Origin of the sequence: Microlunatus sp. GCM10028923, from assembly GCF_042666975.1 — a bacterium.
Lineage (GTDB): Bacteria > Actinomycetota > Actinomycetes > Propionibacteriales > Propionibacteriaceae > Microlunatus.
This window is the reverse complement of record NZ_JBHTFF010000021.1, coordinates 57,107-113,702: the sequence shown is the minus strand read 5'-3', so window position 1 is coordinate 113,702 and position 56,596 is coordinate 57,107. Positions and strand designations below refer to the sequence as shown.

General features: G+C 68.6%; 50 protein-coding genes and 1 tRNA gene (2 of these 51 cut by a window edge). 17 read left to right on the top strand and 34 right to left on the bottom strand.

The window, feature by feature from the left end:
- Together ACFQU4_RS34930 and ACFQU4_RS34925 are read right to left on the bottom strand one after the other, a co-directional pair.
- A protein-coding gene (locus ACFQU4_RS34930) for an ABC transporter substrate-binding protein (RefSeq protein WP_377501216.1) crosses the window boundary here: on the bottom strand, positions 1-855 show its 5' portion. The gene continues 768 nt to the left of window position 1, outside the view; the window shows 855 of its 1,623 coding nt (coding positions 1-855); the start codon lies at positions 853-855; its stop codon lies beyond the left edge, outside the window.
- 1 nt (position 856) lies between these two features.
- Positions 857-2,059, bottom strand: coding sequence for a dipeptidase (locus ACFQU4_RS34925; protein WP_377501214.1), 1,203 nt, complete (start codon positions 2,057-2,059; stop codon positions 857-859).
- 151 nt (positions 2,060-2,210) lie between these two features.
- Here ACFQU4_RS34925 and ACFQU4_RS34920 point away from each other — a divergent pair, with 151 nt between their 5' ends.
- Positions 2,211-2,639, top strand: coding sequence for a MarR family winged helix-turn-helix transcriptional regulator (locus ACFQU4_RS34920; RefSeq protein ID WP_377501212.1), 429 nt, complete (start codon positions 2,211-2,213; stop codon positions 2,637-2,639).
- Here the strand turns inward: ACFQU4_RS34920 and ACFQU4_RS34915 are convergent.
- Positions 2,572-3,642 (bottom strand): hypothetical protein, encoded by a 1,071-nt coding sequence (locus ACFQU4_RS34915; RefSeq protein ID WP_377501210.1) that lies wholly within the window; start codon positions 3,640-3,642, stop codon positions 2,572-2,574. The genes ACFQU4_RS34920 and ACFQU4_RS34915 overlap by 68 nt on opposite strands.
- 117 nt (positions 3,643-3,759) lie before the next feature.
- Between ACFQU4_RS34915 and ACFQU4_RS34910 the strand changes: the two genes are divergently transcribed.
- Positions 3,760-4,638 (top strand): alpha/beta fold hydrolase, encoded by an 879-nt coding sequence (locus tag ACFQU4_RS34910; RefSeq protein ID WP_377501208.1) that lies wholly within the window; start codon positions 3,760-3,762, stop codon positions 4,636-4,638.
- Between the two features lie 161 nt (positions 4,639-4,799).
- Here ACFQU4_RS34910 and ACFQU4_RS34905 read toward each other — a convergent pair whose 3' ends face one another.
- From ACFQU4_RS34905 to ACFQU4_RS34890, 4 genes are all read right to left on the bottom strand, one after another.
- Positions 4,800-6,923 carry an ABC transporter substrate-binding protein gene (locus tag ACFQU4_RS34905; RefSeq protein ID WP_377501206.1) on the bottom strand — a complete coding sequence of 708 codons (2,124 nt, stop codon included), beginning with the start codon at positions 6,921-6,923 and terminating at the stop codon, positions 4,800-4,802.
- Positions 6,924-7,110: 187 nt separating this feature from the next.
- Positions 7,111-9,279, bottom strand: a complete 2,169-nt coding sequence (locus tag ACFQU4_RS34900) for a transglycosylase domain-containing protein (RefSeq protein ID WP_377501204.1) — start codon at positions 9,277-9,279, stop codon at positions 7,111-7,113.
- A 171-nt stretch (positions 9,280-9,450) separates the two neighbouring features.
- A complete protein-coding gene (locus ACFQU4_RS34895; protein ID WP_377501202.1) occupies positions 9,451-10,881 on the bottom strand; it encodes an amidase in 1,431 nt (476 codons plus the stop codon).
- A 12-nt stretch (positions 10,882-10,893) separates the two neighbouring features.
- Positions 10,894-12,282, bottom strand: coding sequence for a M14 family zinc carboxypeptidase (locus ACFQU4_RS34890; protein WP_377501200.1), 1,389 nt, complete (start codon positions 12,280-12,282; stop codon positions 10,894-10,896).
- 118 nt (positions 12,283-12,400) lie between these two features.
- Between ACFQU4_RS34890 and ACFQU4_RS34885 the strand changes: the two genes are divergently transcribed.
- A complete protein-coding gene (locus tag ACFQU4_RS34885) occupies positions 12,401-14,026 on the top strand; it encodes a PucR family transcriptional regulator (RefSeq protein WP_377501198.1) in 1,626 nt (541 codons plus the stop codon).
- A 31-nt stretch (positions 14,027-14,057) separates the two neighbouring features.
- Here the strand turns inward: ACFQU4_RS34885 and ACFQU4_RS34880 are convergent, their stop codons facing one another.
- Genes ACFQU4_RS34880 through ACFQU4_RS34860 form a run of 5 tightly spaced genes read right to left on the bottom strand, consistent with a single transcriptional unit; the run spans position 14,058 to position 19,425 of the window.
- Entirely contained in the window at positions 14,058-15,041 is a 984-nt protein-coding gene (locus tag ACFQU4_RS34880; protein ID WP_377501196.1) for an ABC transporter ATP-binding protein, read from the bottom strand.
- Positions 15,038-16,015: an ABC transporter ATP-binding protein gene (locus tag ACFQU4_RS34875; protein WP_377501194.1), complete on the bottom strand. Its 978-nt coding sequence runs from the start codon at positions 16,013-16,015 to the stop codon at positions 15,038-15,040. The genes ACFQU4_RS34880 and ACFQU4_RS34875 overlap by 4 nt, the downstream gene beginning before the upstream one ends.
- Positions 16,012-16,911 (bottom strand): ABC transporter permease, encoded by a 900-nt coding sequence (locus ACFQU4_RS34870; RefSeq protein ID WP_377501192.1) that lies wholly within the window; start codon positions 16,909-16,911, stop codon positions 16,012-16,014. Before ACFQU4_RS34870 ends, ACFQU4_RS34875 begins: the two co-directional genes overlap by 4 nt.
- Positions 16,895-17,833 carry an ABC transporter permease gene (locus ACFQU4_RS34865; RefSeq protein WP_377501190.1) on the bottom strand — a complete coding sequence of 313 codons (939 nt, stop codon included), beginning with the start codon at positions 17,831-17,833 and terminating at the stop codon, positions 16,895-16,897. The genes ACFQU4_RS34870 and ACFQU4_RS34865 overlap by 17 nt, the downstream gene beginning before the upstream one ends.
- The gene (locus tag ACFQU4_RS34860; RefSeq protein ID WP_377501188.1) at positions 17,830-19,425 is read right to left on the bottom strand and encodes an ABC transporter substrate-binding protein; all 1,596 of its coding nucleotides are present in this window, start codon (positions 19,423-19,425) and stop codon (positions 17,830-17,832) included. Before ACFQU4_RS34860 ends, ACFQU4_RS34865 begins: the two co-directional genes overlap by 4 nt.
- Before the next feature lie 207 nt (positions 19,426-19,632).
- On the opposite strand from ACFQU4_RS34860, the gene ACFQU4_RS34855 reads away from it, so the two are divergent.
- Entirely contained in the window at positions 19,633-20,808 is a 1,176-nt protein-coding gene (locus ACFQU4_RS34855; RefSeq protein WP_377501186.1) for a GTP-binding protein, read from the top strand.
- Here ACFQU4_RS34855 and ACFQU4_RS34850 read toward each other — a convergent pair.
- The 7 genes from ACFQU4_RS34850 to ACFQU4_RS34820 all read right to left on the bottom strand — a co-directional run bounded on the left by ACFQU4_RS34850 (position 20,805) and on the right by ACFQU4_RS34820 (position 31,205).
- Positions 20,805-22,112 carry a DUF6884 domain-containing protein gene (locus ACFQU4_RS34850; protein WP_377501184.1) on the bottom strand — a complete coding sequence of 436 codons (1,308 nt, stop codon included), beginning with the start codon at positions 22,110-22,112 and terminating at the stop codon, positions 20,805-20,807. The two genes, ACFQU4_RS34855 and ACFQU4_RS34850, sit on opposite strands and share 4 nt — an antisense overlap.
- Positions 22,113-22,192: 80 nt before the next feature.
- Positions 22,193-25,327: a type I restriction endonuclease subunit R gene (locus ACFQU4_RS34845; protein ID WP_377501182.1), complete on the bottom strand. Its 3,135-nt coding sequence runs from the start codon at positions 25,325-25,327 to the stop codon at positions 22,193-22,195.
- A gap of 25 nt (positions 25,328-25,352) precedes the next feature.
- Positions 25,353-25,718 carry a hypothetical protein gene (locus ACFQU4_RS34840; protein WP_377501180.1) on the bottom strand — a complete coding sequence of 122 codons (366 nt, stop codon included), beginning with the start codon at positions 25,716-25,718 and terminating at the stop codon, positions 25,353-25,355.
- Positions 25,718-26,929 carry a restriction endonuclease subunit S gene (locus tag ACFQU4_RS34835; RefSeq protein ID WP_377501178.1) on the bottom strand — a complete coding sequence of 404 codons (1,212 nt, stop codon included), beginning with the start codon at positions 26,927-26,929 and terminating at the stop codon, positions 25,718-25,720. Before ACFQU4_RS34835 ends, ACFQU4_RS34840 begins: the two co-directional genes overlap by 1 nt.
- 62 nt (positions 26,930-26,991) lie before the next feature.
- On the bottom strand, positions 26,992-28,737 hold the full coding sequence (locus ACFQU4_RS34830; protein WP_377501176.1) for an N-6 DNA methylase: 1,746 nt from the start codon (positions 28,735-28,737) through the stop codon (positions 26,992-26,994).
- A 192-nt stretch (positions 28,738-28,929) separates the two neighbouring features.
- Positions 28,930-29,589: a Crp/Fnr family transcriptional regulator gene (locus ACFQU4_RS34825; RefSeq protein WP_377501174.1), complete on the bottom strand. Its 660-nt coding sequence runs from the start codon at positions 29,587-29,589 to the stop codon at positions 28,930-28,932.
- On the bottom strand, positions 29,586-31,205 hold the full coding sequence (locus ACFQU4_RS34820; RefSeq protein ID WP_377501172.1) for an alpha-amylase family glycosyl hydrolase: 1,620 nt from the start codon (positions 31,203-31,205) through the stop codon (positions 29,586-29,588). Before ACFQU4_RS34820 ends, ACFQU4_RS34825 begins: the two co-directional genes overlap by 4 nt.
- Before the next feature lie 85 nt (positions 31,206-31,290).
- Between ACFQU4_RS34820 and ACFQU4_RS34815 the strand changes: the two genes are divergently transcribed.
- Positions 31,291-32,040, top strand: coding sequence for a sulfite exporter TauE/SafE family protein (locus ACFQU4_RS34815; RefSeq protein ID WP_377501170.1), 750 nt, complete (start codon positions 31,291-31,293; stop codon positions 32,038-32,040).
- A gap of 165 nt (positions 32,041-32,205) precedes the next feature.
- Here ACFQU4_RS34815 and ACFQU4_RS34810 read toward each other — a convergent pair.
- Positions 32,206-32,278: transfer RNA gene (locus ACFQU4_RS34810), tRNA-Ala, on the bottom strand.
- A gap of 168 nt (positions 32,279-32,446) precedes the next feature.
- Between ACFQU4_RS34810 and ACFQU4_RS34805 the strand changes: the two genes are divergently transcribed.
- Entirely contained in the window at positions 32,447-33,112 is a 666-nt protein-coding gene (locus ACFQU4_RS34805) for an HNH endonuclease family protein (protein WP_377501168.1), read from the top strand.
- A gap of 4 nt (positions 33,113-33,116) precedes the next feature.
- Here the strand turns inward: ACFQU4_RS34805 and ACFQU4_RS34800 are convergent, their stop codons facing one another.
- The 5 genes from ACFQU4_RS34800 to glp form a co-directional block, all read right to left on the bottom strand.
- Positions 33,117-33,896, bottom strand: coding sequence for a hypothetical protein (locus tag ACFQU4_RS34800; protein ID WP_377501166.1), 780 nt, complete (start codon positions 33,894-33,896; stop codon positions 33,117-33,119).
- An 89-nt stretch (positions 33,897-33,985) separates the two neighbouring features.
- Positions 33,986-34,780, bottom strand: a complete 795-nt coding sequence (locus ACFQU4_RS34795) for a GNAT family N-acetyltransferase (RefSeq protein WP_377501164.1) — start codon at positions 34,778-34,780, stop codon at positions 33,986-33,988.
- The gene (locus ACFQU4_RS34790) at positions 34,734-35,234 is read right to left on the bottom strand and encodes a molybdenum cofactor biosynthesis protein B (RefSeq protein WP_377501162.1); all 501 of its coding nucleotides are present in this window, start codon (positions 35,232-35,234) and stop codon (positions 34,734-34,736) included. The genes ACFQU4_RS34795 and ACFQU4_RS34790 overlap by 47 nt, the downstream gene beginning before the upstream one ends.
- Positions 35,231-35,734 carry a cyclic pyranopterin monophosphate synthase MoaC gene (moaC, locus tag ACFQU4_RS34785; protein WP_377501160.1) on the bottom strand — a complete coding sequence of 168 codons (504 nt, stop codon included), beginning with the start codon at positions 35,732-35,734 and terminating at the stop codon, positions 35,231-35,233. The genes ACFQU4_RS34790 and moaC overlap by 4 nt, the downstream gene beginning before the upstream one ends.
- The gene (gene glp / locus ACFQU4_RS34780) at positions 35,724-37,046 is read right to left on the bottom strand and encodes a gephyrin-like molybdotransferase Glp (protein WP_377501158.1); all 1,323 of its coding nucleotides are present in this window, start codon (positions 37,044-37,046) and stop codon (positions 35,724-35,726) included. Before glp ends, moaC begins: the two co-directional genes overlap by 11 nt.
- Before the next feature lie 99 nt (positions 37,047-37,145).
- Here glp and ACFQU4_RS34775 point away from each other — a divergent pair, with 99 nt between their 5' ends.
- Complete coding sequence (locus ACFQU4_RS34775) at positions 37,146-37,760, top strand: 5-formyltetrahydrofolate cyclo-ligase (protein ID WP_377501156.1); 615 nt, start codon at positions 37,146-37,148, stop codon at positions 37,758-37,760.
- A gap of 71 nt (positions 37,761-37,831) precedes the next feature.
- On the top strand, positions 37,832-38,266 hold the full coding sequence (locus ACFQU4_RS34770) for a hypothetical protein (RefSeq protein ID WP_377501154.1): 435 nt from the start codon (positions 37,832-37,834) through the stop codon (positions 38,264-38,266).
- Between the two features lie 69 nt (positions 38,267-38,335).
- Here ACFQU4_RS34770 and ACFQU4_RS34765 read toward each other — a convergent pair whose 3' ends face one another.
- The 4 genes from ACFQU4_RS34765 to ACFQU4_RS34750 form a co-directional block, all read right to left on the bottom strand.
- Positions 38,336-39,256 (bottom strand): SDR family oxidoreductase, encoded by a 921-nt coding sequence (locus tag ACFQU4_RS34765; RefSeq protein ID WP_377501152.1) that lies wholly within the window; start codon positions 39,254-39,256, stop codon positions 38,336-38,338.
- A gap of 132 nt (positions 39,257-39,388) precedes the next feature.
- The gene (locus ACFQU4_RS34760; protein ID WP_377501150.1) at positions 39,389-39,910 is read right to left on the bottom strand and encodes a DUF664 domain-containing protein; all 522 of its coding nucleotides are present in this window, start codon (positions 39,908-39,910) and stop codon (positions 39,389-39,391) included.
- A gap of 229 nt (positions 39,911-40,139) precedes the next feature.
- Complete coding sequence (locus ACFQU4_RS34755; RefSeq protein ID WP_377501280.1) at positions 40,140-41,873, bottom strand: DEAD/DEAH box helicase; 1,734 nt, start codon at positions 41,871-41,873, stop codon at positions 40,140-40,142.
- 163 nt (positions 41,874-42,036) lie between these two features.
- Positions 42,037-43,470 (bottom strand): MFS transporter, encoded by a 1,434-nt coding sequence (locus tag ACFQU4_RS34750; protein WP_377501148.1) that lies wholly within the window; start codon positions 43,468-43,470, stop codon positions 42,037-42,039.
- A gap of 81 nt (positions 43,471-43,551) precedes the next feature.
- On the opposite strand from ACFQU4_RS34750, the gene ACFQU4_RS34745 reads away from it, so the two are divergent.
- Positions 43,552-43,815 carry a DUF3039 domain-containing protein gene (locus ACFQU4_RS34745; protein ID WP_377501146.1) on the top strand — a complete coding sequence of 88 codons (264 nt, stop codon included), beginning with the start codon at positions 43,552-43,554 and terminating at the stop codon, positions 43,813-43,815.
- A 9-nt stretch (positions 43,816-43,824) separates the two neighbouring features.
- On the opposite strand, the gene ACFQU4_RS34740 is transcribed toward ACFQU4_RS34745, so the two are convergent.
- A complete protein-coding gene (locus tag ACFQU4_RS34740; protein ID WP_377501144.1) occupies positions 43,825-44,826 on the bottom strand; it encodes a stage II sporulation protein M in 1,002 nt (333 codons plus the stop codon).
- Positions 44,827-44,884: 58 nt separating this feature from the next.
- Here ACFQU4_RS34740 and ACFQU4_RS34735 point away from each other — a divergent pair, with 58 nt between their 5' ends.
- The 3 genes from ACFQU4_RS34735 (at position 44,885) to ACFQU4_RS34725 (ending at position 47,208) form a co-directional block, all read left to right on the top strand.
- A complete protein-coding gene (locus ACFQU4_RS34735; protein ID WP_377501142.1) occupies positions 44,885-45,676 on the top strand; it encodes an RDD family protein in 792 nt (263 codons plus the stop codon).
- Positions 45,677-45,760: 84 nt separating this feature from the next.
- Positions 45,761-46,297: a SixA phosphatase family protein gene (locus tag ACFQU4_RS34730; RefSeq protein WP_377501140.1), complete on the top strand. Its 537-nt coding sequence runs from the start codon at positions 45,761-45,763 to the stop codon at positions 46,295-46,297.
- Between the two features lie 44 nt (positions 46,298-46,341).
- Positions 46,342-47,208, top strand: a complete 867-nt coding sequence (locus tag ACFQU4_RS34725; RefSeq protein WP_377501138.1) for a 50S ribosomal protein L11 methyltransferase — start codon at positions 46,342-46,344, stop codon at positions 47,206-47,208.
- Here the strand turns inward: ACFQU4_RS34725 and ACFQU4_RS34720 are convergent, their stop codons facing one another.
- Together ACFQU4_RS34720 and ACFQU4_RS34715 are read right to left on the bottom strand one after the other, a co-directional pair.
- Positions 47,209-47,535, bottom strand: coding sequence for an Hpt domain-containing protein (locus ACFQU4_RS34720; protein WP_377501136.1), 327 nt, complete (start codon positions 47,533-47,535; stop codon positions 47,209-47,211). It lies immediately after the preceding gene.
- A complete protein-coding gene (locus tag ACFQU4_RS34715; protein ID WP_377501134.1) occupies positions 47,532-47,912 on the bottom strand; it encodes a response regulator in 381 nt (126 codons plus the stop codon). Before ACFQU4_RS34715 ends, ACFQU4_RS34720 begins: the two co-directional genes overlap by 4 nt.
- Before the next feature lie 337 nt (positions 47,913-48,249).
- On the opposite strand from ACFQU4_RS34715, the gene ACFQU4_RS34710 reads away from it, so the two are divergent.
- From ACFQU4_RS34710 to ACFQU4_RS34695, 4 genes are all read left to right on the top strand, one after another.
- Entirely contained in the window at positions 48,250-51,252 is a 3,003-nt protein-coding gene (locus ACFQU4_RS34710; protein WP_377501132.1) for an ATP-binding protein, read from the top strand.
- A 129-nt stretch (positions 51,253-51,381) separates the two neighbouring features.
- Positions 51,382-51,924, top strand: coding sequence for a pyruvoyl-dependent arginine decarboxylase (locus ACFQU4_RS34705; RefSeq protein ID WP_377501130.1), 543 nt, complete (start codon positions 51,382-51,384; stop codon positions 51,922-51,924).
- Positions 51,925-51,936: 12 nt separating this feature from the next.
- Positions 51,937-52,488 carry a hypothetical protein gene (locus ACFQU4_RS34700; RefSeq protein ID WP_377501128.1) on the top strand — a complete coding sequence of 184 codons (552 nt, stop codon included), beginning with the start codon at positions 51,937-51,939 and terminating at the stop codon, positions 52,486-52,488.
- Between the two features lie 47 nt (positions 52,489-52,535).
- Positions 52,536-53,315 carry a response regulator transcription factor gene (locus ACFQU4_RS34695; protein WP_377501126.1) on the top strand — a complete coding sequence of 260 codons (780 nt, stop codon included), beginning with the start codon at positions 52,536-52,538 and terminating at the stop codon, positions 53,313-53,315.
- A 3-nt stretch (positions 53,316-53,318) separates the two neighbouring features.
- On the opposite strand, the gene ACFQU4_RS34690 is transcribed toward ACFQU4_RS34695, so the two are convergent.
- Both ACFQU4_RS34690 and ACFQU4_RS34685 read right to left on the bottom strand, forming a co-directional pair.
- The gene (locus tag ACFQU4_RS34690) at positions 53,319-53,807 is read right to left on the bottom strand and encodes a hypothetical protein (RefSeq protein ID WP_377501124.1); all 489 of its coding nucleotides are present in this window, start codon (positions 53,805-53,807) and stop codon (positions 53,319-53,321) included.
- A gap of 345 nt (positions 53,808-54,152) precedes the next feature.
- Positions 54,153-54,884, bottom strand: coding sequence for an SdrD B-like domain-containing protein (locus tag ACFQU4_RS34685; protein WP_377501122.1), 732 nt, complete (start codon positions 54,882-54,884; stop codon positions 54,153-54,155).
- A gap of 495 nt (positions 54,885-55,379) precedes the next feature.
- On the opposite strand from ACFQU4_RS34685, the gene ACFQU4_RS34680 reads away from it, so the two are divergent.
- Positions 55,380-56,596: the 5' portion of a tetratricopeptide repeat protein gene (locus tag ACFQU4_RS34680; protein WP_377501120.1), read on the top strand. It continues 1,780 nt past the right edge of the window; the window shows 1,217 of its 2,997 coding nt (coding positions 1-1,217); its start codon is at positions 55,380-55,382; the stop codon falls past the right edge of the window.

Sequence of the window (56,596 nt, the reverse complement as noted above, 5' to 3'; positions counted from 1 at the left end):
CCCGAGCGAGTCGACGCTCGCCATCGTGATGCCCTCGGCGGACTCCAGCGAACCGGCGGCCGAGGCCGGCACCGGCGTCGCCATCAGGTCGATGTCGCCGTTGCGCAGGGCCAAGATCATCGTGTTCACGTCGGGGTAGATCACGTACTCGATCGTGCCGACCGCCGCGCCGCCCTCCGGGGCGTACGGGTACTTGTCGTTGGCCTTCATCGTGTAGCGCTGGCCGCGGGTCATCGAGTCGAGGACGTACGCGCCGGCCCCGACCCAGTCGGTGTCGTTGGCGAACTCACCGAGATCGCCGGCCTTCGCGAAGATGTGCTCGGGCACGATCGCCATCCAGAAGCCGACCCCCTCGGCGAACGGGGCGTACGGCTGGCTCAGCTTGAACTCGACGGTGTGCTCGTCCGGGGTCTCGATCGACTCCACCCAGGTGAGCTTGGCCGCCACGTTGCCGAGCTGGTACTTCATGATCGACTCGGCGGAGAACTTGACGTCCTTGGCCGTGACCGGCGTCCCGTCGGACCAGACGAATTCCTTGTTCAGCGTGAAGACAGCGGTCTTGCCGCCGTCGGTGTACTCGTACTTCTCGGCGAGCTCCGGCACCTTCTCGGCGTTCTCGTCGATCCGCAGCAGGTGCGGGTACATCGCGTTGAGGATCCAGTTGTCGGTCTTGCTCAACGACTGCAGCGGGTTGAAGTTCGAGACGTCGGTGGTGGTGCCGATCCGCAGCGTCGTCGCGCCCGGTTCGCTCGGCGTACCCCCGCCCTGATCTTCGTTCAGACCGCACGCGCTGAGCACCAGGGTCAGCACCGCGAGCAGCGCGCCCGCCAGCCGGAACCGTTTGACGGTGGCCATGTCACCACACCTCTTTCAGGACTCGAAGAATGTTGCCGCCGATGACCTTGCGGATGTCGTCGTCGCCATAACCGCGCTTGACCAGCCAACCGACGATGTTGGTGAAGTTCTCCGCAGGGTTCTCCATCCCCGCCACGTACGGGACGCGGGGGTGCTCGACGTGCCCGTGGGCATTCGCGATCCGGAGGTGGTTGCTGAACGAGTCGTGCAGCCCGACGTGATCACCGAAGTTGGTGTCCGGGCCGAACGCGACATGATCGATGCCGACCAGGTCGACGCAGTAGACGAAGTGGTCCATCACCGACTCGAGCGAGTGCTCGGGATGATCTTCCGAGAGCGTCGTGTGCGGCGCCGCCTCGATCCCGATCACGCCGCCGCGCTCGGCGCAGGCCTTGATCACGTCGTCCGGCTTCATCCGGTTGGTCGGCCAGACGCTGCGCGCACCGGCGTGGGTGATGAAGATCGGCACCGCCGAGGCGTTGATCACGTCGAGGCTGGTCCGGTCCCCCGAATGGGAGATGTCGATCGCCAGCCCGAGCTTGTTCATCCGCTCGATCGCGCGCCGGCCGAAGTTGGTCAGCCCGCCGTCGATCGCCTCGGCCAGGCCGGAGCCGAGCCCGTTGGCCATCGAGTATGCGACGCCGATCTGCCGGACGCCGAGCCCGTACAGGATGTCCAGCCGGTCCAGCTCGTTCTCGATCGCGGTCGCCGCCTCCAGCCCGGCGACCAGGGCGATCTGGCCGTTCGCCTTGGCCTGCTCCAGGTCGGCGACGGTCCGCGCCAGCACGACATGATCTTGCTTCGCGATGTCGGCGAACCGCAGCCCGAGATCGAAGATCGTGTCGTCCCACTTCCAGCCGTTCTCGCTGGTGACGCAGTTGGTGCCGTTCATGAAGTTGTCGAACAGCGCCGACATGCCGGACCGGGCCAGCCCCTCGAAACCCATCGCGTTGCGGCCGGTGTGGTTGTACTCCCGCAGTTGGTACGGATCGGCGGTCAGGATCTTCGGGTGCTCGTGCAGCGAGATCGCGTGCTCCTCGCGCAGGATCCGGCTGACCCGGGCGGTCTGCTCCTCGGTCAGCCCGAGATCGTACGGCTCGACCCGGCCGATCTCCGGAGCGAGCTCGAAGACCCGGTAGTCCTTCTCCGGCTCCAGGTAGTCGAACGAACGGTAACCCCGGTAACGCGGACTCGGCTCCTGCATGACCACCCCATGTTGTTAGACCTCCAACCTCTTGCGGGAGAGCTTAAGGCCAGCCACCCCCGGTCCGGCAAGCCCTGTCCGGACTCGTTACTCCGACGTAACACCGCCCGGGCGGTCGTTCGATCATGGAACCCACCACTAGGGTCGGTTCATGATCAGCACCGACCTCGCCGACTGGTCGCTCGGGCGCCTGCTCTCCACGGCGGCCCGCCGGGTCGAGCACGCCTGGAACCGCACCCTGGCCGAGCACGGACTGACCCACGCCGGACTGGTCGCACTGCAGGCCCTCTCCTCCGGCCCGGCCACCCAGCGGGAACTGGCCCGGGCCAGCCGGGTCGAGGAGCAGACGATGGCCCGGGTGCTGGAACGACTGGAGCGAACCGGCCACATCGCCCGGTCCCCCGATCCGGCCGACCGCCGCCGGCGCCTGGTCACCCGGACCGCCGCCGGCGATGCCGCAACGGCCGAGTTCGCCGAGTCCGACGTCGCCGACCGGCTGGTCGCCGGACCGCTCAGCGATCCGGTCGCGTTCCGGGCCGAGCTGGTCCGGCTGATCGCGGAGTTCGAACGGCCGGACTGACCGCAGGCTCCGCTGGACGGGGCCGGCGCCGGTCCCGTACCCAGAGGGCGAGCCAGACCAGCCCCGCGACGACGAACACCAGCGCGTATTCGATCAACGGGATCCGGATGATCTCGTGCAGGTCCGCCGGTCGGCCGCGGGCCAGGTAGACCAGGATCGCCGCGAGCCCGTACCCGATGATCACCAGGGTCTTGATCATCCGGCTCAGCCCGAGGCCGTGCAGCTGGGTGATCACGAACACGCCGAGGAAGCCGAACAGGAACATCGGCCAGATCCCGTCCGGGCCCGAGTTCATCACCGCCACCAGGGTGCCGTGCACCGCCACCATGATCTCCAGCGTCAGCGTCCAGACCCGGTTGGTGTGCGCCCGGGTGAGGAACAGACTTCCCTGTACCAGCAGCAGAAACAGGTAGCCGAAGCCGATCAGGTGACCACTGGTGCTGACCGCCGGGTGATACCAGAACGTGTAGACGGCGGCCCAGCTGAACAGGTAGCCGTGGTAGCGCCGGACGAAGTCGATCACGGCCGCCCGGAACGGAACCTTGCGCCCGAAGAAGAGCCCACGGCGCCGGTTCTCCATCAGCAGGACGACCACGAGCAGCAGCACCACCGAGCCCTGCGAACTGAAGATCGACACGTCCTGGGCCAGCCCGTCGTAGAACAGGTGGGTCTGCACCAGATGCAGGCCGACGAAGCCGAGATTCGTGGCCAGCGCGACGAGGTTGACCGGGTGCAGGCCGGCGCTGTAGCGACGGACCCGGGTCTGGGCGTAGAAGATCAACAACCAGAACGCCAGCTGGTGCGCGACGTAGCCGCCCCAGGCGGTCGCCCGGCTCAGTACGGTCGGCTCGGGCAGCTTCCAGTAGTACCAGGACGCACCCTGATCGGGCAGCAGCGCAACCCCGTCCAGCCGCCCGCCGAGCACCCAGATCAGCCCGGTGAGCGCCGCGCACACGGCGACCGAGCCGATCAGCAGCGGCACCGGACGGACATTACTCAGCATGCTGAGTAATCTACCGGGCCGTTCGAGAACCAGTCCGCCACGAGGCCGGGGCCGGGCGGTGCTCGAGGCCCTCACGGGCACCGATTAGGGTGGCCTAAGGCGACGGGAAGGCGGACCATGATCAACGACCACACCTATGGTCCGGCCGGATTCGTCACGCTGCCCGACGGCCGCCGGCTGCACTATCGGCGGCGCGGCAGCGGAGGCCCGGCCGTCGTCTTCGAGTCCGGCATGGGCATGTCGGGAGCGATCTGGGGCCTGGTCCAGCCGCGGGTCGCCGAACGGACCACGACCGTCGTGTACGACCGCGCCGGGCTCGGCCGCAGCGACCCGGACCCCGGGCCGCGGACCCTGGACCGGCTCGTCGACGACCTGGGCCACCTGCTGCGCGGGCTGCCCGACGCCGACCCGTACGTCCTGGTCGGCGCCAGCTGGGGCGGCCCGATCATCCGGAGCCTGGCCGCGACCGGGGAGTTCCCGATCACCGGCCTGGTGCTGGTCGACCAGAGCGACGAGAACGCTTCTGAGTTCTTCAAGCCCCGCGCCCGCCGGCAGTTCGCGCTGACCCGGCGGCTGCTGGTGCCGATGGCCCGGACCGGGCTGACCCGACGGCTCGGCGGCCGGCTGGGCCGCGACCTGCCGGCCGACGTCCTGCATGATCATCTGTCGCTGGACTTCGGCGTTCCGGCCGCGCGGACCATGATCGCCGAGCTGGACGGCTTCCTCGATGATCTTGAGAAGCTCGGCCGGGACCGGCCGCGGCTGGACGGGATCGAGGTCTCGGTGATCAGCGGCACCAAGATCACCAGGGCCGAGCGCAACCAGCGTCCAGGGATCAACCGGGCCCACCGGGTCACCGCCGAACGCCTGGACCGGGGCCGCTTCGTGCCGGCCCCGGACTCAGGTCACCACGTGATGTTCACCGAGCCGGAGCTCGTCGCGGCCGAGATCGTCCGCCAGCTCCCGCACCCCGAGCAGGCACCGAACGTGCACTGAGCCTGGCGAAGGGCGAACCCGACCGGTGTGACACGTGGCCTGCGCTGGCCGCCACGCTCACTGCAGCCACCCCCTCTCCACCGACTGGGCACCTCAGCAGCGACACGCCGTCAAAACAGCTGCTTTTGTGCCGAGTCGGCGAGGGGGGTGGGTGGGGGTGGTCAGGACTTGTGCTCGTCCGGCTTGTCCCAGAAGTAGCACTCGGGATCGTAGACGGCCGGCGTCGGATGGATCCACGGATTCACCCAGCCGCCGAGCGCCAGGTTCTCGTTGCGCGGCACGTTGCGCAGGCCCTTCTTGATCACCATCACCTGCGGGTAGTTCGTCACACAACCCATGAAGAACGGGCCGTCGGAGATGTGCAGCTTGAAGATGTCCCAGACCAGGCCGTGCCGCTTCATCTCGTCCGGCTCGACCTTCGCCGCGTTGTAGAGATCCCAGAGCTTCTTGACCGGGCTGCCGTCCTCGGGCTCCAACCGCGGTGGATGCCGCTTGTACGGGTCGACATCCACCTCCTTCTCGTTGGTGCCGGTGCCCAGCAGCGTGAACCAGGTGCCCTGCAACGGCGCCCAGTGCGAGGACTGGACCGGCACCACCCAGCCGGCGTAGATCAACGGGTGCCCGTCGCCGACCTCCCAGTTGGTCCGCGACATCAGCTTGCCGGTCTTCCACTGGTCGTCGTACGTCTGCGGCGCGATCGGGTTCTGGGTCATCTCCAGCCCGACGGCCTTCAGGTCGGAGACCAGTTGGGCGTCCTTGCCGCGATGCTCGGCCGACTCGTCGGCGTGGTAGTCCAGCCGGAGCTTGAGCGGCTTGCCGCTCGGCAGTTCCCGGACCCCGTCACCGTCGGCGTCCTTGACGCCCAGTTCTTCCAGCAGCGCCTTCGCCTTCTCCGGGTCGTACTTGACGTAGGCGTCCCGCCAGTCGGTGTAGAGCTTCTTGCTGGCGTCGTCGACGTTGAACTCGACCGCCTTCGGGCTGAGCGTCCCGGTGGTCGCCTCGCCGGTGTTGAAGTAGACCGACTTCCGGACCGCCTCGCGGTTGAACGCGTGCGAGATCGCCTGCCGGAACTTCGGCTGCCTGATCAACTCCCGCAACTCGGGCTCGATGAAGTCGTAGTTGAGGAAGAAGATCGACCCGGTGCCCGAGCCGCTGTCCCACAAGATGATCTCGGTGCCTGCCTCCTCGCTGGAGTCCCGGATCCCCTGCACGTCCTGCAGCGTGACCTGGTTGAACCAGCCGTGGCAGTAGTCCACCGATCCCTGCTGGATCTGCAGCTTGCCGGCCTCGGCGTCGGAGACGATGGAGAACTGGATCTCGTCGATGTACGGAAGCTGATCACCGTTCGGCATCACGCACCAGTAGTACGGGTTGCGCTCCAGCACCACGCCCTTGGAGTTGTCGAACGACTTGCACTTGTAGCCGATCATGGTCGGGCAGTCCGGGTTGCGGTGCCAGTCGGCCTTCTGCTCCATCAGCCCGCCGACGGTGTCCCAGTTGTCCGGGATGTCCTTGCCGGTCTCGGGATGGAACTGCTTCAGGTAGTGGCTCGGCATCATCCAGATCGGCCCGTTACCGCCGATGTTGCCGTTGACCCAGGCCGCGATCTTGTCCGCCGTGAGCGGCGCCGGGGTGTCGAAGGTCAGCTTCAGGGTGAGGTCGTCGACGGCCTCGAACTTCGCCAGGTTGCCGTTGCCGGACCGGGCATCGTCGGGCGGGGTCTGGGCCATCTTCTGGTCGAGGATGAACTTCTCCCACCACCAGATGATGTTCTCGGTGGTCCACGGCTCACCGTCGGACCACTTCAGGCCCTTCCGGAAGTAGAAGGTCCACTCGGACGCGTCGTCGTTGCTCTCCCACTTCTCGGCGAGGCCGGGACCGACGTCCTGACCGTCGTTGAGGTAGCGCAGGATCGAGTGGCCGTAGAAGAACTCACGGTCCGAACCGGCCTTGCCGGCGCCGGTGGTGCCGAACACGTTCATGTTGAGCCGGCCGCCGTAGTTGCCCGCCTCGATCCAGCGGTGCGGAATGACGTACGGGTTCTCCGGCAGCCGTTCCTCGACCGGCGGGAGCTTCCCGCCCTCCAGGCTGGGCGACTGCTGGAAGGCCTTCGGCTTGGGCAGCGGCTCGGTCACCGAGCCCTTGGCCGTCGAGCCGCCGCCCGAACTCTCGGAGCCCCCGCCGGGATCGCCGCCACCGCCGCTACAGGCGCTGAGCACCGCGCCGCCGGCCACCGCCGCCGACCCGTAGAGAAACGCACGTCGGGAGATCTGGGAGGCATCCATCTTTGGGCCCTTCCATCGGAGTTCCGTCTGTCTGAGGCAAGAGTTGCGCGTCGTCGCATCTGTTGCTGAGTCTTCTGGTGTTGCGTGAGTTTGTTTTGCCACGACACATTCTCAGAGGACAAACCTCTCACAGGCGGGCACGCTTGCCCAGCCTCTTCGCCGGGCTTTCCCGAATCGTGCTCAAACCTCAATCGCGGTCCGGCTTCTTCTCCTTCTTCTCCTTGGCCGGCTTCTTCTTCTCGCCGATCAGCTTCTTCGGCGGCTGCTTGAACTTGGACTTCGGCTGGTCCTTGAGGTAGCGCTCCATGGTCGGCTTCCAGATCTCCTGGCCGGCGTCGCCGCTGCCCGAGCCCTCCAGCCGCTCGCCGCTCTCCAGCTTGAAGCCCTTGACGCCGCGCGACCGGAATCCCTTCTTGCCCCAGATGAACGGCTTCTGCCGCTTGTCGATCGCGATCATCGCCACCCCCGCGGCCTCCGGGGTGTAGCCGGCGAACCAGACCGCCTCGTTGCTGTCGATGGTGCCCGTCTTGCCCGCCTGGGGACGGCCGTCCTTGGTCTCGGCCCGCTTCCCGGTGCCCTTCGTGATCACGCTGGACAGCAGCCGGTTCATGCCGTCGGCGACGTCCTTGTCCAGCACCCGCTTGCAGTTCCCGTCCGGCACCTGCAGTTCCTTGCGGGCCGGCGTGGTGACCTTCTTGATGATCGTCGGGTCGCAGTGGATGCCGCGGGAGGCGAACGTCGCGTACGCCTCCGCCATCGAGATCGGCGAGATCTCCACCGAGCCGAGGGTGAACGACGGGTTGTACTGGTAGTAGTCGACCAGGTCGCGGATCTCGCCCTCGTGACCCTCCCGCTCGTCCTTGCCGGTGCTCTCGATGCCGAGCTTCTCGGCCATCTCGGTGGTCCGGCAGAGTCCGACCTGCAGCACCAGCTGGGCGAAGTAGGTGTTCACCGACATCTGGATCGCCTTGTTCATGTCCATCTTGCCGTTGGCCTTGGTGGAGTTGGACACCTTCCACTTGCCCAGCTTGGACCGGCCCTCGCAGGTCTTGAAGCTCCGGCCCTTGAGGTTGATCGTCTTCTTGGCGTCGTACTCCTTCGACATCGGAATGCCCTTCTCCAACGCCGCCGCGGCCGTGAACGCCTTGAACGTCGACCCCGCCTGATAGCCCTCCGCGCCGCCGAGCGAGGGCGACACCGAGTAGTTGTAGTAGGTCTCGCCCTTCTTCGAGTTGGTCCCCATCACCGGCCGGCTCTGCGCCATCGCCAAGATCAAACCAGTGCCCGGCTGGATCATGTTCATCGTCGAGATGATCGGATCCGTCGGCGAGACGACCTTGCTGAGCCGCTTCTGCGCCATGTCCTGGACGTCCGGGTCGATCGCGGTCTCGATGGTCAGGCCGCCGCGCAGCAGCGTGTGCTCCCGCTCCTTCTCCGTCTCACCGAGGCTCGGCGACTGCAGCAGCGTCCGCCGTACGTAATCGCAGATGAACGGGTACCGCGAGCCCGGGCAGCCGTTCCGGGTCTTCTGCACCTTGCCCTCGTCGAACTTGGTCGCCTTGGCCGCACGCACCTGCTTGTCGGTGACCATCCGCAGCTCGGCCATCCGGTTGATCACGAAGTCGCGCCGCTCGCTCGCCGCGTCGGGGGCGGTGACCGGGTTGACCTGGTTCGGGTTCTGCACCAGGCCGGCCAGCATCGCCGCCTGCGGCAGGGTCAGCTTGTCCGCCGTGGTGTCGAAGTAGTGCCGCGCCGCGGCCTGGACCCCGTACGCACCCTGGCCGTAGTAGGCGATGTTGAGGTAACGCTCGAGGATCTGGTCCTTGCTGAACTTCTCCTCCAGCGCGATCGCGTACCGGAGCTCGCGGATCTTGCGCTGGAATCCTGCGGTGCCGCTGGCCTGGGTGACCCGGGCGATGCAGATCTGATCAAGATCACAGGACTCGACCAGCACCATCTTCACGTACTGCTGGCTGATCGACGAGCCGCCCTGGGTGTCGCCGCTCGAGGTGCGCAGGAAGGCGCGCAGGGTGCCGGTCAGGTCCATCGCGCCGTGCTCGTAGAAGCGGTGATCTTCGATCGCCAGCTGGGCCTGGATCATCACCGGCGCGATCTTGTCCAGCGGGACGTAGACGCGGTTCTGATCATAGAAGTACGTCAGCACCTCGCCATTGCCGAGCAGCACCTTCGACCGCTCCGCCTGGGGCGGGGTGTCCAGTTCGGCCGGCAGGTCCGCCACCTCTTCGGCCGCGGCCTGACCGGTCACCCCGAGCAGTCCCGCGACCGGGATGAACAGCCCGGCGACCAGCGCTCCGGCCAGAACGCTCACCAACAAGAACATGACCAGCGAAGCCACCACCCGAACCCCACGCCGAGCAGTGGCCCACCCCGAAGTCTTCGCTGCCGCAGCCACCATCCCCACCCTACCCAGCCTTGGGCCAGGCCGAAGAACCCGTCGTCGGTCCCGGGCCCGGCCGTAAGAATTCGGGCCGACCGGAGGAACGACCTGCGGTTCGGATCGGACGGATCAGGACGATGATCGGCCGGTCCCGGCGGTCCGCACCTCGGGCGTCTGCCGCCACACCGGGTTCCGGTTCTCGAGTTGCGCGGCCAGGCCGAGGATGAGGTCCTCACGGCGCGGCGGGGCGATCAACTGCAGCCCGACCGGAAGCCCGTCCGGGGTGAAGCCGCAGGGCACGCTGAGTGCCGTGAAGCCGGTCAGGCTGACCCGCCAGCACGCGCGCATCCAGTCCAGGTAGTCGCGCTGCGGGACCCCGTTGATCATCCGCGGCCAAGTCGTCGAGGCATCGAACGGCAGCGCCGTGGTGACCGGCGCGGCCAGCACGTCGAGGTCGGCGAAGAGCCGCATCATGCCCTCGTACACCCGCTGCCGCCGGTCGATGGCCTGGTTCACCTCGCCGACGGTGAGCCGCAGCCCGCTCTCCGTGTTCTCGATCAGCTCGGGCCCGAGTTGATCACGGTGGGTCTCCAGCGAGGCGCCGAACTTGCGCGCGAATTCGAGGCCGCGCAGGGTTCGGAACGCCGGGTCGGCCTCCGCCAGGTCCGGTTCCACGTCGCGTACGCCGTGGCCGAGCTCGACCAGGCCCGGCCGCCCCTGCCCGTCCAGCACCTCGGTGATGCCGGCTTCGATGTCGAGCCCGCCCAGTGTGCGGCTCCAGCCGATCCGCAGCGGGCCGGGGAGCTCGGGCAGCCGCGCCGGAAACGCGTCGGGGAAGGCCAGCGGCGCGCGGTCGTCGGCCCCGGAGAGGACCGACAGCAGCAGTACGGCGTCGGCGACCGTGCGAGCCATCGGCCCGCAGGTCGACAACGTGTCCCAGCTGTCGCCGACCGGCCAGTCGGGGACCCGGCCGATGGACGGCCGCAGCCCGACCACGTTGCAGAAGGCTGCCGGGTTGCGCAGCGAACCGCCCATGTCGGAGCCGTCGGCCACCGAACTGAGGCCGGCCGCCAGGGCCGCCGCCGAGCCGCCGCTGGAGCCGCCGACGCTCCGGGTCGGCGCGTACGGGTTGGTCGTCGTCCCGAACACCCGGTTGTACGTGTGCGAGCCGGTGCCCCACTCGGGGGTGTTGGTCTTCCCGTAGATCACCGCACCGGCCGCCCGCATCCGGGCGACGACGAGCGCGTCGCCGGCGGGCACGTGATCGGCGTGCAGCAGCGACCCGTAGGTCGTGCGCACCCCGGCGACGTCCTCGAGGTCCTTCACCAGCACCGGCAGGCCTTCGAGGGGCCGGACCGGTTGGCCGGCCGAGCGGCGCTGGTCCGACGCCCGCGCCGCCTGCTCGGCCCGGTCGAAGTCGGTCGTGACGACGGCGTTGATCCGGGGATTCACGGCGTCGTGGACGGCTCTGGTCTCGGCGAGCAGTTCGCCGGCGCTCAGCTCGCCGCGGGCCAGGGCGGACAGTTGGGCGACGGCACTCCAGCGGGTCGGGTCGGTCATCGTCCGCGCCGTTCAGGAGAGCCGGTCGGCGAGGTGGGCCGCCGCCGCGACCGTCGCCGTGTACTGGGTCGCCACCAGCCGCCGGAACTCGATCAGTTCGTACGGCAGCGCGGCCCGGTCCTCGGCCAGCCACTCCTCGTACCGGGCCGAGATCCGGTCGTGCGCCAGCCGGACCGAGCGCCGTACGTTGCCGACGGCGAGTTCCCCGGCGAGCGCCCGGCGCAGGATGCCGGCGAACCGGAGCCGGAACTGGTGCACGTTCGCGGCCAGGGAACCGGCCTCGGCCGCGGTGGCCGGCCGCCGGTTCGCCGGGTCGGCGACCCGTTGCTCGGCGTCGGCCGCGGACCGGGTCACGGTCCGGGTGAAGGACCGGGCCGCCCGCCACAGCGGCGCGTCCCCGGCGATCAGGGCGTCGGCGGTCGAGGAGACGCCGTCGTTCATCAGCTCGGCCAGCTCCGCCAGTCCGGCGGCCTGGGCGGCGAGCGCGTCGTCGTAGCCGGTGGCGGTCTCGGTGGCGTCGGCGGCGCTCGGATCGGTCCAGTACGGCAGCTCGCTGATCAAGATCAACGATCCGTACCGGGCGGCGTAGGAGGCCGTACTGTCGCCGGAGGTGTTGGGCCAGCTGCCGCCCCCGGCGATCCTCCGGTCGTAGGCCGACCGGATCGACCCAGCCCGGTAGATGCCGTCGTCGAACCGGACGATGTGCGGCGCCTCCGGCTCGCCGCGATCCAGCACCAGGCCGAGGCGTTCCGGGACCGCCTGCAGGATCGGGTGCAGCGCGGGTTCGGGACGGCTGAGGTAGTAGTACACGCCGCCCAGTTCGCTGTTGTGCAAGGAACAGATCAGGTCCGGCCGGTGCTGGTCGATCAAGCGCATCAGGGCCTGGGTCTCCGGGATGGCGGCGTCGAAGTAGGCGTCCCGGTAGTTCAGCGGGTACGTCCACTCGACTTGATCATGGCCGGCCGGCCGGTAGAAGTGGCGCGCGTAGTGCTCCCGGGTGAACGGGCCCTTGAGCCAGCCCTGGTTGAGCCGGAGGCCGTCGGGATCGATGCAGGCGATGATCCGCCAACGGTGGTTCAGCCGGTCCCGGAGTTCGGCGTCCTCGGTCAGCCGCCGGGCCAGGTGCAGCGCCGTCAGTCCGCCGATCGGCTCGTTCGGGTGCGGCAGTCCGAAGACCAGTGCCTCGGCCGCGTCCGGCCGGTCCTCCTCGATGATCAGGCAGAGCAGCGGCTCGCCCTGCCGGGACGTGCCGACCCGCTCCACCCTCGCCAGGTCCGGATGATCATCGGCGATCGACCGCAGCCCCGCCGCCAGTTCGTCGACGCCGGCGAAGTGGTCGTACTCCGGCACCATCGCCGCCTCGTCGCTCAACCAGGGCGGGACAGGATCGTGCGTGGTCATGCCCGGAAGTCTCGCGGCCCGGCCGCAGGTCCGCCCACGTCGCGGCTGATCAGATTCCGGCCGGACCCTTGTCCCGCTCGACAACGCCCGCGCGCGGCGACGTCACTACGCTGTCCGGATGGCCCGATCGGGGAGCAGTGGTACGGACAGCGGTCCGACGCTGGCGACCATCCTGACGACGCTGGGTGGCCATGCCCTGCATGCCGCCGTCGATGCCGGCCGGCTGGACGACGAGATCGGCGATCTGGTGATCATCGGGCCGGGCGAGCCGTTGCCGCCGGCCGAGTCCGGGCTGCTGCTGCTGACCGGCGCCACGGCCTCCGCCGACCAGCCCGAGCTCGTGCTCCGCGAGGCGGCCCGGCTCGGCTACCGGGCGGTCGTCGTGAAGGACTCCGACGCTCACCTCGAATCGATGATCATGTTGGCTCGGGAACTCGGCCTCGCCCTGCTCTGTACGCCGAGCGAGATGGCCTGGCGGCACCTGGACGCGCTGCTGACCGCGACCCGGCAGGCCGTCCCGGGATCGCGGGACGAGTTGAGCTCGGTCGGGCTCGGCGACCTGTTCGCCCTCGCCAACGCGATCGCGTCGGCGGTCGGCGGGGCGGTGATCATCGAGGGGCCGGCCGGCCAGATGCTCGGCTATTCGAGCCTGCCGCACCAGGAGATCGACACGGTTCGCCGGATGGGCATCCTGGGCCGGCAGGCGCCGACCTATCAGACGACGCGGCAGTCGTACCAGCGGGTGCTGGCCAGCGACCTGGCCGTGATCGTTCCGGCGCCGCGGCCCGAGGTGGCCGACCGGCTCGCCGTCTCGGTTCGGGCCGGCCGCCAGGTGCTGGGCACGATCTGGGTGATCGCGGACCGGCCGCCGCTGGTGCCGCGCGCCGCGGAGCTGCTCGAGGACGCGGCGCGGACCGCCGCCCTGCATCTGCTCCGGGCCCGGACCCAGGGAGATCCGGAGCGGTCGGCTCGGGGCGACGCGCTGCGGTTGCTGCTGCACGGCGCCCGGCAGCCGCGGGCCTTGGCGTCCCGGCTCGCGCTGCCGTACGAATCCCCGAGTGTCGTCCTCGCCACGATGCCGGCCCACGAGCCGGTCGAGCCGTTCCTGGCGGCCGCCCGGATCATCGACCTGGTCAGCCTGTACGGCGAGTCGTGGCACTCCGGCGCCGCCAGCGTGGTCGACTCCGGCACCGTGTACGCGCTGCTGCCGACCGCCACCGAGGCCGACGGCCCGCGCTTGATCAGATTGGCCCACGACCTGGTGTCGGCGATCAAGCGGTCCGCGGGCATCGAAGTCCTGGTGGCGATCGGGCCGCGGGCCGACACGCTGGCGGACGTGGCCGGGTCGAAGCTGATGGCCGACCGGGTGCTCCGGGTGCTGGCCGAACCGGCCTACCGGGATGCCGAGCGGCGCACCGTCGCCGATGTCGAAGCGGTCCGCAGCCGGCTGCTGTTGCAGGCCCTCTCGGAACACCAGGACCTGATCGATGATCTTCGACTGAGCCCGGTCGCCGCCGTCGTCGATCATGACGCGACGCACGGCACGTCGTACGCGGAGACCTTGATCGCGTACTGCGGCACCTTCGGTGACGCCCTGCGGGCAGCCGGGCTGCTGACGGTGCACGAGAACACGGTCCGCTACCGGGTCCGGCGGGCGCAGGAGATCTTCGGCATCGACCTGACCGACCCGGACGAGTTGTTGATCACCTGGCTCCAGCTCCGCCTGCTTCAGCTGCGGGGTTGACGGGCCGGGGCGGAGGCACTGGGTCCGGTGATCATGAGCCCAGCGGCAGGTGGCAGGCGGCGAGGTGATCTTGGTCGAGGGGGTGCAGTTCCGGGCGCTCGGCGGCGCAGCGGTCCTCCGCGTACGGGCAGCGGGTGCGGAAGGCGCAGCCGGACGGCGGGGCCAGCGGGCTCGGCGGCTCGCCCCGGAGGCCGATCCTGGTGGCCCGGCGACGGGTCCGGTCCGGTTCCGGCACCGCCGCCAGCAGCGCCTCCGTGTACGGGTGCGCCGGGAAATCCTCCACGGCCGGCGCCGGTCCCTGTTCCACCACCCGGCCGAGATACATCACGGCGATCCGGTCGGCGATGTGCGACACCACGGACAGGTCGTGCGAGATGAAGACGTACGCGAGCCCGAGCTCGGCCTGGAGCCGCATCAGCAGGTTGACGATCTGCGCCTGCACCGACACGTCCAACGCCGACACCGGTTCGTCGCAGACGACGACCTTGGGCCGCAGTGCCAACGCCCGGGCGATCCCGATCCGCTGTCGCTGCCCGCCGGAGAACTGGTGCGGCAGCCTGTCGGCATGATCGGGATTGAGCCCGACCAGTTCCAGCAGCTCGAGCACGGCGGCCCGCCGGCCGGACCGGGGCACCGCGTCCGGGTGGACGTGCAGCGGCTCGGCGATGATCGCGCCGGCCGACATCCGCGGATCCAACGAGGTGTACGGATCCTGATGCACCAGCTGGACGTCGCGCCGGGCCCGCCGCAGCTCGCGCCGGCCGAGCCGGGACAACGGCCGGCCGAGCAGTTCGACCTCGCCGCGGGTGGGTTTGATCATGCCCGCGAGCATCGCCGCCAGGGTCGACTTCCCGCAGCCGGACTCCCCCACGATGCCGACGGTCTCCCGGGCCGCCAGCGTGAGCTCGACGTCGGTCACGGCACGGAGCAGGCGGCGGGTCCGGAACGGGTTGACCGGCCCGACCCGGTACTCCTTGCTGATCATCCGGGCCTCGAGGACGGTCTCCGCGCTCATCGCCCGACCTCCGGATGGTGACAGGCGACCCGGTGGCCGGGGATCACCTCGACCTCGGGCGGCGTGGTCGTGCAGCTCCCGGTCGCCCGCGGGCAGCGGGTCCGGAACGCGCAGCCGGTCGGCAGCGCGGCCAGATCGGGCGGCTGGCCGGTGATCACCGGCAGCGTCGACCCGCGGTGCGCCCGGCTCGGGATCGACGACTTCAACGCGCGCGTGTACGGATGCGCCGGCGCGTCGAACACCTCGTCGGCGGTGCCCCACTCCGCGGCCCGGCCGGCGTACATGACGATGATGTCGTCGGCCATCCCGGCCACCACGCCGAGATCATGAGTGATCAACATCAGGCTCATCCCGCGCTCCGTCTGCAGCGACGCGAGCAGGTCCAGGATCTGGGCCTGCACGGTCACGTCCAGCGCCGTCGTCGGCTCGTCCGCGATCAGCACCTGCGGATCCAGCGCGAGGGCGGTGGCGATCATGACCCGCTGCCGCATCCCGCCGGAGAACTGGTGCGGGAACCGGTCCACCTGCTCCCGCGGCGACGGGATGCCGACCTGGCCGAGCAACTCGATCGCCCGGGCCCGGGCGGCCCGCCGGGACAGTCCCTGGTGCACCCGGCACCCCTCGGTGATCTGGTAGCCGACCGGGAGCACCGGGTTCAGCGCAGCCAGCGCGTCCTGGAAGATCATCCCGAGCACCGGCCCGCGGAACTGCCGCTGCCGGTCCGGCTCGGCCCGGAGCAGATCCTCGCCGTTGATCAACACCTCGCCGGCGGAGACCCGGGCGTCCAGCGGCGGCAGCACGCCCATGATCGCCCGGGCGGTGGCGCTCTTGCCCGACCCGGACTCGCCCAGCACGGCGAGGGTCCGGCCCGGGTGCAGGCTCAGCTCCAGCCCGTCCACCGCCGCGGCCCAGCGACCGGCCGTACGGAACTCGACCCGCAGGTCACGGACGTCGACGATCGGATCGGTGATCATCGCGCCTGCTTCGGGTCGAGGGCGTGCCGCAGCGCATCGCCGAGCAGGACGAACGCCAGCACGGTGATCGACAGGAAGGCCGCCGGGAACAGCAGCAGGTGCGGATCGCTGCGGAACCCGTCCTGCGCCACGTTGAGCTGGACGCCCCAGGAGATCGCCGGAGTCTTCAGCCCGACGCCGAGGAAGGTGAGCGCGGACTCGGCCGTGATCACCCCGCCGATGTTGAGGCTGGCCAGCACCAGCACCGGCGTGATCGCGTTCGGTAGCACGTGCCGGATGATCACCCGCGGCCCGCTCGCGCCCAGCCCGGCGGCGGCCCGGACGTACCCGAGCTCGACGCAGCCGAGGGCGCTGCCGCGCATCAACCGGGTCAGCCCGGGCCAGCCGAACAAGATCAACACGGCCGAGACGACGGCGACGTCGCGACGCTGCAGCGTGGTCAGGATCACCACCATGCCGACCAGCGACGGGAAGCCGAAGATGATGTCCATGGCCCGGCTGATGATCACGTCCAGCCAGCCGCGATAGTAGGCCGCCACCGACCCGAGCACGACGGCGATGAGGACGCAGCCGAGGGTGACCAGCAGCCCGATCAGCACCGAGGACCGGGTCCCGTGGATCACGTTCGCGTACAGGTCGCAGCCCTGCAGGTCGAACCCGAACGGGTGGCCGGGCTGCGGCCCCTGCCGGCCACGGCTCAGGTCGCAGGCCCGCGGATCGGGGTGACCGAACCAACCGGCGAAGAAGTCCGGCACCGCGGCGATGATCAGGATGCAGCCGACCACCGCCGCCGGAATGATCACCCGCGGGTGGCGCAGTCGTCGCAGCCGCTCCGGCGGCCGGTCCCGGGTCGGGGCGGGATCCGGCGCGACGGCCGGCTCAGTGGACGCGGTCAAGGCTGATCCTCGGATCGAGCAGGCCGTACAGCAGGTCGACCGCGAGATGGACCAGCAGGAAGATCAACACCAGCAGCGCCCCGACGCCGACGACGACCGGACCGTTCTGCTGCGTGATGCCGTTGAAGATCGTGTAGCCGAGACCGGGGATGTTGAAGATGCCCTCGATCAGAACCGTGCCGCTGAGCAACCCGCCGAGGCTCAGTCCCAGGATCGAGACCACCGGGACGAGCGAGGTGCGCAGCACGTGCCGCAACGTGATCCGCCACGGGGTGAGGCCCTTGGCGATCGCAGTGTCGACGAAGTCGGCGTACCGGTTCTCGATGATCGCCGCCCGGGTCAGCCGGGCCAACTCCGGAATGCCGAACGTCGCCAGACAGCAGGCCGGCAGCAGATAGCTCGCCGGCCAGCCCTCCCGGACGCCGGTCGCCGGCAGCCAGCGCAGCGTGACGCCGAAGACGATCTGGGCCACGTAGGCGAGCACGAAGTACGGCACGCCCAAGATCACCGTGGTGGCACCGAGCACGGTCCAGTCCACCGCGCCGCCGGCCCGCATCCCTGCCCAGGTGCCGATCCCGACCCCGACCACGGCCATGATCGTCCAGGCGGTCAGGCCCAGCAGCAGCGTGTGCGGCCAGGCCCGGGCGATCAGGTCCGACACCTCGACGCCGCGGAAGTCGACCCCGAAGTCGCCGGTGAGCAACCCGAGCAGATAGTCGGCGTAACGCACGAACAACGGGTCGTCCAGCCCGTACCGCTCGGTCAGTTCGGCCCGGACCGACTCCGAGATCACCTGGTCCGGACCGGCCAGCGCGAGCAGCGGATCGCCCGGCAGCGCGTACACGGCGGTGAAGATCAACAACGTCGTGCCGATCAGGATCGGCACCAGCTGGGCGATCCGGCGCAGGGTGTACCTGATCATGATCCGTTGACGGTGACACCGGCAAGGTAGGCGCCGCCGAGGATCTCGGCCGACACCGAGCCGACCCGGTCGCTGTGCACCAGGCCCGCCTTCGGGTAGTAGAGCGGCGTCAGCGGAACCGCGGCCAGCCCGCGGTCGGCCGCCTGGACCGCCAGCGCGGTGGCCTCCTCGGGCGTGCCGGCCGAGGCGGCCCGTTCCATGATCGCCGCGAACTCCTCGTCGTCGTAGCCGGTCACGTTCAGCGGCGCGCCGGCGGTGAGCAGCTGGTTGGCCATCGCGTACACGTGCGGGTAGGGGGCACCGGAGTAGAGCAGATTCGGGCTCTGCGACTTCTTGGCCCGCAACCCGTCGTAGAGCTGCCCGATCTCCTGCGCCTCGAAGGACACGTCGGTGATGCCGAGGTTGTCCCGGAGCTGGTTGGCGATCGCCTCCAGCACCCGCTCGTTCGTCGGCTCCTGGTAGGTCATCAGCTTCAGCGGACCGGACCAGCCACCGGCGTCGGCCAGCAGCCGCTTCGCCTCGGCCGGGTCGTACGCACAGCTCTCGCAGGTCACCCGGTCGGCGCCGGCCAGCAGACTCGGCCCGATCCCCTTCGCCGGCTCCGCGGTCCCCGACAGCAGCGAGGAGACGATCGTCTCCCGGTCCACCGCCAGGGCGATCGCCTTGCGGACCCGGACATCCGAGAATCGCTTGTCGTACAAGGGAAAACCGAGGTACACCACGGCCGGCAGGTTGACGTCGACGACGGCTTCCGGGGTCGACTCCTTGGCCCGGACAAGATCATCACCGTCGATCAGGGCGACGTCGAGCTGACCGGCCTCGAAGTCGGTGTACGGATTGCTGGACGCCTGGTAGACGCGCAGGTTGACCGACGCCGCGGCCGCCTTGGTTCCGGCATAGCCGTCGTAGCGATCCAGGAAGACGTCCTGATCACCCAGCGCCCAGCCGCCGTCGCGGACCCGGAACGGACCGTTGCCGATCGGATGGGTGGCGAACGCCTTCAGGTCGTCGGCGGCGGAGGCCGGGATCGGCGCGAACCGGCTCGCCGAGAGGATGTACGGCAGCAGGCTGTTCGGCGCCGACAGGGTGATCGACAGCGTCCGCTCGCCGGTGACCTCGACCCCGGACAGCTCGGTCGCGGTCGGCTCGCCCTGCTCCGGGTTCATCGCCGGGTAGCCCTCGAAGATCGACATCCGCGCGTTGCCGCTCAGCGCGTTCGCGGCGGTAGCGGTCGTGTTCCACGAATCAGCGAAGGACTGCGCGGTGACCGGACTGCCGTCGTGGAAGGTCCAGCCCGGCGCGATCTCGATCGTCCAGTGCACCTGATCGGTCGTCTCGAGCGAGGAGGCGACCAGGTTCTGCACCGTTCCGGTGGCCGGGTCGACCCGGGTCAGCGGCGAGAAGAGGGCGTAGTCGACGAAGCTGGCCTGGCTGGCCCCCGGCGTCAGATCCTGGACGATCGACTCGGCGACAGCAACGACGAACGAGCCGTCCGACGACGTGTCGGACGCCGCCGGCCCGGCGGCACAGCCCGCGCTGACGAAGAAGGCCAGGGCAGCGACAGCCGCCAACAGGGAACGGATCCGGGCCATGATCACCCTCCGGGGTCGGGCAGGCGGTTGATCGTCTGATCCTGATCTGTGCAGTCCCGGGCGGCACTATCGCCGGCCATAGATTCCCGGCGGACGCCTTGTCCCTCTCAACAGCCGCCCTGCCCCGCCTTGATCATGGACGGCCGCCCCCACAACCGGCGCAAATCTGGTTAGATAAGGTTTACCTAACTAACGCGAGGAGAGTCGGTGACCGTGCGGATCGTCGTCCTGACCGGCCTGGACGAAGAGCCCGTGGCCGTGGCCCGGGAACGCCTGGCCGGGACCGGGCTGCCGACGCTCGACTATCGGAGGGACGGGCAGGACCGCCTGGTCCGCTCGTTCGGCGACGGCCAGGGCGGGATCGACTCGGCCGCCCTGCACTGCGGGCAACGCTGTGTCCCGTGCACGGTGCTGACCGACCTGGCGCACGTCCTCGGCGAGTACTCGGCCGCCAGCTGGGCTGCGGGCCTGCTGGTCGTCCTGCCGCCGGCCGTCCCCGGCTGGGTGGTGCTGGACGCCCTCCGGTCGCTGCATCCGGTGGTCCAGGAACGGATCGAGCTCGGCTCCCTGATCACCGCCCTCGACCCGGTCACTCTGCCCGCGGTCCTGCGGACGGCCGAGCCGCTGTCCAGCCGCGGGATCCGGATCGGCCACGGCGACCAGGCGTGCGGCGGCTTCCTGATCGAGGAGCTCCTGTTCAGCGACTGTTACGTCCTGGTCGGCAGTCCCGGCTCGACCGCCGACTTCGTACTCGGCCTCGAGCTGGCCCGGCAGATCGCACCGCACGGCTGGGCCACCATGCTCGGGACCGGCCCGGCGATCCTGCCGCCGGCCGATCCGGCCCGCACCGGTTACGACCCGGTCGAGGTCGGCTGGCGTACCGCACCGGGTTCGGTGGCGGTCGCCCACGACGACGGCCGCGGCCGGATCCGTACCCACCTGGCGCACACCCGCCGCCCGCTGCATCCGGTCCGACTGAAGCGGGCCCTCGGCGCGATCATCAAGGACTGCAGCTGGAGCCGCGGCCGCGCCTGGGTGTCCTCGGTCCCCGACCGCAAGGTCGCCTGGACCAGCATCGGCCCCCAGCTCAGCCTGTGCAACGGTGGCCCGTGGCTGGCCGACCGCCCGGAACGTTCCTCCGGCACGATGGACACGGAGGGCATCCTCAACTGGGATCCCGAGCTCGGCGACCGCGGCTGCTGGCTCGCCTTCACCGGCGAGAACCTCCGCCCGACCCGGATCGACGCCCTGCTGGCGCAGTGTGAACTGACCGACGAGGAGTACTGGCGCGGCCCGGAGTCCTGGCGCCGGCTACCCGATCCCCTCCACCTCAGCGAATCCTTCGGCCACGCCCATCCGGCCACCCTTGATCTTCGCTCCTAGCTGGGTCGTCTACTCGCCTTCCCACCTGCGAATGGCCGCCGCAAGGACGAGAGTTGTCGTCGAAGTGGCGTCTTGGTGACTTTGTCCAAGTTCAGAGGTGGATCGATCTCTGTGAGGATCGTTGACTCGAGGCGCCCCAGGGTCTCGACGTCAGTCACTGGGACCGCCACGACGCGGAGGTGGGCGTACATCCAGCCCGAGAGTTGAACCTCGTCGATGGCGGACAACCCATGCACCTTCGCAAGGATGGATCCAAGGCTTCGGCGTAGCGTCGAGTACTCGTGACGCTTGCCCAGGTGCATCAAGGCGATCCGCCCCCACAGCGTGCTCGACGAGCTGGACCCATCAGATCGAGTCGCCCCGGCAAGGCCTGCGTAGATCAGACCGGCATCGACCTCGTGGTTCAGTCCCGACGTCAGATCGGCGGCTCCCACGTCGTCGACCCACCAGCTGTACAGGCCTGGGTATCTAAAGCCCTCACCTCTCGATGTCATGAAATCCTTCAGCGGAATGGCTCGCGACCCATCGCAGAGGCCGGTCACAACGTCAGAACGAAGTATTTCCTGCAGATACCACGACTGTCGACGACCGAGAGACAGTCCTCTCAGCTGGTCGGTCACGACCGCGCCCAGAGAGTCGAGCGCGCTCTGGACTGACTCGACATAGACCGATCCCGCGTGTATGTCCACGACGACGCCAGCGAGTGACCCGACGGCTGACTCCAGTTGTGACGCGACTTTCTGTCCCCACCCGCGTCGATAGTCGCGAGTCATGTCCGGCAGATAGCAGTCGTACGGCTCGAGCCATTCCTCAGGGCTGACGAGGCCATGCTTAGCCGACAGGATGTACCAGGGCTTTCCCGAATTCTCTGCGTAGGTCCGCATCTTCAGGAAGTAGTCGGAGGTGTACAGGTCCTTGGCCAGCGCGCGTTCAGCGCGCTTTCGCTTCACACACCCGACGAAGATGACATCGGCGTCCGCCGCGGGGGCAGGCTCACTCCGCCGAGCGGCGACTCCTGGATCCCCCGCAGGCTCCCGTTGCGGTATCGGCGGCAAGGTCGCCTGTCCCTTGCCGATCGTGAAGCCGAGCTTCGCGAGCAACCGGCGACAGTTCGGCGACTGAAACTCCGCCACAGCGAGACCGGTCGCGAGAGCCATCACCTGATTCACGGGCCAGCGAGCGCCGTCGATCTCCACCCAGTACTGATGGATCGGTTCTGGCCGGTGCTGCGCGATCTGCGCTCGTACCTCATCGTCGGACAGCTCGAACGGCCGGCCGGCAAGCGTGAAGGTGATCGTGACCATCTTGGTCTACTCTCTCGTGCCATCATGATCATCCCTGCGCCACGGAGGAAGCTGCAGGCCCCGGGTGATGTCGATGCCACTCAGTTGTTGGCGGGCTGATCTATCGCGGCCTCGTAGAACGCGTTCGCGAGATCGACGAGTAGTCCTTTGAGCCTTGGGCTGTCGGTGAAGAAGTAGTCCGCCATGATGTTGTGAGCGTTCTGGTTCTCAGCAACAGCTTCCGTCACCGCGTCCTGAAAGTCCTGGGATTCGATGAACTGCTTCTTCGAGTTCGCCTTGGTCTGCTTGATCAACTCCGTGTTGACGAGCAGTCGGTCGACGAGCCCCTGCACGAACTCCCGGATCTGGGACTCCGCGAACGACTCGGCCCCGAAGAGATCGTTCATCTTGTCGATCACCACCTGCAGCGCGACGTACTTCGGCTCCTTCCTCGTGCCGGTTCCAGCCCCGCTGATGCCTTTCAGCTCACCGGTGCCAGTCAGGCTGATGTCGACAGCGGTCGCCTTGCTGTGTCGCACCCCGACGAGAACGACGTCGGAGAGATCGACCTCCGCTGCCCAGGCAGACTCGGCGATCACCTTCTCCAGAAGACGCAGGAAGATTGAGAGCATCTCCATGTACGGATCGCCGTAGTCGACGATCTGGCTCATGAAGTCGTAGAGCCGGACGTAGGTGGAGACGTCCTTGCGGAACAGGTCGAGGGTGTTGAGGGTGACCTTGTCGTCTTCTTCGATCGCCCTGGCGTACCGTCGGCCGAAGTCGTGCTGTGCCGGACTGATCGCCGCCGAGAGTGCGTTGTTGCCCTTTCGGGTGACCCACAGTTCGGCCACCTTGCGAACCTGAGCTTCGCTGTAGATCCCGGCCTGAGCGAGCTTGGTGGCGAGATGGATGACGACGTACGGGTCGGTCTCGGTCTCCAGGGTGGCGTTCTTGAAGTAGGGCTCGAAGGACGTCCTGATGTCCTCGGGCTTGTTCACGAAGTCGATCACGAATGTCTTGCGCTTCTGCTCCCCGCCGGCCGCCCGGTGGGTGCGGTTGAGCCGGGACAGGGTCTGCACGGCGGTAACCCCGGACAGCTTCTTGTCGACGTACATCGCCGAGAGCAGCGGCTGGTCGAACCCGGTCTGGAACTTGTTGGCGACGATCATGAGCTGGTACGTGTCGCCCTTGAACGCCGCAGCAAGATCAGCACCGGCGCCAGGGTTCAAGTTGCCTTCGGTGAACTCGTCGCCGATGCTCGGCGCCGGCCCCCAGTCCTTGCCCCATTCCTCGCCCTCGGCCATGGTCACAGCTCCGGAGAACGCGACCAGGGTCCTGTAGTCGTACGACGCGTCCACGGCCACGCGCTTGGCGATGTAGGCGTCGATCGCCTTCTTGTACTTCACGGCCGCCTTGCGGGAGTCGGTGACGACCATCGCCTTCGCCTTGCTCTCCAGGAGGTGCGCAACGTTGGTGTGGAAGTGCTCGACGATGATCTGCACCTTCTGGCCGATGTTCGTCGGGTGCAGTTTGACCCAGCGCATCAAGCCCTTACGTGCAGCGGCTTCCTCGACCTCGCCGCTGTCACCAGACGCCGCGTTGCCAGCGATCTTCAAGGCTGTGTCGTAGGACTGGTAGCCCTTCAGCACATCGAGGATGTAGCCCTCCTCGATCGCCTGCTTCATCGAGTACAGGTGGAATTCGACCGGCTTCCCGTCGGGGCCCTTGCGCCCGAACAGTTCAAGGGTCTTGTTCTTCGGAGTCGCTGTGAACGCGAAGTACGAGATGTTCGCTGACTCGGCTCGCTCGGTCATCTCCGACGCCAAGATCGTTTCGACGTCGACCTCGCCGCCGTCCTCGATCTCCTTGAGCTCCTCCACCGTGAGGACCTGCTTGAGCTTCGAGGAGATCTGACCGGACTGGGATGAATGAGCCTCGTCGGCGATGACCGCGAACCGTTTGCCCTTCAGAGCGGAGTCGGCCCGGATCTCCTCGAGTGCGAACGGGAAGGTCTGCACCGTCACCGCGATGATCAACTCGCCGTTCTTCAGCGCCTGGGCGAGCAGGCCGGACTTCGACTTTGCGCCGGCCTTGCGGACGTCCTCGGGACTGATCGTGGCGACGATCTTGCCCGTGCCGTCGATCTGACGGATTGCGTCCTGCAGCTGGGAATCGAGCACCGTTCGGTCCACGACCACGATGACCGAGTCGAAGATCTTCCTGTTGTCGACGTGCAGTCGGGCGAGCCGATGCGCGGTCCAGGCGATGGTGTTCGTCTTCCCGGACCCGGCGGAGTGCTCGATCAGATAGCGCTGCCCCACTCCTTCCTCGGCGACCGTGGCCACGATCTTGGTGACGGCCTCCCACTGATGGAACCTCGGGAAGAGCATGCTGGTCCGGCGAACTGAGGTACCGGTGCTGACGTCCCATTCCTCCTTGGTCTCCACGATCATCAAGCGGCCGATGATGTTGAGCCAGGCGTGCTTCTCCCAAACCCGCTCCCACAGGTACGCGGTCGTGGATCGTCCGTCCTCGCCGGGAGGATTCCCCGCGCCGTCATCGAATCCCGTGTTGAACGGCAGGAAGTGGGTCTTCTCCCCTTCGAGTCTGGTGGTCATCGCAGCAAGATCATTGGAGACCGCGAAGTGAACGAGGGCCCGGTGACCGAACGACAGCAGCGGCTCAGCGCGGCCGTTCGTCAGCGGGTTACGGTCCTTCTTGTACTGGTTGATCGCCTCGTCCAGGGACTGGGTGAAGTCGGTCTTCAGTTCGACGGTCGCGACAGGGACGCCGTTGACGAAGAACACCAGATCGATGCTGCGTGTGTCCGATGTCGAGAAATGTACCTGTCGCATCACGCGGACCCGCATCGCCGCGTATTCGGCATTCGTCGTCGCGTTCAGCGTCGTCTCGGGACGAAACTGGGCGAGCTTCAGTCGTCCGCCGCCGATGTACTGCACGCCGTTCCGCAAGATGTTCAGCGTCCCGCCGCCATGCTCGAGCGGCTTGTCCAGCGCCGACGTGAGCACATCCAGGAACTTCGCCTCCGACCCGGCCGCCCGCAGAGCCTTCACATAAGCCGGATTCTGTGTCTCCTGCAGCCACGCGAACAGGTCCTCCGGGAACAGCGCCCGCTCCCGGTCGTAGCCGTCATCGTTCGCCGAGTACAGCCAGCCGTGATCCTCCAGGTGCCGGCAGATCTCGGTCTCGAAGACGACTTCGTTGTGATCTGCCATCAGCGAACCTCCCGTTCCATGGACGCTACACACCCAGATGAGGCCGTGGTAGCTTGGCCACGCAGGCCGCAGCACTGCCGCCCGCATGGCCTTCAGCCCCGCCGAGTGCGGGGCTGTTGTGCGTCACCGCGGATCCGTAGATCGCGTCAACGACCTTCTCGTGCAGGTTGGCGCGCGCACGCCGCCCGACCGTCTCCCAGGCTTCCTTGCCGTGGAACATCGAATGCGCATGGAAATCGGTCGTGGCCGGAACCCCGTAGTCGACGTTCGCCTGCGCCATCAGCGCGTTGAGCTGGTCGGTGAGGCCCTTCGTCGCCGACTCGTCGGCCAGCACGGCGCCGAAGCAGTGGAAGTCGCCGTGGTCGGACTCATCCACGAACGCCAGCAGCATCAGGCAGCTCCGCGGACGTCGATCTGACCGGTGACCGCGGCGGTGATCAACGCCGATCGGCGCTCGCGAGCGAGTTCGATGAACCGCTCGGTCTCGGTGATCAGTACGTCGAGCTTCGCGGTTTGATTATCGAGATATGCCGCTATGCGGCGCTGTTCCTCAGTCGGCGGACGCAGGAACGGTGCCTCTCCCAACTCCTCGCGGTTGATCTTAGGCATCTTCACTCGCAGTGAGGTGAGTGTCGCAAACGTGTGGAATGGACGAGCCAGGAGAAAGTACATCAGATAACGATGATCGTCACCGTGGCGACTCGACATGGCATACATATCTGCACTCGTCAGGCAGTCCTCAGTAGCCAGCGTAACTTTGTTCAGCGCCGGTCTGATCTTCGAGTAGAGAATTTGGCCCGCCTTGGCAACATATTTTCCGCTATCCGCACCCTGTTCCCGAGCAGATTCTCGACCAATGATCCGTCCAGTCCCGGCCTCGATATGGTTTGGCGCAACAAGAACCATGTCCACCCAGGGATAATCACGAGGATCGACTTGACCGCCGTTCACCTCCATCTCACGACTGAAGCGACTGACTATCCAGTGAGCAGGGACCGCTCCGAGAAATGCGTTTCCGCTTTCAATGAGAGGTGCGTGGTCGATTCCCTGCGTCGCTGCCTGCGCGATCGCAGTAGCCCGCCGCTCGCAGAGCAACTCGATCAACTGCTGCTGCTCCTCGATGAGCGTGTCGATGCGGGCGGTCTCGCGGTCGAGGTAGTCGGCGATGGCGATCTGTTCGTCCAGGGTTGGCACCGGAACCGCCATCCGAAGGAAAACCTCAGGGTAAATACGGAGGCGGGATGACCAAATCCCACGGGACACTCGCGTCATTTCCATCACGTATGTAGGTGAACGATAGAGGTAGTCGTAGAACCTTGGTTCGAACGGAGCCGCTGGACGTGACCGGTAGACACCGTAGGCGGGACTCACAATGCCTGTTTGCTTGGTGATACCTAATGCACCCATCCATGCCCACATGGTGTTGATCACAAGATCGCCCGGCTCTACCACTCGATAGCCGTCGAGGCTCTCTGCCGCAGTCATCGTCACGTTCTTATCCGATCGAGGTCCGACGCCGGTAAGATGCGAGACACTTAGAAGTTCCTCGGATCCGTCGACGGAGAGATCTTGGACTTCGACCAGAAGCTCCTTGTTTCGCATCCAGCGCCATCTAGGCGGCATTGCTGAAGCCCACGCCGGGACAAGATCAAGATATGCGAGAGTCATTGTTCCACCTCGCGCAGCAAGTCGAGGATCTTCGCGACCTGCTTCTCCAGGTCAGCGTCGATCTCCGCAAGAGACCTCGGCGGGATGTACTTGTAAAAGTGGCGTGCAAAGGGGATCTCGTAGCCGATCTTGATCTTGGACCAGTCGAGCCACGCGTCTTCGACGTGCGGCTTTACCTCGGCATCGAAGTATGCCTGAATGACCTCGAGTTCACCGTTCGCACCACCGGCCGAACCGTTGTAGTTGAAGGGGACGTTTTCGGTGTCGCGCTTCTTCGAGTCAGGCTTCGGCTTACCTTTGCGATCAACGATTGGCTCGCCGTCGTCATCCAGCAGTGGACGTTCAACCGTGATGATCCAGTATCCGAAATCGTCATTCCTCAATACTTTCGAAAAGTCAGGGTCTGCATCCTCGAATTCCGTGTACAGGCGCACGACATTGGCGCGGTCCTCGTCGCTGATCTCTCGGCCCTTGGACCCGAGGTTCCTACGCATCTTGGTCCAGAACGACGTCCCGTCGATCAACTGCACCTTGCCCTTGCGGTCGGGGTGCTTGGTGTTGTCGAGGATCCAGATGTAGGTGGCGATGCCCGTGTTGAAGAACATGTTCGTGGGCAGCGCGACGATCGCCTCGACAAGATCATTTTCCAGAAGGTGCCTGCGGATGTTTGATGGACCGGACTCGGCGGCGCCGTTGAAGAGTGGAGAGCCGTTCATGACGATTCCGACGCGGCCGCCACCATCTTCGGGAGGCCGCATCTTGTGGACAAGATGCAGCAGGAAGAGCATCTGACCGTCCGAGGTCGATGGCAGACCGGGCGCGAAGCGACCGTAAGGGCCGGCTTCGTCGCGCTCCTTCTGGACGTCCGTCGCGTATTGCTTCCAGTCCACGCCGTACGGCGGATTGGACATGCAGTAGTCGAACTGGCGCCCCTTGAACGCGTCGGCTGTGAGCGTGTTGCCGAACTCGATGTTCGACGCGTTGTTGCCCTTCGCAATCAGGTCGGACTTGCAGATCGCGTACGACTGAGGGTTGTATTCCTGGCCGTACAGAGACAGCTTCGCGTCGGGGTTCTGGTCGAGCAGGTGTTCCTCGGCCAGCGAGAGCATGCCGCCGGTCCCGGCCGTCGGGTCATACAGCGACCGTACGATGCCGTCCTCGTACAGGTCGGCATCCTTCTCGGCGAACAGCAGGTCGACCAGCAGCCGGATGGCATCTCGGGGTGTGTAGTGATCACCGGAGGTCTCGTTCGCAGCCTCGTTGAACTTGCGGATGATGTATTCGAAGGCATCACCCATGTCGGAGTTCGACACCACCGACGGATGAAGATCAACAGCGCCGAAGGCTTTGACGATCTCGCGCAGCAGGCCAGCCTTCTCCAGGGCCAGGATCTCCTTCTTGAAGTCGAAGTACTCGAACACGTCGACGTCATCGGAGAACCGGTCGATGTAGTCGGCGAGGTTGTCCGCGAGTCCGTCCGCGTCGGCCAGCAGGTTGGCGAACGAGTAGTTGGAGGTGTTGTAGAAGTCCCGGCCGGTGAGCTTCCTGACCGCAACCTTGAGACGATTCGGATTCTCGTGCTTCGCGGCCAGCTTGCGGACGGCCTCCCGGTCCGGCTCGAGGATGCAGTCGAGACGCCGCAGGATCGTGAGCGGCAGGATGACTGTCCCGTACTGGTTGGGACGGTACGGTCCGCGGAGCTGGTCCGCGATCGACCAGATGAATGTTCCGAGGGTGCTCACGAAGTTCCTTACTGGATCGGCCGGCGGGGCCATCTTGCCCCACAGAATCCGCGAAGTCCTGGGTTACGCAACAGTGTGTTGGCACGAAAGGCGTGGCGCCGTTCAGTCCAGCTCGAAGTCTGACAACCGCATGAACCCTTGAGATGTGTGAGCCGTTGGCCCAGCGACCCTTCGCATGGCGATCGCGACGCGCTACCAGCGGAGGAGTTCGACGCGGCCACGGGTGAGGAGGATGTCGCCCCGGCGCACCAGCTGCTGCAGGGTCCGGTTCACGGTGATCCGGGACAGCCCGAGTTCGTCGGCGAGACCCTGCTGGCCGTCGGCCAGGGCGGCGACCCCGTCGGCGTCGGCGAGTTCGGTGAGGCGGCGCAGGGTCCGGTTCAGCGGATCGTGGACGACGGCGTCCAGGAAGTCGCCGCGGGCCTGATTGGACTGGGTGGCGAGATGGCGGGCGGTCTGCAGGGCGACCGACGGCTCGGTCTCGACCAGCTGCAGGAAGAGCCGGCGCGGCAGCCGACGGATCCGGCAGCGGCTCAGTGTGGTCCAGGTGTAGTGGTGCTCGGTCCCGGCCAGCGCTGTCGCCTTGTCGATCGCCACCGGCGGATCGTCGACCCGGACCCGGGCATGACGTCCCGCCGGCGAGGTACGGGAGGCGGCGACCCGTCCGTGCTCGACGATGTGCAGCGGGTCGCTCAGTGACCCCTCGAGGGCCAGGACCGTGCCGGCCGGGACGGTGGTCACCACGGTCCGGGCGGCGACGAGGGCGAGGGCCGGTTCGGGAAGACCGGCGAAGAGGGGGATCCGGCGGAGGTCGAGGTCGCGTGGTTCCTGGTCCGGTCGGGTGCTGGTCACACCTTCTTATTCTGCCCGGACAGCAGCAGGTGGCCCTCGTGCGGCCGCAGGATCCGGCTCGCGGCGCCGTCCTGGCTGGTCAGCTCGAGCTGCCAGAACCGGTCGGGCGGGAGGTCGTACCGGGTGGGGTGGTCCGAGAAGTTCAGGGCCACGACCGCGTCGCCGGTCTGGTGGCCGCGACGGAAGCTGAGCAGCCGGTCGTCGGCCTGCAGGGTGGCGTAGTTGCCGGCGGACAGGGCCGGCACGGTACGGCGGAGTTCGAGGATCCGGCGATAGAGGGTCAGCATCGACGCCGGGTCGTCCTGCTGGGACTCCACGCTGAGCTCGGCGGAGTCGGGACGCATCGGCAGCCACGGCTCGACGTCCTCGGCGCAGAAGCCGGCTCGGGCGGCGCGGGTCCAGGGCATCGGCATCCGGGCCGGATCTCGGCCGAGCCAGGTCCGGCCGGTCCGCAGCGCCACCGGGTCGCGGACCCGATCCGCGGGTACGTGGACGTCCGGCAGGCCCAGTTCCTCGCCGTAGTAGAGGATCGGCGTGCCGCGCAGGGTGAGCAGCAGCAGGGCCGCGATCCGTTGTTGATCATGGCCGAGCCGGGTGGCGACCCGAGAACGATCATGGTTCCCGAGGACCCAGTTGGGCCAGGCGCCGGGTGGCAGCAGCTCCTCGTACTCCTCGACGAGAGCGGCGACGGCGCGCGGCTGCCACGGGCAACTGAGCAGGTTCATGTTGGACGGCAACTGCAGCCCGTCACCGTTGGTCCCGTGGTAGCGGACCAGCTTCGGGATGGGCAGGTACGCCTCCGCCAGCAGGACGCGATCGTCGGGGCGGCAGCCGCCGGGCGGCCGCGGATGATCACGGAGCAGGTCACGCAGCTCGCCGATGATCATGACGATGTCGTCCTGATCGGTGGACCGGAGCGGGATCAGGCGGTGGTACGGATCGCCGTCGGCCGGCCAGTCCGGGTTCACCGGGTTGTCCCGCCACTGCGGATCCTTGAGCAGCTGGCGAAAGGCGTCGATCCGGAAGCCGTCGACGCCGCGGTCGAGCCAGCAGCGGAGCACGTCGTACATCGCCGTCCGCACCGCGGGGTTGCGCCAATTGAGGTCCGGCTGTTCCTCGAGATAGCTGTGCAGGTAGTACTGCCGCCTGCCGGCGTCCCAGGTCCAGGCGGAGCCGCCGAAGAGCGACAGCCAGTTGGTCGGCGGCCGCCCGGCCGAGCCGTCCCGCCAGTAGTACCAGTCCCGCTTCGGACCGTCGGCATGATCACGGGACTCGACGAACCACGGGTGCTCGTCGGAGGTGTGGTTCGGGATGAAGTCGATCACGACCCGGAGGCCGAGGTCGTGGGCGGTACGGATCAGCCGTTCGGCGTCCGCGACCGTACCGAAGACGGGATCGACGCCCCGGTGATCGGTGACGTCGTAGCCGAAGTCGCGTTGCGGTGACGGGTAGAACGGGCAGATCCAGACGGCGTCGACGCCGAGCCGGCGCAGGTGGGGCAGCTTCCGGATCGCGCCGGCCAGGTCGCCGACGCCGTCACCGTCGGAGTCGGCGAAGGAACGCGGATAGAGCTGATAGAAGACGGCGGTCTGCCACCAGGGGCGTTCGTCGGGCACGGCGGGCAGCCTAGGTTCCGGCCGGCCGGGCGGTCTGTATCCGCGGATACAGACGGCGAGGTAAGGCTCTGCCTACGGTGCCGTCGTGGATCCGGTCGTCGTCGTTGCGATCGTCCTGCTCGCGAGCGCCGTCATCCAGGCCTGCACCGGTTTCGGGTACGCGATCGTGAGCGCGCCGATCCTGGCCTGGTTGCTCGGCCCGGCCGAGGCCGTCTCGTTGATCATGATCTCCGGTCTGCTGGTCGATGTCGGGCTGTTCGCGCTCGGCGGCCGCCGTCCGGCACCGGCCTGGGCGGAGGTGTTCCGGCTCTTCCTGTGGAGCCTGCCCGGCCTCGCGCTCGGTGCGATCGCCCTGGCCGTGCTGCCGGCCCCGTACCTGAAGTTCGCCATGATCATGATCATTCTGGCCGTGGTCCTGCAGCGCTTGATCGGCGGCCGGTTCCGGTCCCGGCTCAGCCACGGTCCGGCCGCCGCCATCGCCGGCCTCTCCTCCGGCCTGCTCAACACCTCGACCACCCTGGCCGGCCCACCACTGGCGGTCTACCTGGCCCACCGCATCCCCGACCGCTGGCAACAACGCGACACGTTGATCACCCTGTCGCTGCTCCGGCTGCCGGTCAGCGTCGCGACCATGATCATCGCCGGCTCCTGGCGCCCTCCCGAAGGCCTCCCCCTCTGCCTTCCGGCCGCAGCCGCGGGTTTCCTCCTGGGCCGCTACGCCTTCTCCAAGATGAGCGAGAAGGCCCACCGCCGAGCCGTCACCACGGCCCTGCTGCTAGCCCTCACCACCGCCGCAGCAGCCCTCGTCCCACTCCTGATCGCCCTGAGTACGTAACCGCAGACGCAGACGCAACCCAGAAACGTAACCCGCAGGAACCCAACCCCGCAGAATCGCCGCCGATAGGAACGCAGGGGGTTTGGGGGACTCGGTCCCCCAACAAACACAAAGCGGCCCCCGCGAAGGTGGCCGCTAGGCCACCGAACAGGATCGGCCGCCGCGTGGAGCTAAGGGGATTCGAACCCCTGACCTTCGCATTGCGAACGCGACGCTCTACCAACTGAGCTATAGCCCCGGGTACGGCCTCGGGCCGCAACCAGCACGCAGACTTTATCATCAGCGGCGCCGTGCTTCGAACCGGTTCACGTCCGCGTCGCTTCCCGTTCGTTGCCACCTGAGGCCGGGGTGCGGTTGGGTGGACGGAGAGGACGTGTCCGTGACCCCGCACGAGAGGTGTCTTGCCATGAGCCAGACCCGCGTACGCCCCCTGATCTCCGCCGTCGCCGCCCTGCTCACGCTGGCCGCGACGACCTTCCTGACGACCGGCCCGGCCTCCGCCGCGGCCAGCTATTCGGCCCCGCTGAGCGAGGCGATCGACCACCTGGACGTCGCCACAGAGCAGCGTGACGGCTATGACCGGGACAAGTTCAATCACTGGGTCGACGCCGACGGCGACGGCTGCGACGCCCGCGACGAGGTGCTGATCGAGGAGGCCGACGATGCGCCGACGGTGGGTTCCGGCTGCTCGCTGAGCGGCGGCCGCTGGTATTCGTACTATGACGGCGCCTCGCACACCCAGACCTCGGACATCGACATCGACCACATGGTGCCGCTGGCGGAGGCCTGGGATTCCGGCGCCTACGACTGGTCGGCGAGCCGGCGGGAGTCGTACGCGAACGACCTGGGCGACCACCGGACCCTGGTCGGCGTGACGGACTCGGTGAACCAGGCCAAGGGCGACCAGGATCCGGCGGAGTGGCTGCCCGAGGAGCAGCAGTGCCGCTATCTGCGCGAGTTCGTCGCGGTGAAGATCCGCTGGAGCCTTGCGGTCGATTCCACGGAGAAGTCGGCGCTGAAGGAGCTGGCCGGCGGCTGCGAGAACTCGACGATCACCGTGACGGTGGTCTAGCGCCCTAGGCCGAGGCTGCGCGACGGTCGCCGTCGCCGTCGTTCTTGTCGGCCTTGGCCTTCTTCCTCGTCGGCGCATCGGCCGTGACGGGTACGGCCTGACGCCCCGAGCTGGTGACGTCGGGGCTGGACAGGTCGATGGTGCGTACGGTGCGCGGCGCGAGCGGCTTGGACACGTACGTGGGCATCGTGATCGGCACCGGGTCCCACAGCCCGCCGGGCTTGCCGGGCTGGGCGGTGTCGCCGAGCGCGATCGAACCGGTCTTCTCGTCCGGGGTCCGGGCCTGCTTCGGGCTGAGGAAGATGGTGTGCTCGTCGCTGCCGCGGCGGATCGTCTGGAACCGGGAGTCGAGGTCGCGCCGCATGCCGCGGACGCTGATCCGGGCGACGACGACGAAGCCGACCAGCAGGCCGCCGGGGATCGCCACCGACCACCACGGGATCAACCCGAACGCGCAGACCGAGACGACCGCGGAGGTGATCATCATCAGCAGCACCAGCATCCGGAGCCGGCGGCGCGCGGCCAGCCGTTCCAGGCGGCGCAGGTCGGCGATCGCGGCGCGGCGGGTCAGCGGGGTGGACACCTCGACCGACGGAATCTCGGCGAGGTCCTGGTCGAGCAGCGGGGCCATGCCCTGCCGGATGATCCGGATCGAATCCGAGAACCGGTTGGCCGGGTCCTCCTCGTCGACCTCGGGCGCGTCGTCCCGGCGGACGAACATGGGGACGAGATAGATCAACCACGCCACCGCGATGGCGCCGAAGATGATCCCGGTCGTACCCACAAGGTGACGTTACGGTCAGAAGCCTGCTCGAGGTCCGACCTGCGGCGGTGTGTCGCGAAGTATCGTGCCGCGGGGGTACGTGATCAAGATCATTTCCGGCCGGCCTGCCAGCGGTTGAGCATGCCCTCCGGCACCTCTTCGGCGTTCAGCGCGAAGACGAGATGATCACGCCAATCCCCGTCGATGTGGAGATAACGCGGCCGCAGACCCTCCGGCCGGAACCCCAGTTTCTGCACCACCCGCAGGCTGCGTTCGTTCTCCGGCCGGATCGCGATCTCGATCCGGTGCAGCCGCATCACCGTGAAGCAGTAGTCGGTGGCGAGCGCCACGGCGGTCGGGATGATGCCCCGGCCGGCCAGCCGCTGATCGATCCAGTAGCCGATCTGGCCGCAGGACGCGGAGCCGCCGACGATGCCGCTCACGGTCAGCTGACCGGCGAGCTGCGGGCCGCCGGTCGGCCGCCGTCCCTCCGCGGCCCGTTCGGCCGAGAAGTCGTAGCAGACGAACCAGGGCAGCATCCGGCCCTGGCGGGCCTGCCGCTGCAGCATCCGCACCAGCGCCCCGTACGAGGTCGGCCGGTCCTCCGCCCCGGGCGGCCGGGTCGCGTCCCACGGCTTCAGCCAGGCCTGGTTGGCCCGGCGGACCCGGTCCCAGGCGGCCTGGTCGCGCAGCCGCATCGGCCGCAGCAGCACCGGGCCGTGGCTCAGCGACACCGGCCAGCGGTGCCGCTGCAGGATCGACGGTCCGGCCGGCTGCGGCCATTCGAGGGCCGGTCCGGGCGGCCCGGTCTCGGGCCGGCCGCCCTGGTCCCCGGACGCGCTCGTGTCGGCGGACATCTCAGGCGGCCCCGCCGTGGTCGGCACCCCGTAGTTGGCTGACGGCATGCGGCAGCACCTCCTTCAGAACGGCCATCCCGTCCCGCGCTCCGCCGCTGGATCCCGGCAGATTGATGATCATGGTCCGTTCCGCGACGCCGGCCAGGCCGCGGCTCAGCACGGCCGACGGGACGCCGTGGTCGACGCCGTAGCGCGCGATCGCGGCGGCCAGCTGCGGGAGTTCCGCGGTGAGCAGCGGCCGGGTCTGTTCCGGCGTCCGGTCGGTCGGGCTGAGCCCGGTGCCGCCGGTGGTGATCACCACGTCGAGCCGACCGCTGTCGAGCAGTTCCCGCAGCATCGCGCCGACCGGGTCACCGTCCGGCACCAGGTAGGGGCCGGCGACCTCGAAGCCCAGTTCGCCCAGCGCGTCCGCGATCACCGGTCCCGACCGGTCCTCGTACACGCCGGCGGCGGCCCGGGTGGACACCGTGATCACCGCCGCCTGCGGCGCCTGCGTGGTCATGTCGGGTCCGGCTCCGCCCGGACGTACCTCCCGCTGCGCCCGCCTTCCTTGGCCAGCACCGCGACGTCGGTGATCATGGCGTCCCGGTCGATCGCCTTGATCATGTCGATCATGGTCAGCCCGGCGACCGCGACGGCGGTGAGGGCCTCCATCTCGACCCCGGTGCGGTCCGTGGTGCGGACCGTCGCCGTGATCCGTACGCCCTCGTCGATGATCGCGCAGTCCACGTCGACGCCGCTGATCGCCAGCGGATGGCAGAGCGGGATCAGGTCCGGAGTCCGCTTGGCCCCTTGGATTCCGGCGATCCGGGCCACCGCGAGCGCGTCACCCTTGGGCACCGCGCCGTCCCGCAGCGTGGCGACGGCCGTCGGGCTGAGCCGGACCAGCCCGGCCGCGGTCGCGCTCCGCGCCGTGACCGGCTTGTCCGACACGTCGACCATCCGGGCGTCGCCGGCCGCGTTCAGGTGGGTCAGCCCGGACGGTGACGGCTCACTGGTCATCGTCGAGCAACCAGACGTCGACCTCGTGGCCGGCCGGGATCTCCTCGACCTCCCGCGGAATGATCACCAGCGCGTTGGCCCGGGACAGGTCGCCGATCAGATGCGAGCCGTGCCCGCCGGCCAGCTCGACCTGGTAGCCGCCGTCGGCATCGAACGTGACGACGCCGCGGGCGAAGTTCATCCGGCCGAAGGTGCCGCTGATCGTCTTGGCCGCCCGGCACCGCAGCACCGGCCGCGAGTACGGGGTCGCCCCCATCAGCTTGCGGATCACCGGCCGGACGAAGGTCTCGAAGGACACGAAGGCGCTGACCGGGTTGCCCGGCACCATGATCATCGGCGTCCGGTCGTCGCCGATCAGGCCGAAGCCCTGCGGCTTGCCGGGCTGCATCGCGACCTGGGCGAAGTCGCAGGAGCCGAGGTCCGGCATCACCTGTTTCACCACGTCGTGATCACCCTGGCTCACGCCGCCCGAGGTGAGCAGCAGGTCGGCCCGGATCAGCTGGTCCGAGATCACCTGCCGGACCTGGTCCGGGTCGTCGCCGACCAGCCCGACCCGGAACACCTGCGCGCCGGCGGCCTTCGCGGCCGCGGCCAGCAGGAACGAGTTGGAGTCGTAGATGTGCTGCTCGCTGGGCAGGTCCAGGCCCGGGTCGACCAGTTCCGATCCGGTGGCCAGCACGACGACCCGCGGCCGGGGCCGTACCAGCACCTTGTCCTTGCCGATCGCCCCGAGCAGCCCGATCCGGCGGGGGTCCAGCCGGTCGCCGGCGGCCAGGACGAGTTCGCCCGCGGAGACGTCCTCGCCGGTCCGCCGGATGTGCCGGCCGCGGCTGGTCGGCTCGTACACCCGGACGTCGTCGGCGCCCCGGTCGGTGCTCTCGTACGGGACGACGGCGTCGGCCTGCTCGGGCAGCGGCGCGCCGGTCATGATCTTCATCGCGGTGCCCGGCGACAGCGGATGCCGGGCGGCCTCGCCGGCGGCTACCTCGCCGACCACCGGCAGGGTCACCGGCCGGTGATCGCTCGCGGCGGCGACGTCCCCGGCCCGTACCGCGTAGCCGTCCATCGCCGAATTGTCGAAGCCGGGCAGGCTGATCGTGGTGACGATGTCCTCGCACAGGCTGAGCCCGACCGCGTCGAGCAACTGCTGGCCGAACGGCGGCAGCTCCTCCACCTGACTGAGCAGGTAGTCGCGGTGGTCCGCCATCGACCGCAACCCGTTCTCGTCGACCTGGGGCGGTTCGGCGAGCGGGGCCGGTGGCTCGGCGACGAACTCCGGTTCGTCCTTCCTCTTCCGACCGAACAAAGGCATGGACGACACACTAGTGGTGTCCCCCGCGGCGTTCCGGGCAGAATCTGACGGTTGGTCGGTCGAGTCCACCGGCCCGGGCCTTCTGCATAGACTGGCGCGATGTCCCAGGCTGGCGATGTCGAGGCGCTCAACGGCGCGAAGGCCGTACTGCGCAACGCCGTTCTGCTCCGCCGGGACGCCCGGTCGGACGACGAGCGTCGCGCCAACGACGAGGCCCGCTTCGGCCTGATCCAGCAGACGCTGTTGGACCGCGGGCCGCTGGACCGGTTGGCCTGCTACCTGTCCTCGGACACCGAACCGGGCACCCTGCAACTGGTCGCCTGGCTGGCCGCGCAGGGCGTCGAGGTCCTGCTGCCCGTCCTCACCGACGGCGACGGCGGCCTGCTGCGGGTACCGGCCTGGGCCTGGTACACCGGCCCGGACGCCCTGCGCACCGGCCGCAAGTCGATCCTCGAACCGACCGGCGAGGTGCTCGGCGCCGAGGCGGTACGGGAAGCGGAAGTGATCATCTGCCCCTCGCTGGCGGCCGACCCGGCCGGGCAGCGACTCGGCCGTGGCGCCGGCTGGTACGACCAGGCCCTCGCCGAACTCCCCGGCGACGCCGAGGTCTGGACCTTGATCAACGACGACGAACTGCTGAACGAGCTGCCGGCCCAGGACTGGGACCGCCCGGTCCGCCGGATCATCACCCAGACCCGCGTGATCGACTGCTGAGTCCCGTCACGATCGGATTGCCTTGGGGCGATCTTCCGGTTCGACGCGTTCGACTCACCGACAATCTGTTCATGAGGCGCGTCTGCTGGTTGATCATCCTGATACCGCTCCTCGTGGCTTGTGGGGATGTTGGAAGTGTCCACACGAGCGAGGAGGCCGGCTGTGCGGCGCCTTATCTCGACGACCAGCCACCGGGCCGAGGCCAGGACAAGCCACCCCCGACCGTCCGACCCGGGGCGACCGTCGAGGTGTACGGGCACTGGTACACCAGCACCTGCAACGACACCGGCGGCAACGATCCGCTGAAGCCGCTCCCGGACGTGGAGCTGACCCTGACCCTTCCCGGTGGCGAGAGTCGAAGTCTTGGTCGGCACAGGCCAGGAGGGCCGGACATGGGCTTCAAGGCCGTGGTTCGGATCCCTGCCGACACCCGATCCGGCACCGCGACGATCAAAGCCGACGGCTCCTACCCTGCCGAGTTCCGCTTCAAGGTGGTCCGGCCCTGAGGACTGTGGAAATCAGCGCCGCGTCTGATGCCGTGGAAGTTCCACAATCCGGGTCGCAGCCCAGGCCGATCACCCAGATTCACCGTTGTAGAAGGCGAACAGTCCCTCTTCGAACCGACTCTCGGCCCGGTAGCCAGGCGGCTGGCTGCCGTCGGCATCGGTGAACCCGTACTCCCGAGCCAGGTATCCCGCGCTGAGCGCGTGGCCGGTTCGCGCCATCACGTGCGGATCGCCGGCCAGCGCGACGACCGCGCGCCCGACGTAGAGCGGCGATTCGGAATTGCCGAAGTCCGAGCCCGGCGTGACGGCATCGCGCCAGTTGTCCTCGCTGACCGAGAACGCCTCCAGCATCTGCTCGGACCGCAGGAAGCCGGGGGTGAGGGAGACCGCCGCGACCTGGTACGGCCGGAGTTCCTCGGCCATCAGGTGGGCCAGGACGACTTCCGAGGTCCGCATCAGGCTGTAGGCGACCCCGGCGTTGTTGTAGCCGACGAAGTTCCCGTCCCCGATCTCCACGATCAAGCCACGGTGGCGTCTGATCATCAGCCGGGCCGCGAAGTGGCTGGTCGTGAAGTGGGCCCCGATGCCGACGTCGAGGGCCTTGAGGTCGGTCCCCGGGTCGTTCTCCCAGAACGGTCGCCGCGCCCGATCGCTGAACATGCCGAAATCGAGCTGGTCGTTGCCCGACAGGTCGTTCACCAGGACATCCAGCCGACCCTGTTCGGAGTCGACCCGGTCGAAGAGTTCTCGCACCCGGTCCGGTTCCGTGTGGTCGACCCGCACCGCGATGCCCGTACCGCCGGCCGCATCGACGAGCTCGGCCGTCTCCTCCACGGTCTCCTGCCGACCGAACGTGGACGGCCGACCGCGGACGGTCCGGCCGGTGCAGTAGACGGTCGCGCCGGCTTCGCCCAGAGCGCAGGCGATGCCGCGCCCCGCGCCCCGGGTCGCTCCGGCCACGACCGCGACCTGCCCAGTGAGTGCCCCCATGCGAAACGCCTCCTCGGTTCAGTCAGCGTCCAGGACCCTAAGCCGAGCCACTGACAATCCGGCCAGAGAGCCTGGCGCCGGATCACCGACCCCGGAGACCTCGTTCTCTCCGGACGGCGGAATGATCAGGCGTCAGGACACCCCGGCGCGCGTCGCCGAACCGCGGATCAGGGCGGCCTGGCCGAGATGTTGCAGGCAGTCGCCGATCACGCTGACCAGGCGCACCGCGACGGTGACCGGAGGATCCCAATGGGTGTCCACCACCCGGCCGAGCTCGTCGGCGGTGAGCCGGTCCAGATAGCCGGCGGTGGCGGCGTGCACCTCGGCGTCATAGTCGGCCAGCAGGTCGGCCGGCACCCGTACCGCCGCGACATCGGCACTGCTCTGGGCGTAGCCGGTCGCCTCGGGTTCGAACGGGAGCCCGAACCGGTCCCGCCAGCGCGGCCAGACCTGCTCGGTGCCGGCCAGGTCCGCGACATGATCATCATGGACCCGGGTCTGGTGCCAGAGCAGCCAGGCGACCGTGTTGGCGTCGGGATCGATCCGGTACGTCGCGACCTGCTCGGTCAGACCGTCGGTGAGCCCGGTGACGAGCTCTCGGATCCGGCCGAAATGATCAACGAGTTGTGCCTTGGTCAGCTGCAGATCATCCATGTTCCGACTCTAGTGATGGGTAAGGCAGGAACCTCGACGTTTGCCGGCGCCCAGGCACGCACATCGCTGCGTTCTCCTCAGTCGCGATACAACCCGGTATCCCTTCCTCGTCGGCCTTGCGCTGCACGCACCTGGACACCGGCAAACGCCAAGTTTCCTGCCTTACCCACCACTAGTCCGGCCACCACCACCGACAAGATCACCTCGGCGGGCTGCGGCCCGACCTTGATCAACTCCGGCCGGTGATCGCCCAGTCCCGGATCATGTCGATCCGCTGCTGCAGCTCGTCCGCACTAGCGATCGCGCTCGGCGGTCCGCCGCAGGCGTTGCGCAGTTCGGTGTGGATCACGCCGTGCGGCCGGTTGGTCCGGTGGTGCCAGGCGGCGACCAGCCCGTTCAGTTCCTTGCGCAGCTCGCGCAGCCGGGCGTGCGCGCTCTGCTCCGGCGCAACGACCCGGGGCCCGCGGGCCACCTGCTCGGCCTGCCGGCGGCGCAGCAACTCCCGTACCTGATCGGGTTCGAGCAGACCGGGCAGCCCCAGATAGTCCTGCTCCTCCTCGCTGCCGGTCTGCGCAGCCAGCCCGAAGTCGGCGCCGTCGAAGACGACCCGGTCGAAGTCGGCATTGCTCTCCAGCGCCGCGAAGCCGCCGTGTTCATCGTCGTCGTCGCCGTCCGGTTCGGTCTCGGTCCGCTCCGCCTCGGCCAGCAGCTGAGCCTCGTCCGGGGTGGCCGGCGCCTTCAGGATGTGATCACGTTCCCGTTCCAGCTCGGCGGCGAAGCCGAGCAGGTTGGGCACGCTGGGCAGGAACACCGACGCGGTCTCGCCCCGGGCCCGGGCCCGGACGAAGCGGCCGACGGCCTGGGCGAAGAAGAGCGGGGTCGCGGTGGACGTCGCGTACACCCCGACCGCGAGCCGCGGCACGTCGACGCCCTCCGACACCATCCGCACGGCGACCATCCAGCGGTCGTCACTGTCGGCGAACTTGGTGATCTTCTTGCTGGCCTGCGGGTCGTCGCTGAGCACCAGCGTCGGCTTGCGTTTGGTGATCGCGTGCAGCAGGTCGGCGTACGCCCGCGCCGAGTTCTGGTCGGTCGCGATCACCAGCCCGCCGGCGTCCGGCACGTGACTGCGCACCTCGGAGAGCCGGGTGTCGGCGGCCTTGAGCACGGCCGGGATCCAGGCGCCCTGCGGATCCAGCGCGGTCCGCAGCGCCTGGCCGGCCAGGTCCCGGGTCATCGGCTCGCCGAGCCGGGCCGCAACCTCGTCGCCCGCGCTGGTCCGCCAGTGCAGATCACCCGAGTAGGCCAGGAAGAGCACCGGCCGGACGATGGAGTCGGCGAGCGCCTGCCCGTACCCGTAGGAATAGTCGGGCCGGGACCGCATCCCGCCGCCTGCCTCCGGCTCGTAGGTGACGAACGGGATCGGGTTGGCGTCGGAACGGAACGGCGTCCCGGTCAGCATCAGCCGCCGGGTGGCCGGCTCGAACGCTTCCCGTACCGCCTCGCCCCAGCTCAGCGCGTCGCCGGCGTGGTGCACCTCGTCCAAGATCACCAACGTCTTGAAGCCCTCGGTACGGATCCGCAGGCCCAACGTGTTCTGCGCCACACCGGCATAGGTGAGCGCGATGCCGACGAAGTCGCGACTGGTCTTGCCCTGCTTGACCCCGAAGTTCGGATCGATCCCGATGTTGATCTTGTGCGCGGCCTCGGCCCACTGCGTCTTCAGGTGCTCGGTCGGCGCGACGATGATGATCCGGTCGATGACCCGCCGGTCCAGCAGGTTCGCGGCCAGGGTGAGGGCGAAGGACGTCTTGCCGGCGCCCGGCGTGGCCGTCGCCAGGAAGTCCTTGGGGTGGGTGTCGAAATACTGCGTCAGCGCCGCCGCCTGCCAGGCCCGCAGCTTGGTCGCCGTGCCCCATGCCGCCCGATCCGGGAACGCCGGTGGAAGACCAGTGGTCTTGATATCGGGTTGTCCGGCAGTCACTGGCAAGATTGTAGTGACTCCCGGTGACGGCTCAGCGACCGGACGGGAGGTGTCGCGGGGAGGGTGCTGAAGGATCCTGGCCGTGGCGAGCGGTGTCCAGGTGCGTGCCCGGCAAGGCGGAGGAGGAGGTCGTAGCGGTGTTCTACGGACGACGACGACAACGCAGCCGGGTGCGTGCCTGGGCGCCGCTCGGTAGGTCAGGATCCTTCAGTGCCCTCCCAGCCGAGATCCGGGAGGCTGCGCCGACGCCGAGCAGGCCGACCGCCACCATGGCGGTCATCACCGCGCCGAAGGTCAGCACCTGGTCGCCGGTGCCGTGCAGCGCGGCGAAGATGGACCCGCTGACTCCCGCGAACAGGGCCGCGCCGAGCGAATCGCCCAGCTGTAGCGACGACGCGATCCGGCCCTGCTGGTCGTCCGGGGCGAGCGACATCGCCGCGATCGAGGTGGACGCGATGCCGAGCCCCATCCCGAATCCGCCGATCACCCAGCCGACCGCGACCAGCCCGACCCAGAGCCACGGCAGCAGCGCGGTCGCCGCGACCAGCACCAGGCCGGCGGTGACGCAGCAGGTACCGATCAGGATCAGCCGCGACCGGGGCAACTCGATCCGGTCCCGGGACTGGATCCAGGCGCCGGTGGTCCAGCCGACCGCGCCGCAGGTCAGCACGGCGCCGGCCAGGAGCAGCGGGATGCCGCGTTGCTCCACCAGCATCAGCGGTACGAAGACCTCGGCGCCGAAGAACGCACCCGGCAGCAGGGCCCGGCTCATGATCACCATCGGCAGCCCGCGCCGCAGCCGGAGGAATCCCGGCGGCATCAGCGGCGGTAGCGCGATCGCGAGGCCGACCAGGCCGGCGACGGCGAGCCCGACCGCGATCAGGTCCAGTCGCTGGCCGGCGAGCTGGATCGCCGCCGCAGCGAGCGCGACCACCCCGGCCGCCCACAACGGCGCCGGCCGGTTCTCCTGCTGCCCTTCGCTCGACTCCGGGCGTGGTTCGGCGACGCGCGACCGGTGCAGCCGGAGCAACGACGGCAGCACGATCGCCGTACCGATGCCGACCAGCGGCAGCACGCTCCAGAACACCCAGTGCCAGCTCAGCTGGTGGGTCAGCCAGGCCGAGATCGGCGGGCCGACGAAGGACGGCACCACCCACGCCGTCGAGATGTACGAGAACATCCGTGGCCGGGACCGCTCGTCGAAGGCCTGGGCGATGCAGACGAACGTGGCGACGTTCATCACCCCGCCGCCCAGGCCCTGCACCAGCCGCGCCCCGACCAGCTGCGCCATGGTCTCCGCGGTCGCCGCGACCACGAGGCCGGTGGCGAAGATCAGCACGCCGCCCAGGAACGGCCGGACCGGGCCGATCCGGTCGCAGAGCCGGCCCGCCACGACGGTCGCCAGCAGCATGCCGATCAAGAAGAGGGAGAAGGCCCAGGCGTAGACCGAGATCCCGTTCAGGTCCTGAGCCGCCGCCGGCATCGCCGTCGCGACCGCGATCGACTCGAACGCCACGGCCACCACCACCGTGCACAACCCGATGGCCAACGCGCGACGAGACACCGGACCATTCACCCGGACACCCCATCACCTCGACCCCTGTTGAGGTCAATCGGGTTATCCGGACCAGGCGAACAAGTCACTAGACTGACGCGGGTGAGCCAGCAACTGAGTCCAGGAGCGGAGACGATCGTCGATGAGCGGACCGACCTCCGGCCCGATGAAGGCGATCACGAACGCTTCTCGCATTACGTTCCGAAGGACAAGCTGACCGAGGCGATGGTCATGGGCACCCCGGTGGTGGCCCTGTGCGGCAAGGTCTGGGTGCCCAGCCGCGACCCGCAGCGGTTCCCGGTCTGCCCGGAGTGCAAGGAGATCTGGGAGAGCCTGCGGGACGACGGCCCGTCCGGCGAGGACTGAGCCGGCCGGTCAGGGCACTTCGGCCGGCACTTCGGCGATGAGTTCCTCGCCGCCGACGTCGCCGGTCTCGCCCGCGTTCGCCGCCCAGCGGCCGAGCGTGAAGACGTACGTGAGGAAGCCCGCGAGCGCCAGCCCGCCGATCGCCAGCCGTGCCCACGGCGGCAGCGTCGACGGCGTGATGAAGCCCTCCAGCAGACCCGAGATCAACAGGCACAGGGCCAGCCCGAGCGCGATCGCGCCGGCCGCCCGGCCCTCCTCGGCGAGTGCCTGGGCCCGGCTCCGGCGACCGGGTGCGATCCAGCACCAGCCGAGCCGCAGGCCGGCGCCGGCCGCGACGAAGATCACGGTCAGTTCGAGCATCCCGTGCGGCAGCAGCAGCCCCCAGAAGATGTCGGACCGGCCCGCGTCGATCATGTACCCGGCGATCGCGCCGACGTTGAAGATGTTCTGCCAGAGCAAGATCAGCACCGGAACGATCAAGATCCCGAGCAGCAGGCAGCTCGCCGACACCCGGGCGTTGTTCACCCAGACGTGCAGGAAGAAGTCGAAGGCCGGGTTCTCGTAGTAGTACTGGGCGAAGTCGTACTCGACGAGCTGTTTCACCTGCTCGTCGTCGAGCAGCGACTCACCGAGGCCGGGGACGTTGATCACCCGCCACGCGACGACGGTGGCGATGATCAGATTGATCACTGCGGTGATCCCCCACCACCAGCGGGCCCGGTAGACGGCCGCCGGGAAGACGGTCGTGAAGAATCGTCCGACGGAGCGCCACAGCGGTGTCGTCGTCCCGGTGACGACGGCCCGGGCGCGGGCCACCAGCGCCGACAACCTGGCTTCCAGGACCGCGTCCGAGGCCGTACTGCGGACCACCGAGAGGTGCGTCGACACCCGCTGGTAGAGCTCGACCAGCTCGTCGGCCTCCGCCCCGGTCAGCCGGCCGGGACGCTCGGTCAGCTCGGTCAACCGGTCCCACTGCGGGCTGTGCCGCACGATGTAGGAGTCCAGGTCCATGCCGGCCAGCGTATTGGCATCCCGTGTCGTGCGCCTCGTGCCGTGCCAGACTGGCCGGGTGAGCCAGATCGTGACCGGAGACGCGGTGGTCCTCGATCTCCGCCCGGCCCGGGTGCCGAGCATGCTGCTCGCCGCCGTCGTCGATCTCGCGGTGATCTCGCTGGCCTCATCCCTGTTCGGGTACGTGATCTCGGTCGTCGCCGGTTCGTACGCGTACCGCGAGCAGACCCTGACCATGATCGGCGCGATCGTGTTCGGCTTCGCGTACCCCATCGCCAGCGAGACCGCGACCCGCGGCCGTACCCTCGGCAGCTGGGCGCTCGGCCTGCGGGTGGTCCGCGAGGACGGCGGCGCGATCAGGTTCCGGCAGGCGCTGCTGCGCACCATGGGGTTCTGGTTCGCCGACTTCGCACCCTGGACCGGGTTCTGCGGCGGGCTGGTCTGCGCCTCCATCCATCCGCAGTCGAAACGGATCGGCGACCTCGCCGCCGGCACCCTGATGGTCCGGGTCCGGTCGCCGCGGCGGCCGCAGCCGATCCCTCCGGTGCCGGCTGAGCTGGCCGGCTGGACGTCGCAACTGCAGCTGAGCGGCCTGTCCGACGAGCTGGTCACCGCGTCCCGGCAGTTGGTGCAGCGCCATGACGGCCTGCTTCCGTACCCGAAGGAGCAGCTGGCCCAGGAACTCGCCCGCCAGGTCGCCCTCCGGACCGCGCCGGCGCCGCCCGTCGCACTGCCGGCCCGGGATTTCCTGGCCGCCGTGATCGCCGAACGGCGGGACCGCGAACAGCGCCGGCTGACCGACGGCGGCTGGGTGCCGACCGCCGCCGAACTGCCGGATGGCTGGCGATGATGCTGCGCGTACGCTGAGCCAGCGGCCACCTGCCGGATGTCTCCACGTAACCTTCGGCTCGCTTTTCGCACCTAATCTCGAATCATGACCTCGCCGAACGACCCGCCTCGGCGCACACTGCTGCTGGCCCGGCACGCGAAGTCCAAATGGGGCCTCGATGTCGACGACCACGACCGGCCGCTGTCCGGGCGCGGACGGCGCGACGGTGTCGCGATCGGCGAGTTCCTGACCGGCAACGGCTACAAGCCCGACGTCGTGATCAGCTCGACCGCGACCCGCGCCCGGCAGACCTGGGAACGTGCCGTCGTCGGCGGCGCCGTCGCGCGGGACGTCCGCTACGACGACCGGATCTACGAGGCCTGGTCAGGCGCCCTGGTCAAACTCGTCCGCCGACTGCCCGAGGACGCCGAGACCGTCCTGCTGATCGGCCACTCCCCCGGCATCCCCGACCTGGTCCGCCTGCTCGCCGGGCGGCGCGGCAAGAAGAAGGCCTGGACCCGGCTGGAGGCGAAGTTCCCGACCAGCGGCCTCGCCATCCTGCACTGCGACCACGATTGGGCCGACGTCCAGCCCGGCACCGCCGAACTCTCCGACTTCGTCGTCCCGCGCGGCTCCGACTGAGACGCGTGGAGCACGAGCGATCCGGTCCTGAGAGACTTGGCGCCATGACTGAGGGCGGTTCGGCAGAGTTCTGGTCGGGGACGGATTTTCCGTACATGTGTCTGCGGGACGAGGTTCGTACCGCGGCGCTCGGAGCCATGATCGAGAAGGTGGTGCAGCCGGGCGACGTCGTCCTCGATGCGGGTGCCGGCACCGGGATTCTTTCCCTCTTCGCAGCGCGCGCCGGCGCCGGCCGGGTGTACGCCATCGAGGCCGAGCCGGTCCTGGCCCGCAACCTGGAGCGGACCGTCCGGCTCAATGACTACTCCGACGTGATCGAGGTGATCGGCGGCGATGTGCGGACGTTCGACCGCCCGGTCGACGTCGCCCTGATCGAGTTGATCGAGACCGCGTTGCTCGACGAGTCGGTGGTCGAGGTGTACAACGAGTTGCTCCGGCGCGGTGTGCTCGGTCCGCAGACCCGGATCTTCCCGGCGGCCTACACGACGTACGGCGAACTGGTGCGGATCGACCGCGAATTCCACGGCTTCGTGATCGACGCGGTCGGCCACGAGTGGTCCTTCTACGACGACTCGCCGCAACGGTGGGGCACCCGGACCGTCGAGCCCTTGACCGAGCGGCAGGCGATCTGGAGCGGCAGCTTCGGAACCGACCCGATCGAGCCGGAGGTGGACACCCTGCTCCGCTTCCCGGACGACCTGCCCACCGGTCCCGGCGGCGTCGGAGCGCTCCGCCTCACCGGGGAGTTGCAGCTGCCGGACGGTTCGGTGCACACCGACTTCCCGTCCCTGAACGGCCCGAAGATCATTCCGCTCGATCCGCCGCCGACCGCGGCGTCGGCCCTCCGAGTCCGGTACGTGATGGCGGCCGGCCTGTCGAGCCTGCGGTTGGACTGGGTCGACCCGGCCTGATCAGTCCAGCGCCGAGCGCAGCTCGGCGACCCGCAGCTCGAGTTCGGCGAGTTGCGCGGCGTCGGGCTCCCGCAACAACAGGTGCTCCACCTGCCGGGCCACCTCGGAGGCAAGATCGAATCCGAAGGTCCCCGCCGACCCGGCGATCTGGTGCGCCAGATCCTTGGCCTGCCGTCGGTCGTCCTCGCTGAGTCCGGTCGGGTCGGAGCGCACGATCAGGGCGGCCAGCGCGTCGACCCGGATCCGATTGGTCTCCTGCGCCTGAGCGCTGATCGAGTCGAACACCGCTTCGGGCGACGGCGACGGAACATCGGAGAAATCGGTCATCGCGCCCATCCCAGCAACGCCGCGACCTCGTCGGCGAGCGTCATCGGGTCGAAAGGCTTCGCGATCACACCGACCGGGTCCCCGTCGTCCGGGAGCCGGGAATCGAACCCGCCGAGCTTCGCGGTCAGAAAGATGACCGGGAGTTCGCGGGTCTCCTCGTGTTCCCGGAGCTCGCGCAGAGCGGTCGGCCCGTCCATACCCGGCATCATGACGTCGAGCAGCATCGCGTCCGGACGCTCGGCGACGGCGAGCTGCCACCCTTCGGTGCCGGAGCTTGCCGTGGTCACCCGCCAGCCGCCGACCAGCTCGAGGGCGAGATGGGCGACCTCACGAATCGAGCTGTCGTCGTCGACGACCAGGATGTGACGCTCCGTCATACGTCAGCCTTCAAGGCGACGACGGTACGCAGACCTCTTCGATTCATCCGCTTCATTCACAGGTCCGCCCTCCAACCGCCCCGTTCAGTCGCCCTACTGCCGGGGAGCCGATGCGCGAGCGCGCGCCATCCCCCCGACGACCGCGATGCCCCAGCCCCGGGAATCACGACCGATTGACCTGCCCGCAGATTTCACAGTCGGTCGTCATCGTAGCGTTATGAAGCCTGGCATGCGGGGCGGGGCCGAGTCTTCGCCGTCCGCCGAGGGGCAGGGAGAGCGCCTACCCGGGGCTGATACACCCGGGTGTCGGGCGGCTCCCGGTGATAGCGTCCTCTGCATGACGGAGTCGGCTGGGGACCCCGGATCGAACTCCCGGCAGTCCCGCACCCGAGCTTACCGGCGGTTCATCGCCTGGTGCGTACTTGCCGCCGTCTGCCTGCTCGCCGAACTTGCGGTACTGGTCAGTCCGCTGCCCCAGTCGACCCGCGAATTCAGTGGCCAGCTGCTCCTGTCCGCCGGTGGGCTGGTCGTCGGCCTGAGCGCCGGCCACCGCATCCGCAACGTACGGGAACGACGATCCCGCGCCTGGCTGATGCTGGCCCTGGCCGGCGTGATCTGTGCCGCGGCGAACCTGTACGAGTTGGTCGAGTCGCTGGACAGCACCAGGACCACTACCGAGATCGGCACCCTCGGGCTGGCCATCGGCGTGGTGTTCGGCATCCTGGCCATGATCAGCTTCCCGCCCTCCCGGCGTCGCGGCACCGACCTCGCACGCATGGTGCTGGACGGCGTGGTCGTCGGCGGCTCGATCCTGTTCTTCACCGCCGTCGTGGTCTACCCGCCGCTGCTGAGTACCCGCTCGATGGCGATGCCCACCGACATCGGTGTGCTGGTGATCCCGATCGCCGACGTGGTCGTGGCAACCCTGGCCGTGTTGTTGATCATGCGCAGCAGCGGCACCGACCGCCCGTCGCTGATCCTGGTCGGTCTCGGCTTCGCCTTGTACGCAACGTCAGACCTCACCTTTGCCCTGCTCAGCGCCCAGCAGACCTTCACCTTCGGATCGATTGTCGATCTTGGCTGGATCAGTGGCTACGCCCTGATCGCGCTGGCCGCCCGCCATCCCGCGGCGGCGCTGCCGACAACGCACGCCACTCCGCGCGAAGCGTCTCCGGTCGCGGGCACCGTGATCATGTTCGCGATCTTCATCGCGGCCGCGTTCGTCGGACAGCTCGGACCGGTCAACCCGGTGACGAACGCGCTCTGGCTGGTCGTCCTGGTCGCCGTCGCCGCCCGGCAGATCCTGTTGATCATCGACAACCACGCCCTCCGTCGAGATCTGGAACGGCGGGTCGCGGAACGAACCCGGGATCTGCGCCGGTTGACCGAGCAGAGCGAACTGCTGCTGAAGTCGGTGGGCGACGGCATCTACGGTGTGGACACCAGTGGCCGGATCACGTTCCTCAACCCGGCGGCCGCCCGGGTGCTCGGCTATCCGCCGGCCGAGCTGATCGGCCGCAGCGCGCACCGTACCTTCCATGCGCCCCATCCCGACGGCACCCGGACCTCGGAGAGCCAGTGCTACGTCACCGAGGCGGTCCGGGACGGCTTCGCCGCGATGGCGGAGGAGGACACCTATGTCCGCGCCGACGGCCGGCACATCCCGGTTGAGGTGACGGCAACCCCGCTGACCATCGGCGGCGCCTCGCCGAACGGCCAGGCCGCGTCCACCCGCGGCGCCGTCGTCGTGTTCCGCGACATCACCCAGCGGCGCGAGGTGGACCGGATCAAGAACGAGTTCGTCTCCATGGTGAGCCACGAACTGCGGACCCCGCTGACTTCGATCCGCGGCTCGCTCGGACTGCTGGCCGGCGGCGCGCTGGGCGACCTGCCGGAACGAGCCGGGCAGTTGATCACCATCGCCCAGCAGAGCTGCGAACGGCTGACCCGGCTGATCAACGACATCCTGGACATCGAGCGGTTCGAGTCCGGCACCATTCCGATGGAACTCGACGAACACCACGCCCCGGAGTTGATCGCCTCCGCCATCCGGCAGGTCGACCTGGTCGCCGCTGAGGCGAAGGTCCGGCTCCGGATCGGGCGGGCCGAGGGCACCGTCGTCGCCGACGCGGACCGGGTGCTGCAGGCCTTGATCAACCTGATCAGCAACGCGGTGAAGTTCTCCAAGCCCGGCGACGAGGTACTGATCGCCGCGGTGCCGCGCGGCGGCTTCGTGGAGTTCAGCATCACCGACCACGGCCGCGGGATCCCGCCGGACAAACTGGACACCATCTTCAACCGGTTCGAGCAGGTCGACTCGTCGGACTCCAGGGAGAAGGGTGGCAGCGGTCTCGGTCTCGCGATCAGCCGCAGCATCGTGGAGCGGCTCGGCGGCCGGATCTGGGCCCGCAGCGACCCGGACCGCGGCACCGTCTTCACCTTCACCCTCCCCCGGGCCGAGCGTTCCGTGGCGGTGGGCCAGGAGGACCATCCGACCGTTCTGGTCTGCGACGACGACGATTACGCGGTCGAGGTGATGAGCCGTCTGCTGGAGGCCCGCGGCTACCGGGCCATCGGCGTCACCGACGGACAGCAGGCGATCGAGCGCGCGCTCACCGCTCCGCTGGACGCGGTCGTTCTCGACCTGGCGATGCCCGGGACGTCCGGAGCCGATGTGATCGCCGCCCTTGGCCGGCACAGCGCGACCCGCAACCTGCCGGTCGTCGTCGTCTCGGGTCTCAGCCCGGCGGGCAGCCCGGAACTCGCCGCGAGGGTGGCGGGATGGCTGGTGAAACCGATCGACGAGGAGCGACTGGCCCATACCGTCCGGACCGTGCTGGCCGACAAGCCGGCGGAGAACACGGTGCTGGTCGTCGAGGACGACGACGACCTGGCCTCGGACGTCACCAACCTGCTGGAACGCCGCGGACTGACCGTGCACCAGGCACCCTCGGTCTCCGGCGGTCTCGGCTATTTCGAACGCGCCAGCCCGTCGGTCGTCGTGATCGACCTGGAGCTACGGGACGGAGCCGGCGGCGACCTGCTGACCGTGCTGCGGCAGCGGGGCGCCCAGGGCCTCTCGGTGGTGGGCTACGGCACCGGCGACGGCAACCTCAACGGCCACGCTGCACTGCCCGGCGGCCGGGCTGTGTTCCTCACCACAACGCCGATCTCAGCGCAGCAACTCGAGGATTCGGTGATCGAACTGCTGGACGCCGGCTACGGCACACCGGCCCGGGCGGCACCGATGGATCCGTCCGAATTGGATCGAGACAACGGCGAGGAGGTGGAGGCACCGCGCCCGCGCCGGGCGCTCGACGTTACGACCACAAATCCATGACCAATCATGATCTCCCAATGAGGTACTTGACGACTGTCTAAGGGAGAATGTGGCCGGAAAACACCGCACGCTCACAGGCCGTCCTGCGAAGGGAAAGCAGTCGGCCGTGCGGAACCGCGAAGGGACGACATGACGCAGGGCAATGTCGGCGCGCTCCAGATCAGGGTTAGCGCCGGCCGGGGGATTGGCTTGACTCGACTCTCCGCTTTCGACGCGGCGTTACGGGACGCCGGCGTCGCCGACTTCAACTTAGTTCGGCTCTCCTCGGTGATCCCGCCGAGGGGAGTCATCCGCGAGGTCGCAGGCCCGGAACAGTTGAAGGGCCGGATCGGAGACGTGCTCTACTGCGTGTACGCGGACTCGTACGCCAGCACCCCCGGTGAGGAGGCCTGGGCCGGTGTGGCCTGGGCCCAGCGGGACGAGGTGGAGCCGGTGCCGGGCGAGGAGGGCGAGAACGAGCTCTCCGGCTCCGGCGTCTTCGTCGAGCACAGCGGCATCTCGCAGGCACTGGTGGAGCGGGACCTGAGGGCAAGCCTCGCGGATCTGACCCGGAACCGGGTCGGCGACTTCCCGCGCCAGGGGCGCATGCTCAGCTCGGCACGTTGCGTGGACCACCCGGTGTGCGCCATTGTCGTCGCGAGCTACTCCATCCAGACCCTGACCCAGCCCTAGCGGAGGCATCAGATGGCCCAATCCGTCCGAGTGACCGTCGAGGCCGAGCTTTCGGACGCAACCGTCGATCAGTTCTGGGGGTTGTACCAGATCGCGTTCGAACCTCTGCTGACTCGCTCGGCGGCCCGGCAGGTGCTGACCGAGACGGAGTTCCGGGCCGAGATGACGGATCCCAGGGTCGACAAGTACGTGGCCTGGGACGGGTCCGAAGTGATCGGGTTGAGCACGCTGACCCGTCACCTCGACACGGTGCCCTGGATCAGTCCGGAGTACTTCACGGCCCGGTTCCCGGACCACGCCGCGCGGAACGCGATCTTTTATCTCGGGTTCACCCTGACGGCGCCGAGCCGCCGCCAGTCCGGTGCCTACGTCGCGATGATCTCCTCGGCGATCTCCACGATCGCCGAGGCCCGCGGAATCTGTGGATACGACGTCAGTGCCTACCATCGGGACGAGATGAACTACGCGGACAATCTGGCCCGATTCATCAAGCGCCAGTCCCCCGCTGAGGTCGAGGTCATCGACGAGCAGACGTACTTCCTCGCCAACCTCGACCAGGGCTGACGGTCAGGCGCCGCACCAGAGCCGAACCGGTTCGGTACGCTACCGCCATGCCAGATCGCGTGGCGGTGATCATCGAGGACGACGCCGATATCAGAAACCTGCTTGAGGCCATCCTCGCCCAGGCGGGATTCACGACGCATGCCGTGTCGGAAGGAGCGGACGGCGTCGCTGCGGTACGGGACCATCAGCCGATACTGACGACCCTGGATATCAGCCTGCCCGGTATCGACGGCTTCGAGGTCGCGCGCCAGATCCGACACTTCAGTGACACCTACATCATCATCTTGTCCGCTCGCACCGAAGAGGTGGACACGTTGATGGGGCTGGACGCGGGAGCGGACGACTACCTGACCAAGCCGTTCCGGCCGCGAGAGCTGCGGGCCCGGGTCGAGGCGATGATGCGGCGCCGCAACCTGTACGCCGCGGACGGCACCGTCCCTGGCGATCGTCCGGCCGGTGAGCCCGGCGCTCCGGAAGAGACCGAGCCGACCGGCGACGGCTGGCTGAGCCACAACGGCCTGCGGATCCATCCGGAGATGCGGCTGTGCGAGCTGGACGGCTCGTCGGTGACGTTGACCCGGAGCGAATTCGATCTGCTGCAGGCGATCATGAACGGCAAGCGCCGGGTCGTCTCCAAGGACACGCTGTCGCTGGAACTGCGCGGCGACCACAGCACCGGCGGCTACGTCAGTGAGTCCGACCGCCGCGCCGTCGAGGTGCATCTGGCCAACGTCCGGCGCAAGCTCAACGACCCGGTCAACGCCCCGCGGTTCATCGAGACCGTGCGCGGTGTCGGCTATCGGCTGGCGACCCGGCAGGCGCAGTAGCGATCAGCGATCGGAGTCGTGCGCGGCCCTGGCCCGTTCCAGCCGGCCCCGGTCGGTCGACTGCGCCCGGCGCAGTGCGGGCAGTTTCGACCGCGCGACACCGAAGTCGATTCCGCTGACGGCGGCCCGGATCGGTCGCACCGCCCGGACGATCGCGTCGGCACCGACCATCAGGCTGGTGCTCTCCAAGCTGAGCAGGGCGACCTCGGCGCGTTCGGCGTTCCCGGCCGAGACCGCTGAGGTCACGGCCGTGACCCGATGCTCGAGCAGGTCGAGATAGTCGCTGACGAACTGCCAGACCACGGCCGTGTCGCCGCCGACCTCTTTGGTCAGCTCGACCAGGGCGGGACCGGAACCGGCGTCGGACCTGGCCCGGCGAGGCTTCGCGGGACCCGGCACGGCCGCATCGGCGGTGCGGTCCTTGTTGGCGCGACGCGGCTTGGCCAGCGGTTTCGCCGGAACGGCCGGCGGAGACAGGGGCTCGGGTTCCATGGCGCTGCTCATGGTCGAATCACCGGCCCGTAGTCTGCGGCTTGCCATGGTCCCGTCGTGTCCTGATGTCCGGCGCGTACGTGACGGCCGGACCAGTGCGGTGACGATGGGGTCTGGGACACCTTCTCCCTCGCTGAACCGCTGACCTTGAAGATCAGGCATCCGACCTTGATAGACATGGTCAGGCCGGGGCGGCAACAGGCACGTCATAGCTGCGGGTCTACGACGCCGGCCACACCCGGCCCGACATGAATCATCTTGGACCAGAGGATTCAGTGACCGGCTCGTTTTGGCTCAGCGGCGTCTCAAGATTCGATCAAGAACCGGTGGACCGGTTCGGGGCGCTCAGGAGGGCCCGAGCTGCCGTCCGGTAGGGCCGGAAGTCAGCCGCTGGCGTACCTCGAGGCCGATCACCGAGGTCGAATGCCGACCGTCGAACGTCTTCGCCTCGTAGCCGACCTCGGTCACCCAGCCGACGAACCCGAGCACCGGTACGACCTCGATCCGGCCGTCCTCGAGCACCCGGTAGCTCGCCTGTCCGGGCACCTCGAACTCGGACACGGGCAGCCCGGTCAGCGGGTTGAGCAGCCGCACCGAGGCGGGATCGAAGCCGGAGTCGCCGTCCAGGACGCCGTCGTTGGCCAGCGGGTCGAAGACCAGCGTCTGGCCGGAGACCGTGACCGGGAAGTCGGGATTCGTCACGCCGGGCTCGGCCGGCACCTCAGCGAACAGGTTGCCGCTGGACACCTCGTCCTTGGCGACGACGACCTCGATGGTGTCGTTGTCGACCAGCACCGCGCCGTTGCCGGCGGCCTCGACACCGTCCCGGTACGCCTTCGGCTGGTGCTCCAACAGCCGGTACGTTCCCGGCTGGAGCCCCTCGAACGCGAACAGGCCGGACTCGTCGGTGGTCGTCGTGGTCACCTTGACGCCGCCCGATTCGAGGGTGATCCCGACTCCGGCGAGCGGAGTGTCGTTGACGTCGAAATAGCCGTCGTTGCCGGCGTCCGCGTACACGTAACCCTTGATTCCGGCCGAACCGCCCGGATCGGCGGCGGCAGGCAGTGCGGCGGTCACGCCGCAGCAGAGAACTGTGGAGGCCAACACCGCGAGGGAGCCTCGTCGGAGGGTTCGCGTCAGCGCGGGTCGGGCGTTTCCGCCTGAGAGCGCCTGGTTCATACCCCGTCCTGTCGAGTCGGCCCGGGGCGTGGCAGAGCCACCTCCCCGAGTGATCCAGCTGGCATTCGGTCCCCGCATGCCGGTTTGATCAGACCCCACCGTAGGTTGGGGTCACGGGGATGTCAACGCGCCCGTACGAATTTCGGGCGGGACAAAAATACCGCGGTCGGGGCCCGCATTCCCCGACCGCGGAAGTTTTGTGAGGACCGGCGGACCGTTCCTCAACCTCGGCGGCGCCGCCCGGATCCGAGGAGCCCCCCAGCATCGGGTCCGTAGCGGCTGCCGTGTTGAACCATTCCAGGCAGGCGTACATCCGTCGTACATCCGGCTCATCGGCATGCGATATACCCCGGTAATCTGCCGCCGTGCCGCCCCTTCCGGGGCACAATGTGCATGCCGGACTCAGGAGTCCGGAACCCGACCAAGGACCGATACGGCGTGATCTTCCAGATCCTGGGACCGATGCTGATCACCGGTGAGGCGGCAGCGCGCTTCATTCCGGGTACGAAGCCGCGCCAACTTCTCGGTCTGCTGCTGTTGCACGCCAACCGGTTCGTCTCCACCGATCACATGGCGGACAGCCTGTGGGACGGCGAACCGCCCGGCTCGGCCGGAGCGAATCTGCGCAGCTACATCCGCAAGCTGCGCACCACCCTGCAGGAGCGCGGCGTCACCGCGGCCATCGAGACCCGGCCCGGCGGGTACGCCTTGATGGTGGGCACCGACGACGTCGACACCTCCCGGGTCGAGGCGATGCGGTCCGAGGTCCGGCACCTGACCACGGTCGGCGACTACGCCAGCGCCCTGGTGCTGCTGGACACCGCGCTCGACCTGTGGCGGGGCTCGCTGCTCGAGGACGTGCCGGTGTGTCTGGCCTGGCAGCCGCAACTGACCCGGTGGGACCTGGCCCGGGCCGAGATGCTGGACGACGCGATCGGGCTGCAGATCGAGCACGGCGATCCGCGCCGCGCGGCCCAGCTGGTCCGGGAGGCGCTGGATCGGGACCCGTACAACGAGGACCTGTGGTGCCTGCTGCTGCGCTGCTTCCTGGCGGCCGACCAGCCCGCCTTCGCCCGGCAGGCCGCCGACGAGGGCGAGAAGCTGTTCGCCGAGGAACTCGGGGTCGCCCCGGGCGCCGACTTCGCTGCGCTGGCCGCCGAGGCGCGGGCGATGCCGGCCCGGCGCACCCTGACCCCGGTCCCCCGCCGGCCGCCGGAGGAGCCCGCGAAGCCGGACCGGCTTGCGGAGTCACCGGTCCCCGAACGGGGCGACAGCGGGGATCCGCCGTTCCGGCGCGAGGTGCCGACCCAGCTGCCGATGGACGTGGCCGACTTCACCGGCCGTACCGAGCACCTGACGGAGTTGGTCGAGTCGCTGCGGACCCGGACCGCGGACCGGCCGCTGGTGGTCGCCATCTCCGGGCCGCCGGGGATCGGCAAGTCGGCCCTCGCGATCCGGATCGGGCACCTGGTCCGGGACTCGTTCCTGGACGGCCAGATCTTCCTCAGCCTGCACGGCGACCGCCACGTCGACCCGACCTATGCCGTAGCCGAGGCGCTGGCGGCGCTCGGTGTCCAGACCGTGCCGGAGCGCCTGGACCGGGCGGCCGC

Excerpts from the sequence above, each read along its gene's own strand:
- ACFQU4_RS34925 (WP_377501214.1), bottom strand. The coding sequence starts at position 2,059 with ATGCAGGAGCCGAGTCCGCGTTACCGGGGTTACCGTTCGTTCGACTAC.
- ACFQU4_RS34920 (WP_377501212.1), top strand. The coding sequence starts at position 2,211 with ATGATCAGCACCGACCTCGCCGACTGGTCGCTCGGGCGCCTGCTCTCC.
- ACFQU4_RS34915 (WP_377501210.1), bottom strand. The coding sequence starts at position 3,642 with ATGCTGAGTAATGTCCGTCCGGTGCCGCTGCTGATCGGCTCGGTCGCC.
- ACFQU4_RS34910 (WP_377501208.1), top strand. The coding sequence starts at position 3,760 with ATGATCAACGACCACACCTATGGTCCGGCCGGATTCGTCACGCTGCCC.
- ACFQU4_RS34905 (WP_377501206.1), bottom strand. The coding sequence starts at position 6,923 with ATGGATGCCTCCCAGATCTCCCGACGTGCGTTTCTCTACGGGTCGGCG.
- ACFQU4_RS34895 (WP_377501202.1), bottom strand. The coding sequence starts at position 10,881 with ATGACCGACCCGACCCGCTGGAGTGCCGTCGCCCAACTGTCCGCCCTG.
- ACFQU4_RS34890 (WP_377501200.1), bottom strand. The coding sequence starts at position 12,282 with ATGACCACGCACGATCCTGTCCCGCCCTGGTTGAGCGACGAGGCGGCG.
- ACFQU4_RS34885 (WP_377501198.1), top strand. The coding sequence starts at position 12,401 with ATGGCCCGATCGGGGAGCAGTGGTACGGACAGCGGTCCGACGCTGGCG.
- ACFQU4_RS34880 (WP_377501196.1), bottom strand. The coding sequence starts at position 15,041 with ATGAGCGCGGAGACCGTCCTCGAGGCCCGGATGATCAGCAAGGAGTAC.
- ACFQU4_RS34875 (WP_377501194.1), bottom strand. The coding sequence starts at position 16,015 with ATGATCACCGATCCGATCGTCGACGTCCGTGACCTGCGGGTCGAGTTC.
- ACFQU4_RS34865 (WP_377501190.1), bottom strand. The coding sequence starts at position 17,833 with ATGATCAGGTACACCCTGCGCCGGATCGCCCAGCTGGTGCCGATCCTG.
- ACFQU4_RS34860 (WP_377501188.1), bottom strand. The coding sequence starts at position 19,425 with ATGGCCCGGATCCGTTCCCTGTTGGCGGCTGTCGCTGCCCTGGCCTTC.
- ACFQU4_RS34850 (WP_377501184.1), bottom strand. The coding sequence starts at position 22,112 with ATGGTCACGATCACCTTCACGCTTGCCGGCCGGCCGTTCGAGCTGTCC.
- ACFQU4_RS34845 (WP_377501182.1), bottom strand. The coding sequence starts at position 25,327 with ATGGCAGATCACAACGAAGTCGTCTTCGAGACCGAGATCTGCCGGCAC.
- ACFQU4_RS34840 (WP_377501180.1), bottom strand. The coding sequence starts at position 25,718 with ATGCTGCTGGCGTTCGTGGATGAGTCCGACCACGGCGACTTCCACTGC.
- ACFQU4_RS34835 (WP_377501178.1), bottom strand. The coding sequence starts at position 26,929 with ATGCGAAACAAGGAGCTTCTGGTCGAAGTCCAAGATCTCTCCGTCGAC.
- ACFQU4_RS34805 (WP_377501168.1), top strand. The coding sequence starts at position 32,447 with ATGAGCCAGACCCGCGTACGCCCCCTGATCTCCGCCGTCGCCGCCCTG.
- ACFQU4_RS34795 (WP_377501164.1), bottom strand. The coding sequence starts at position 34,780 with ATGCCGTCAGCCAACTACGGGGTGCCGACCACGGCGGGGCCGCCTGAG.
- ACFQU4_RS34790 (WP_377501162.1), bottom strand. The coding sequence starts at position 35,234 with ATGACCACGCAGGCGCCGCAGGCGGCGGTGATCACGGTGTCCACCCGG.
- moaC (WP_377501160.1), bottom strand. The coding sequence starts at position 35,734 with ATGACCAGTGAGCCGTCACCGTCCGGGCTGACCCACCTGAACGCGGCC.
- glp (WP_377501158.1), bottom strand. The coding sequence starts at position 37,046 with ATGCCTTTGTTCGGTCGGAAGAGGAAGGACGAACCGGAGTTCGTCGCC.
- ACFQU4_RS34775 (WP_377501156.1), top strand. The coding sequence starts at position 37,146 with ATGTCCCAGGCTGGCGATGTCGAGGCGCTCAACGGCGCGAAGGCCGTA.
- ACFQU4_RS34770 (WP_377501154.1), top strand. The coding sequence starts at position 37,832 with ATGAGGCGCGTCTGCTGGTTGATCATCCTGATACCGCTCCTCGTGGCT.
- ACFQU4_RS34765 (WP_377501152.1), bottom strand. The coding sequence starts at position 39,256 with ATGGGGGCACTCACTGGGCAGGTCGCGGTCGTGGCCGGAGCGACCCGG.
- ACFQU4_RS34760 (WP_377501150.1), bottom strand. The coding sequence starts at position 39,910 with ATGGATGATCTGCAGCTGACCAAGGCACAACTCGTTGATCATTTCGGC.
- ACFQU4_RS34740 (WP_377501144.1), bottom strand. The coding sequence starts at position 44,826 with ATGGACCTGGACTCCTACATCGTGCGGCACAGCCCGCAGTGGGACCGG.
- ACFQU4_RS34730 (WP_377501140.1), top strand. The coding sequence starts at position 45,761 with ATGACCTCGCCGAACGACCCGCCTCGGCGCACACTGCTGCTGGCCCGG.
- ACFQU4_RS34725 (WP_377501138.1), top strand. The coding sequence starts at position 46,342 with ATGACTGAGGGCGGTTCGGCAGAGTTCTGGTCGGGGACGGATTTTCCG.
- ACFQU4_RS34720 (WP_377501136.1), bottom strand. The coding sequence starts at position 47,535 with ATGACCGATTTCTCCGATGTTCCGTCGCCGTCGCCCGAAGCGGTGTTC.
- ACFQU4_RS34715 (WP_377501134.1), bottom strand. The coding sequence starts at position 47,912 with ATGACGGAGCGTCACATCCTGGTCGTCGACGACGACAGCTCGATTCGT.
- ACFQU4_RS34710 (WP_377501132.1), top strand. The coding sequence starts at position 48,250 with ATGACGGAGTCGGCTGGGGACCCCGGATCGAACTCCCGGCAGTCCCGC.
- ACFQU4_RS34705 (WP_377501130.1), top strand. The coding sequence starts at position 51,382 with ATGACGCAGGGCAATGTCGGCGCGCTCCAGATCAGGGTTAGCGCCGGC.
- ACFQU4_RS34700 (WP_377501128.1), top strand. The coding sequence starts at position 51,937 with ATGGCCCAATCCGTCCGAGTGACCGTCGAGGCCGAGCTTTCGGACGCA.
- ACFQU4_RS34695 (WP_377501126.1), top strand. The coding sequence starts at position 52,536 with ATGCCAGATCGCGTGGCGGTGATCATCGAGGACGACGCCGATATCAGA.
- ACFQU4_RS34690 (WP_377501124.1), bottom strand. The coding sequence starts at position 53,807 with ATGGAACCCGAGCCCCTGTCTCCGCCGGCCGTTCCGGCGAAACCGCTG.